Origin of the sequence: Pseudomonas azerbaijanoccidentalis (assembly GCF_019145495.1) — a bacterium.
GTDB classification, from domain to species: domain Bacteria; phylum Pseudomonadota; class Gammaproteobacteria; order Pseudomonadales; family Pseudomonadaceae; genus Aquipseudomonas; species Aquipseudomonas azerbaijanoccidentalis.
The window spans coordinates 114,800-162,129 of sequence record NZ_JAHSTU010000012.1 but is presented as its reverse complement, the minus strand read 5'-3'; the positions used below and the strand labels follow the sequence as shown (position 1 = coordinate 162,129).

General features: G+C 60.0%; 37 protein-coding genes and 1 pseudogene (1 of these 38 cut by a window edge). 10 read left to right on the top strand and 28 right to left on the bottom strand.

The window, feature by feature from the left end; genetic code table 11:
- Positions 1–210: 210 nt before the first annotated feature.
- From mdoH to hutC, 17 genes are all read right to left on the bottom strand, one after another.
- Entirely contained in the window at positions 211–2,781 is a 2,571-nt protein-coding gene (gene mdoH, locus KVG88_RS29195) for a glucans biosynthesis glucosyltransferase MdoH (protein WP_217873436.1), read from the bottom strand.
- Positions 2,774–4,588 (bottom strand): glucan biosynthesis protein G, encoded by a 1,815-nt coding sequence (locus KVG88_RS29190; RefSeq protein ID WP_150703389.1) that lies wholly within the window; start codon positions 4,586–4,588, stop codon positions 2,774–2,776. Before KVG88_RS29190 ends, mdoH begins: the two co-directional genes overlap by 8 nt.
- Positions 4,589–4,909: 321 nt before the next feature.
- Complete coding sequence (gene dtd, locus KVG88_RS29185; protein WP_150703388.1) at positions 4,910–5,347, bottom strand: D-aminoacyl-tRNA deacylase; 438 nt, start codon at positions 5,345–5,347, stop codon at positions 4,910–4,912.
- Entirely contained in the window at positions 5,344–6,315 is a 972-nt protein-coding gene (gene pip / locus KVG88_RS29180) for a prolyl aminopeptidase (protein WP_150703387.1), read from the bottom strand. Before pip ends, dtd begins: the two co-directional genes overlap by 4 nt.
- A 104-nt stretch (positions 6,316–6,419) precedes the next feature.
- The gene (locus tag KVG88_RS29175) at positions 6,420–7,337 is read right to left on the bottom strand and encodes an alpha/beta hydrolase (protein ID WP_217873435.1); all 918 of its coding nucleotides are present in this window, start codon (positions 7,335–7,337) and stop codon (positions 6,420–6,422) included.
- A complete protein-coding gene (locus KVG88_RS29170) occupies positions 7,337–8,293 on the bottom strand; it encodes a choline ABC transporter substrate-binding protein (protein ID WP_150703385.1) in 957 nt (318 codons plus the stop codon). The genes KVG88_RS29175 and KVG88_RS29170 overlap by 1 nt, the downstream gene beginning before the upstream one ends.
- 209 nt (positions 8,294–8,502) lie before the next feature.
- On the bottom strand, positions 8,503–9,306 hold the full coding sequence (hutG, locus tag KVG88_RS29165) for an N-formylglutamate deformylase (protein WP_217873434.1): 804 nt from the start codon (positions 9,304–9,306) through the stop codon (positions 8,503–8,505).
- 10 nt (positions 9,307–9,316) lie between these two features.
- A complete protein-coding gene (gene hutI / locus KVG88_RS29160; protein WP_217873433.1) occupies positions 9,317–10,522 on the bottom strand; it encodes an imidazolonepropionase in 1,206 nt (401 codons plus the stop codon).
- Between the two features lie 146 nt (positions 10,523–10,668).
- On the bottom strand, positions 10,669–12,207 hold the full coding sequence (hutH, locus tag KVG88_RS29155) for a histidine ammonia-lyase (RefSeq protein WP_217873432.1): 1,539 nt from the start codon (positions 12,205–12,207) through the stop codon (positions 10,669–10,671).
- Between the two features lie 111 nt (positions 12,208–12,318).
- Complete coding sequence (gene hutH / locus KVG88_RS29150) at positions 12,319–13,842, bottom strand: histidine ammonia-lyase (RefSeq protein ID WP_217873431.1); 1,524 nt, start codon at positions 13,840–13,842, stop codon at positions 12,319–12,321.
- A gap of 108 nt (positions 13,843–13,950) precedes the next feature.
- Positions 13,951–14,781 carry a quaternary amine ABC transporter ATP-binding protein gene (locus tag KVG88_RS29145; protein ID WP_150703380.1) on the bottom strand — a complete coding sequence of 277 codons (831 nt, stop codon included), beginning with the start codon at positions 14,779–14,781 and terminating at the stop codon, positions 13,951–13,953.
- Positions 14,778–15,629 (bottom strand): ABC transporter permease, encoded by an 852-nt coding sequence (locus tag KVG88_RS29140; RefSeq protein WP_150703379.1) that lies wholly within the window; start codon positions 15,627–15,629, stop codon positions 14,778–14,780. The genes KVG88_RS29145 and KVG88_RS29140 overlap by 4 nt, the downstream gene beginning before the upstream one ends.
- A gap of 70 nt (positions 15,630–15,699) precedes the next feature.
- Entirely contained in the window at positions 15,700–16,668 is a 969-nt protein-coding gene (locus KVG88_RS29135) for an ABC transporter substrate-binding protein (protein ID WP_150703378.1), read from the bottom strand.
- A 69-nt stretch (positions 16,669–16,737) separates the two neighbouring features.
- On the bottom strand, positions 16,738–18,210 hold the full coding sequence (locus KVG88_RS29130) for a purine-cytosine permease family protein (protein ID WP_150703377.1): 1,473 nt from the start codon (positions 18,208–18,210) through the stop codon (positions 16,738–16,740).
- A 141-nt stretch (positions 18,211–18,351) separates the two neighbouring features.
- Positions 18,352–20,019: a urocanate hydratase gene (gene hutU / locus KVG88_RS29125; RefSeq protein WP_150703376.1), complete on the bottom strand. Its 1,668-nt coding sequence runs from the start codon at positions 20,017–20,019 to the stop codon at positions 18,352–18,354.
- 443 nt (positions 20,020–20,462) lie between these two features.
- On the bottom strand, positions 20,463–21,032 hold the full coding sequence (locus KVG88_RS29120) for a HutD/Ves family protein (RefSeq protein ID WP_217873430.1): 570 nt from the start codon (positions 21,030–21,032) through the stop codon (positions 20,463–20,465).
- Complete coding sequence (hutC, locus tag KVG88_RS29115) at positions 21,029–21,739, bottom strand: histidine utilization transcriptional repressor HutC (RefSeq protein WP_191630506.1); 711 nt, start codon at positions 21,737–21,739, stop codon at positions 21,029–21,031. The genes KVG88_RS29120 and hutC overlap by 4 nt, the downstream gene beginning before the upstream one ends.
- A 146-nt stretch (positions 21,740–21,885) precedes the next feature.
- Between hutC and KVG88_RS29110 the strand changes: the two genes are divergently transcribed.
- On the top strand, positions 21,886–23,250 hold the full coding sequence (locus KVG88_RS29110; protein ID WP_217873429.1) for a formimidoylglutamate deiminase: 1,365 nt from the start codon (positions 21,886–21,888) through the stop codon (positions 23,248–23,250).
- A 93-nt stretch (positions 23,251–23,343) separates the two neighbouring features.
- Here KVG88_RS29110 and KVG88_RS29105 read toward each other — a convergent pair whose 3' ends face one another.
- Together KVG88_RS29105 and KVG88_RS29100 are read right to left on the bottom strand one after the other, a co-directional pair.
- Positions 23,344–23,913, bottom strand: coding sequence for a lipocalin family protein (locus KVG88_RS29105; RefSeq protein WP_217873428.1), 570 nt, complete (start codon positions 23,911–23,913; stop codon positions 23,344–23,346).
- 31 nt (positions 23,914–23,944) lie between these two features.
- Positions 23,945–24,199: a hypothetical protein gene (locus KVG88_RS29100; protein ID WP_056725770.1), complete on the bottom strand. Its 255-nt coding sequence runs from the start codon at positions 24,197–24,199 to the stop codon at positions 23,945–23,947.
- A gap of 278 nt (positions 24,200–24,477) precedes the next feature.
- On the opposite strand from KVG88_RS29100, the pseudogene KVG88_RS31450 reads away from it, so the two are divergent.
- Positions 24,478–25,512: pseudogene (locus KVG88_RS31450) on the top strand (HAMP domain-containing protein); the annotation flags it as partial.
- A 93-nt stretch (positions 25,513–25,605) separates the two neighbouring features.
- On the top strand, positions 25,606–26,370 hold the full coding sequence (locus KVG88_RS31445; protein ID WP_371317842.1) for a methyl-accepting chemotaxis protein: 765 nt from the start codon (positions 25,606–25,608) through the stop codon (positions 26,368–26,370).
- A 117-nt stretch (positions 26,371–26,487) separates the two neighbouring features.
- Here the strand turns inward: KVG88_RS31445 and KVG88_RS29090 are convergent, their stop codons facing one another.
- From KVG88_RS29090 to KVG88_RS29070, 5 genes are all read right to left on the bottom strand, one after another.
- Positions 26,488–27,090: a DUF924 family protein gene (locus KVG88_RS29090; RefSeq protein ID WP_217873426.1), complete on the bottom strand. Its 603-nt coding sequence runs from the start codon at positions 27,088–27,090 to the stop codon at positions 26,488–26,490.
- Positions 27,091–27,093: 3 nt separating this feature from the next.
- Positions 27,094–28,104, bottom strand: a complete 1,011-nt coding sequence (locus tag KVG88_RS29085; protein WP_015093094.1) for a class 1 fructose-bisphosphatase — start codon at positions 28,102–28,104, stop codon at positions 27,094–27,096.
- A gap of 274 nt (positions 28,105–28,378) precedes the next feature.
- A complete protein-coding gene (locus tag KVG88_RS29080) occupies positions 28,379–29,743 on the bottom strand; it encodes a DUF3999 domain-containing protein (RefSeq protein ID WP_217873425.1) in 1,365 nt (454 codons plus the stop codon).
- On the bottom strand, positions 29,740–32,943 hold the full coding sequence (locus tag KVG88_RS29075) for a DUF2339 domain-containing protein (RefSeq protein ID WP_217873424.1): 3,204 nt from the start codon (positions 32,941–32,943) through the stop codon (positions 29,740–29,742). The genes KVG88_RS29080 and KVG88_RS29075 overlap by 4 nt, the downstream gene beginning before the upstream one ends.
- A gap of 163 nt (positions 32,944–33,106) precedes the next feature.
- Complete coding sequence (locus KVG88_RS29070; RefSeq protein WP_150703367.1) at positions 33,107–35,557, bottom strand: glycogen/starch/alpha-glucan phosphorylase; 2,451 nt, start codon at positions 35,555–35,557, stop codon at positions 33,107–33,109.
- A gap of 256 nt (positions 35,558–35,813) precedes the next feature.
- On the opposite strand from KVG88_RS29070, the gene KVG88_RS29065 reads away from it, so the two are divergent.
- On the top strand, positions 35,814–36,254 hold the full coding sequence (locus KVG88_RS29065; RefSeq protein WP_150703366.1) for a YkgJ family cysteine cluster protein: 441 nt from the start codon (positions 35,814–35,816) through the stop codon (positions 36,252–36,254).
- 159 nt (positions 36,255–36,413) lie between these two features.
- On the opposite strand, the gene typA is transcribed toward KVG88_RS29065, so the two are convergent.
- Together typA and thiI are read right to left on the bottom strand one after the other, a co-directional pair.
- On the bottom strand, positions 36,414–38,234 hold the full coding sequence (gene typA, locus KVG88_RS29060; protein ID WP_150703365.1) for a translational GTPase TypA: 1,821 nt from the start codon (positions 38,232–38,234) through the stop codon (positions 36,414–36,416).
- Between the two features lie 139 nt (positions 38,235–38,373).
- Positions 38,374–39,828 carry a tRNA uracil 4-sulfurtransferase ThiI gene (thiI, locus tag KVG88_RS29055; protein ID WP_217873423.1) on the bottom strand — a complete coding sequence of 485 codons (1,455 nt, stop codon included), beginning with the start codon at positions 39,826–39,828 and terminating at the stop codon, positions 38,374–38,376.
- Between the two features lie 331 nt (positions 39,829–40,159).
- Here thiI and glnA point away from each other — a divergent pair, with 331 nt between their 5' ends.
- From glnA to ntrC, 5 genes are all read left to right on the top strand, one after another.
- A complete protein-coding gene (gene glnA, locus KVG88_RS29050; protein ID WP_008028021.1) occupies positions 40,160–41,566 on the top strand; it encodes a type I glutamate--ammonia ligase in 1,407 nt (468 codons plus the stop codon).
- Positions 41,567–41,800: 234 nt separating this feature from the next.
- Entirely contained in the window at positions 41,801–42,310 is a 510-nt protein-coding gene (locus KVG88_RS29045) for a DUF4124 domain-containing protein (RefSeq protein ID WP_217873422.1), read from the top strand.
- Entirely contained in the window at positions 42,307–42,921 is a 615-nt protein-coding gene (locus KVG88_RS29040; RefSeq protein WP_217873421.1) for a DUF4124 domain-containing protein, read from the top strand. The genes KVG88_RS29045 and KVG88_RS29040 overlap by 4 nt, the downstream gene beginning before the upstream one ends.
- Positions 42,922–43,151: 230 nt before the next feature.
- Positions 43,152–44,237, top strand: coding sequence for a nitrogen regulation protein NR(II) (gene glnL, locus KVG88_RS29035; RefSeq protein ID WP_056852211.1), 1,086 nt, complete (start codon positions 43,152–43,154; stop codon positions 44,235–44,237).
- Positions 44,234–45,670: a nitrogen regulation protein NR(I) gene (gene ntrC / locus KVG88_RS29030; RefSeq protein WP_056852210.1), complete on the top strand. Its 1,437-nt coding sequence runs from the start codon at positions 44,234–44,236 to the stop codon at positions 45,668–45,670. The genes glnL and ntrC overlap by 4 nt, the downstream gene beginning before the upstream one ends.
- Before the next feature lie 521 nt (positions 45,671–46,191).
- Here ntrC and KVG88_RS29025 read toward each other — a convergent pair.
- A complete protein-coding gene (locus KVG88_RS29025) occupies positions 46,192–46,632 on the bottom strand; it encodes a hypothetical protein (RefSeq protein WP_217873420.1) in 441 nt (146 codons plus the stop codon).
- Here KVG88_RS29025 and KVG88_RS29020 point away from each other — a divergent pair.
- Positions 46,631–47,086 carry a tRNA (cytidine(34)-2'-O)-methyltransferase gene (locus KVG88_RS29020; RefSeq protein WP_046815276.1) on the top strand — a complete coding sequence of 152 codons (456 nt, stop codon included), beginning with the start codon at positions 46,631–46,633 and terminating at the stop codon, positions 47,084–47,086. The two genes, KVG88_RS29025 and KVG88_RS29020, sit on opposite strands and share 2 nt — an antisense overlap.
- A 160-nt stretch (positions 47,087–47,246) precedes the next feature.
- Here the strand turns inward: KVG88_RS29020 and secB are convergent, their stop codons facing one another.
- A protein-coding gene (gene secB, locus KVG88_RS29015; RefSeq protein ID WP_150702707.1) for a protein-export chaperone SecB crosses the window boundary here: on the bottom strand, positions 47,247–47,330 show its end. 402 nt of this gene lie beyond the right edge of the window; 84 of the gene's 486 nt are visible here — the last part of the coding sequence; its start codon lies off the right edge, out of view; its stop codon occupies positions 47,247–47,249.

Here is a 47,330-nt window from a genome sequence, read left to right as displayed (position 1 = left end):
GGGAGCTATTGGTGTGAACACCACAGGTCCACTTGTGGGAGCTAGCCTGCTAGCGATTAGCGGCCGCCAAGACCGCTGCGTTTAGAGGTCCTGACACCGACAGACCGGCGATCCCGGCAAAGTCCCTGGCTTGAAGTACTCATTCGTTTGCACAAAGGTTTGGGATTACTAAGGCAAAAAAAACCCCGCTGATCCGCGGGGTTTTCTTTATCAGGCCGGTTGGGCTTGCAAGCTCACCGGTCGTAGCGGCAACAGCGGCGCATGCGGGTCAGCCTTGACCGACTTGCGCCACGCACCCAGCCAATCCGGATGACCTTCGTTCCAGACCTGCTCATGCAAGCGAGCCAGTGCCACCGGATCGCTCAACAGTTGCACACGCTCGTTGTTGGTCAGGCCCTCAGGACCAACCTTCATTGCATGGCGAACCCGCTCGATCCGCAGCCACTCAATCGGCTCGGCCTGATTGTGCCGGGAGGTCGCCAGCGAGCACGCCAGGGCGTTCTGCTGTGGGTCGACCACCGAACGCACGAAGCCGTCGTTCAAGGCGTGGTAACGGTTTTCGTGGGTGTACTGGTCGGTTGCCAGCAAGGCCTGTGGCGGATTGTATTCCTCAGGGATGAGGAACAGGCTCTCGTCGCGGGACTTAAGGCCCAGACCAACACGGCTGGAGATCACCGAGACCGGGATCGACAGCATCAGCGATCCGACGATTGGCACCAGCCACCACAGGAAGCTCGGGTTCAGCCAGATCACCAGCAAGGCCCAGAAGAAGCCCAGCAAGGTTTGCGGGCCGTGGCGCTTGACCGCTTCGCTCCATGGCGTGGAGTCGTCGTCACGTTGTGGCGAGTTCCAGGTCGCAGCCCAGCCGAGGAACGCGGCCAGCACGAAGCGGGTGTGGAAAATCATCCGCACCGGCGCCAGCAGCATGGAGAACAACATCTCCAGCAGCATCGACAAGGTCACCTTGAACTTGCCACCGAACTCTTTCGCGCCCTTGGCCCAGATCAGGATGATGCTCAACAGCTTCGGCAGGAACAGCAGCACGATGGTGGTCGAGAACAGCGCGATCGCCTTGTCCGGGTGCCATTGTGGCCACAGCGGGTAGAGCTGACGCGGTTCAAGGAAGTACTGCGGTTCCATCAGCGTATTGACCGCCAACAGCGCCGTCGACAACACCAGGAAGAAGAACCACAGCGGCGCCGACAGGTAAGACATCACGCCGGTCAGGAACACCGCGCGGTGTACCGGGTGCATACCCTTGACCAGGAACAGGCGGAAGTTCATCAGGTTGCCATGGCACCAGCGACGGTCACGCTTGAGTTCGTCCAGCAGGTTCGGCGGCAGTTCTTCGTAGCTGCCCGGCAAGTCATAGGCAATCCACACGCCCCAACCGGCACGGCGCATCAGCGCGGCTTCAACGAAGTCGTGGGACAGGATCGCACCGGCGAACGCGCCCTTACCCGGCAACGGCGCCAAGGCGCAGTGCTCGATGAACGGCTTCATGCGGATGATCGCGTTGTGGCCCCAGTAGTGCGATTCGCCCAGCTGCCAGAAGTGCAGGCCGGCGGTGAACAGCGGACCGTACACACGGGTGGCGAACTGCTGCATGCGCGCATACAGGGTGTCCATGCCCGACGCACGCGGCGCGGTCTGGATAATCCCGGCGTCCGGCGTGGCTTCCATCAAGCGCACCAGACTGGTCAGGCACTCGCCGCTCATCACGGAGTCGGCGTCGAGGACGACCATGTACTTGTAGTCACCGCCCCAACGACGGCAGAAGTCGTCGAGGTTGCCGCTTTTACGTTTTACGCGACGGCGGCGGCGGCGATAGAAGATCTTGCCGAAGCCACCGGCTTCCCGGCAGACGTCCAGCCAGGCTTGCTGTTCAGCGACGCAGATATCGGCGTCGTTACTGTCGCTGAGCACGAAGAAGTCAAAACGGTCCAGATCACCCGTGGCTGCAACCGACTCGAAGGTCGCCCGCAGACCGGCGAATACACGCGGCACGTCTTCGTTGCAGATCGGCATCACCAGCGCGGTGCGCGCATCTTTCGGAATCGGCTCGTTGCCGGCGCTTTTGCCGGAGATCCGGTACTTGTCGTGACCGGTGAGCAACTCAAGGAAGCCCATCAACGCCGTCCAGAAACCGGCCGACACCCAGCAGAACAGAATCCCGAACAGAATCAGGATGCTGGTTTGCAACGCGTATGGCAGCACTTGCGTGGCGGTTTGCAGCAGCGGTTGGTGCAGGACTTCTTCAAGGTCAACGAATGACCAGCCCTGGTACGGCATGATGCCTTTCATGTACCAGCCGGCGACGATGGTCTGGCCGAGCATCAGCACCAGCAGGATATAGCGACGGATCGACCCCACGGTGCGCCAGCGCGCGGCCGGCAGGACACGTTCGTCCTTCGGCGGCTTCGGCGGGTTGGTACGACCGGTCATCCGGCGCCAGCCGCGTACCAGGATGTTGGTACGCCACGGCTCCGGCACGACCTTGGTCCGGCGAATCGGCGGAGTAGCCTTGAGGCAAACCCGACCGCTGGCGTCGAGCGCCAGCATTTCGGCGTCCTGCAACTCTTCGGCGGTGCTCAGGGTCAGGCGCTTGCCCACCGAAGCCTGGGCGGCCTCGTTCGGGGCGTCGAACGTGGAGGACGACAGGCGTTCGTGCAGTTCGCTGAAGGACTTGCAGCCCGCGAGTTCCGCGCGCTGCTGGTCGGTCATCGGCAGATGCGCCAGATACTCGGAAAGAGTTTCTGGCTGTACTTGAGAATTACTCATCGGCAGGCAACTGATAGCTCCAGGTCTCGGTCAGGACTTCTTCAGTCGGCGCCGATTCCGGTGTGGCTGGGGCCGCGTCAGCAGCGGCAGGCTGCTTGGCGTCTGTATTGGCCTTGTCCTTGGCATCTGCAACCGGCTTGGCTTCGGCCTGCTTGGCGTCGGCTTGCTTGGCTTCCTTGTCTGTTTTCTCCTGCTGCTTGGCGGCGACTTTGTCGGCCTTGGCAACGGACGAGTTCGACGCCGGGAGCGCCGATTTGGTCAGGTCAGCCGTCACGACAGGCTGCGCCAGGGCAGCACGCATTTCGGTGGACTTGCTCGGGTCCTTGATCTTCATGCGCAAGGTCAGGCGCCAGCCTTTGGTTTCAGGGTTGTAACGCACGCTGTTTTCAACGATTTCGGCGTTATCACCCACGCTGACCTGGCTGCGAACATCCGCATCGGCCGGCAATGCCGCCAGCGACGGGCCTTCGAAGTCCACCAGGTACGCCACGCTACCGTCCGGCTGACGAATCAGGTTGGACTGTTTGACGTCACCGGTGGAACGCAAGGTCTGCTTGACCCAGGCGCTGTCCGGCGCGTGAATCGAAGCTTCGTCCATGGTCCAGTGCATACGATAAGCGACATCAAGCGGCTGGCCAGGTTCCGGCAGCTTTTCCGGGCTCCAGAACGCCACGATATTGTCGTTGGTTTCGTCAGCAGTCGGAATCTCTACCAGATCGACGGAGCCCTTGCCCCAGTCGCCCTTCGGTTCGATCCAGGCGCTCGGACGCTTGTCGTAGCGGTCGTCGAGGTCTTCGTAGTGGCTGAAGTCACGACCACGTTGCAGCAAGCCGAAACCACGCGGGTTTTCGACCGAGAAGTTGCTCACGGCCAGGTGTTTCGGGTTGTTCAGTGGGCGCCAGATCCACTCGCCGTTGCCGGCGTGGATCGACAGACCGCTGGAATCGTGCAGTTCACGACGATAGTTCAGCACTTTCGACGGCTGATTGGCGCCGAACAGGTACATGCTGGTCAGCGGTGCAACGCCGAGCTTGGTGACTTTGTCACGCAGGAACATCTGTGCCTTGACGTCGACAATGGTGTCGCTGCCCGGACGCAGGGTTAGGCGATAGGCACCGGTCGCGCGTGGCGAATCCAGCAGGGCGAAGATCACCAGGTGCTTGTCGCCCGGCTTCGGCTGTTGAATCCAGAACTCGCGGAAACGCGGGAACTCTTCACCGGACGGCAACGCGGTGTCGATTGCCATGCCACGGGCGGACAAACCGTAGACGTGACCCTTGCCGACAACGCGGAAGTAACTCGCGCCGAGCATGGTCATGATTTCGTCTTGCTTGTCAGCCTTGTTGATCGGGTACAGCACACGGAAACCGGCATAGCCGAGTTGTTCAGTGGCCTTAGGATCGAATTTGAGATCGCCGAAGTCGAAGCGACTTGGGTCGTATTTGATCTCTTCGACGGTGTTCGCCGTGATTTCGTTGATTTTCACCGGCGTGTCGAAATGCATGCCCTGGTGATAGAACGACAGCTTGAACGGGGTTTTCTGGTCCGCCCATTCGGCCTTTTCAGTCAGGAAACGAATTTTCTGATAGTCCGCGAATTTCATCTCGCGGAATTCGTTCGGCAGGTTACTGCGCGGCGCTTCGTACTTCTGCCCGGCCAGCTCTTTTGCCTTGACCGATACATCATCCAGATTGAATGCCCAAAGCTGGCCGGCGCTGAACAGGCAGAGCAGAGCAGAGCCCGCTACCAGAGCGCTACGTAACCGTTTGGCAGACAATTTTGGTGCGTTACAGGGACTAACAATCACGAGCAACCCTCGCCGAAAACAGATCAAAAAACCAACGGCCAGTTAAAGGGTCTGTACGGTTACCGGTACATAAAAACCGGTCCTGCAGACCACTCTTGCCAAGTTGGCGAGCATTGTTCCGACTCCGCTGGGGCAAAATGATTCCCCAATCGGATCCAGACAAGTCTCTACCTAAGTCAAAATGGACCAACGAACGCTGATCCCCGTAGCGCGCGATTATCTAGTAGGCCGCGTTACAACGCATCAGGGGTAACAAAGTATTTATCGGGAAAAACGCCTGTTTTCAGTCGAAATACGCTTAAAAAGATGTTTCAAGCGCTTTCAGGTCTGTAACAGGAAGGTTACCGGGCCGTCATTGACCAGGTGCACCTGCATATCCGCGCCGAATCTACCTGATGCCACAGTGCCATGCACCTGTTTCGCTTTGCCTAATAAATAGTCGAAAAGCTCCTCGCCCAGGGCCGGAGGGGCGGCGGTCGAGAAACTCGGGCGCAACCCGCTCTTGGTATCGGCGGCCAGGGTGAACTGTGAGACCAGCAGCAACCCGCCGCCCACGTCCGCCAAGGACAAATTCATCTTGCCCTCGGCGTCGCTGAACACTCGATAGTTAAGCAGCTTATTGAGAAGTTTGTCGGCGCTGGCCCGCGTGTCGTCGGGCTCGACAGCCACCAGCACCAGCAGACCCTGCTCGACCGCACCCACTACCTCGCCCGCGACCTCGACGCGCGCGCCACGCACGCGCTGCAGCAAACCCTTCATGCTTCGTCAGGGGCCAGATCGAGCAGGCGTCGCGCCATCTGATCGGCGGCACGCACCAAGGCGTCGGTGATGCCCGGCTCGGAAGCGGCGTGCCCGGCGTCGCGAATGACTTGCAGCTCGCTGTTCGGCCAGGCCTGGTGCAGTTCCCAAGCGTTGTCCAATGGACAGATCACGTCGTAGCGGCCATGGACAATCACGCCGGGCAAGTGCGCGATCTTGCCCATGTCGCGAATCAACTGGTTCGGCTCAAGGAAGGCGTTGTTGGTGAAGTAGTGGCATTCGATGCGGGCAATCGACAGCGCCCGTTGAGGTTCGGAGAAACGATCGACCACCAACGGGTTCGGACGCAGGGTCGCGGTCCGGCCTTCCCACAGCGACCAGGCTTTGGCCGCGTGCATCTGGGCAATCTGATCATTGCCGGTCAGGCGTTTGTGGAAAGCATTGAGCAGGTCGTCACGCTCGTCCAACGGGATCGGCGCCACGTAGTCCTGCCAGTAATCGGGGAACAGACGGCTGGCACCGGCCTGATAGAACCACTCGATTTCCTGGGGACGGCAGAGAAAAATCCCGCGCAGGATCAGACCGTGCACGCGCTCTGGATGGGTTTGCGCATAAGCCAGTGCCAGGGTCGAACCCCAGGAGCCACCGAACAGCACCCATTTGTCGATGCCCAGGTGTTTACGGATACGCTCAAGGTCGGCGACCAGATCCCAGGTGGTGTTGTTTTCCAGGCTCGCGTGGGGCGTGGAGCGGCCGCAACCGCGCTGGTCGAAGGTGACAATGCGATACAGGTTTGGATCGAAGTACCGACGGCTCTGGGCATCACACCCGGCGCCGGGGCCGCCGTGAATGAACACCACCGGCAAACCTTCCGGTGAACCGCTTTCGTCGACATACAGCGTGTGAGTCGCGTCGACGGCCAGATCGTGCCGGGCGTGGGGTTTGATCTGCGGGTACAAAGTCTGCATTGCGCGCTCCGTAAGGGGTCGAGGTCATCCCTGTGGGGACTTCTATTATTCTGCCGTTGGGCATCATAAACCCGATTTACGTCAATGAGCATGCCCTTGCAGGGTCAGAGTTTTTCCGCGAGATACCTGAGCAGCGTTTCGTACAACGCATCCACCTCGGCAGCCTGCCCCCGCGCTCGCAAACAACCGTGTATCAACCCTTCGCCGTAGTACAAGGTCGCCGTCACACCGGCGGCGTTCAGGCGCTCGGCGTAAAGCATGCCGTCATCGCGCAACGGATCGAATTGCGCCACGGCAATCCATGCCGGTGGCAGCCCACTGAAATCCGTGGCCAAGAGCGGCATCGCGTAAGCGCCCGGCTTTGCCGTGCCACGCAAGTACAATGCGTGGTAACAATCCAGATCACTGCTGCTGAGCAACGGTGCGTCAAAACATTCACTGCGCGACGCTAAACGGTGATCGCCACCCAGCCCCGGGTAGATCAGAACCTGCGCCGCCGGCAACGGCTCACCGGCATCGCGTAAGGCCAGGCACAGCGCAGCCGCAAGATTGCCGCCGGCGCTGTCACCCGCCACCAGCGTACGTCCTGGGTCCAGTTGAAAGGGCCCCGTGCGTAGCGCCCGCCAGACTTTCAGGCAATCGTCGAACGCCGCCGGAAACGGATGCTCGGGCGCCAGACGGTAATCGACGGCGATCACCATCACGCCCAGTGTCGAGGCCAATTCCGCGCAGATGAAATCATGGGAATCCAGATCCCCTACCACCCAGCCGCCGCCATGCAGGTAAACGATGCACGGAACAGCATCGGTAGACGATGAGACCGGCGGTTGGTATGACCGCACCGCCACTCCGGCCAATTCAAAATCGACGACATAAAGCCCGGCGGGACGTGGCGGAGTAAATGCCCGGCACATCTCGCTGTAGGCCTGGCGCAATCCATCCAGGCTGCTTTCGGTGCTGTTGAAGCTCAGGGTTTTGTCGACGAACGCCGAAAGTTGTTCGGATAAAGGATAGGTCGCCATCAGTTTTTCAGGCTCGCCTGAACCGTGGCCACGCCGTCCTTGCCATCGAAACTGCTGACACCGGCCAGCCAGCGCTGCAGATCTTGCGGATGGTCACGCAGCCATTTTTTCGCGACATCCTGAGGCGTCTGGCGCTCCATGATCGGCACCATCAACTGGCTTTCCTGGGCAGCGGTGAAGGTCAGGTTTTCCAGCAGACGATTGACGTTCGGGCAGCGCTGGGCGTAATCCGGCGCGGTCACGGTGGAGACTGTCGCAGCGCCTTCATTCGGACCATAAACGTCTTCGCTGCCGGTCAGATAGTCGATCTTCATGTTGATGTTCATCGGGTGCGGCGTCCAGCCGACGAACACCACGAACTCCTTGCGATTCACCGCGCGCTGAACGGCGGCAAGCATACCGGCTTCACCGGACTCGATCAGTTTGAAGTCCTTGAGGCCAAAATGATTGGTTTCGATCATGGTCTTGATCGTGGTGTTGGCGCCGCTGCCCGGCTCGATACCGTAAATCTTGCCGCCGAGCTGGTCTTTGAATCTGGCGATGTCGGCGAAGGTTTTCAGACCGGCCGCTGCCACATAGTCAGGAACGGCGAGCGTGGCCTGGGCGTCCGCCAGGCTTGGTTTGTCCATCACCTTGACCTGATTGGCCGCCACGAAGGGTGCGATGTTCTTGTCCATCGCCGGCTTCCAGTAACCGAGGAAGATGTCCAGGCGCTTGTCGCGGATGCCGGCGAAGATGATTTGCTGCACGGCGCTGGTTTGCTTGCTTTCGTAGCCGAGGCCGTTGAGCAACACATCGGCCATGCCGCTGGTGGCGATCACGTCGGTCCAGTTGACCACGCCCATGCGTACGGTTTTACAGGACGCGTCATCAGCGGCCATGGCGCCGGCGCTCAACAGAGCGGTACCGCAGAAGATTGAGAGACAGCGGGTGAACAGACCTTTGGGGCTTGTCATAGGGAGCATTCTCGTGCGGCAGCGGATTATTGTCGGCCGGTGTCTTTGTGCACCGTGGGCAGAACATTACGCAGCAGACGAGCGGTAAAAGCGAACTGTGGCGACTGAGATTTGCACAGAGGCGACAAAAAAGATCGCAGCCTTCGGCAGCTCCTACATGGCATTGCGAACACCTGTGGGAGCTGCCAAAGGCTGCGATCTTTTGATCTTCAGCGTTGGTGGTGTTTTTGACCCCAAGCCAACAACCCTTGCAGCAATTCCTTCAACACCACCCGCGTCGGCTCCGCCAGATCCGGCCGATAACGGAACGGCTCAAACTCTTCCATGTACGTGCACTGCCCCAGTTCCAGCTGCACCGCATGAATGTTTTCTGCCGGGTTACCGTAATGCCGGGTGATGTGGCCGCCCTTGAAGCGCCCGTTGAGCACATGGCTGTAGTCCGGATGCCCGGCACAGATCGCTTCCAGTTGCGTGGCAAGCAGTGGATCGCAACTGGCGCCGTTGAACGTGCCGAGGTTGAAGTCCGGCAGCTTGCCGTCGAACAGGTGCGGAATGATCGAGCGGATCGAGTGCGCATCGAACAGCAGCGCATAGCCGAACTCGGCTTTCAGGCGCGCCAGTTCGTTTTGCAAAGTGTTGTGATACGGCGTCCAGATCTGCTCAAGATAGGTTGCGCGTTCGTCTTTCGACGGCTCCAGCCCTTCGCGGAACAACGGTATGCCGTCGAACAGCGTGGCCGGGTACAGGCCGGTGGTCGCCCCCACGTACAAAGGCTTGTCGTCGGACGGCCGGTTAAGATCGATGACGAACCGCGAGTACTCGGCGGCCAGGGTGCTGGCGCCCAGTTCGGCGGCGAAGTCGTAAAGCTGCGGGATGTGCCAGTCGGTGTCCGGCAGGCTTTTCGCGTCGGGAATCAGCCCGGCTTCAACCGCAGGTGTCAGGCGCACACCGGCGTGAGGCATGCTGATCAGCAGCGGTACGCGGCCTTGTTTGAAATTCAGAACCTTATCCACAACTGCTCTCCTACAGACTCGTTTCGACGCCGTGGCGCACGACGCGTTTTTCCAGGTCGCCGCCCAACCAGTAACACAGGTCGGCCGGACGATCGATTTGCCAGGCGACGAAATCCGCCACCTTGCCGGCCTCCAGCGAACCGTGGGTGTCAGCCATGCCCAAGGCCGTGGCAGCGTGAATCGTCGCGCCGGCCAGGGTTTCTTCCGGGGTCATGCGGAAACAGGTGCACGCCATGTTCAGCATCAGGCGCAACGACAGCGCCGGCGAGGTGCCCGGGTTAAGGTCGCTGGCGATGGCAATTTTCACGCCGTGCTTGCGCAGGGCTTCCATCGGCGGCAATTGGGTTTCGCGCAGGAAGTAGAACGCGCCGGGCAACAGCACCGCGACCGTGCCGGATTTCGCCATGGCAATGGCGTCGTCCTCGGTCATGAATTCCAGGTGATCGGCGGACAGCGCGTGGTAACGCGCCGCGAGGCTGGAACCGTGCAGCGACGACAATTGCTCGGCGTGCAGCTTCACCGGCAAACCCAGTTCCTGAGCAGTAATGAAGACGCGCTCGACCTGCTCGGGCGAGAACGCCAGGTATTCGCAAAATGCATCCACCGCATCCACGAGTCCTTCGGCGGCCAGCGCTGGGAGCATGTCGGCGCAGATGTGATCGATGTAGTCGTCGGCGCGATCCTTGTATTCGGGTGGCAAGGCGTGAGCGGCCAGGCAAGTGGCGCGCACGCTGACTGGCAGTTCGGCACCGAGGCGGCGGGCCACGCGAAGCATCTTGCGTTCGTTGGCCAGGTCCAGACCGTAGCCGGACTTGATTTCGATGCTGGTGACGCCATCGCGCATCAGGCTTTTCAGACGTTTAGCGGCGCTGACGAACAGCTCGTCCTCACTTGCAGCACGGGTGGCACGTACGGTGCTGGCGATGCCACCCCCGGCAGCGGCAATTTCCGCGTAGCTGACGCCTTGCAGGCGCTGCTCGAATTCACCGCTGCGGTTACCGCCGAACACCGTGTGGGTGTGGCAGTCGATCAGGCCCGGCGTAACCCAGGCCCCGTTCAAATCGTTGACGGCCGGGTACTCGCCCGCCGGCAGTTCAGCGCGCGGGCCGATCCACTCGATGAGCGCACCGGACGTCACGATCGCCGCGTCCTCGATGATCGAGTAGACACCTTGCGCCATGGTTGCGACGTGGCAGTGTTGCCAGAGGGTTTTCATCCCTTAGTCTCCACAAAATTCAAAATCTGATCGCGCTCCCACAGGGTATGCATTCCTCTGTAGGAGCTGTCGAGTGCAACGAGGCTGCGATCTTTAAATGCAAGATCAAAAGATCGCAGCCTGCGGCAGCTCCTACAGGGGATCCATTAAAGGCTAGGCAGCAACTTGGCCGCGATCAGTTCGTTCAGGCAACGCGACGCCAACAACTCGCTGGCCGCATTGATGTCCGGTGCAAAGAACCGGTCCTTCTCATAAAACGGCACTTCTTTACGCAGAATGGCGCGAGCCTTTTCCAGCTTCGTCGACGTCTTCAGACCGTTGCGCAGGTCCAGGCCCTGCACCGCCGCCAGCCATTCCACCGCGAGAATCCCGCGTGTGTTCTCGGCCATTTCCCACAGACGCTTGCCCGCAGCCGGAGCCATCGACACATGGTCTTCCTGGTTGGCGGAGGTCGGCAGGCTGTCCACCGAATGCGGATGGGACAGGGCCTTGTTCTCGCTGGCCAGTGCGGCAGCGGTCACTTGGGCGATCATGAAGCCGGAGTTAACGCCTCCATTGGCCACCAGGAACGGCGGCAGTTGCGACATGTGTTTGTCCATCATCAGCGAGATACGGCGCTCGCTCAGGGAGCCGATTTCAGCGATGGCCAACGCCATGTTGTCTGCGGCCATGGCCACCGGCTCGGCGTGGAAGTTACCGCCGGAAATCACGTCGCCTTCAGCCGCGAAAACCAACGGGTTGTCGGAGACCGCGTTGGCCTCGACGGCCAGCACTTCGGCCGCCTGACGGAACTGGGTCAAGCACGCGCCCATGACTTGCGGCTGGCAGCGCAGGGAGTACGGGTCTTGCACCTTCTCACAGTTTTCATGGGAGTCAGAGACTTCGCTGCGCTCGCCCAGCAGATCGCGGTAAGCGGCAGCGGCGTCGATCTGGCCTTTCTGGCCACGGGCAGCGTGGATGCGCGCGTCAAACGGCGAGCGCGAGCCCAATACCGCTTCAACGGTCAGGCCACCGAGAGCCAGGGCGCCGGCGAACAAGTCTTCGCCTTCGAACAGACCACGCAGGGCAAACGCGGTGGATACTTGCGTGCCGTTAAGCAGCGCCAACCCTTCTTTCGCGGCCAGGGTCAGCGGGGTCAGACCGGCGACTTTCAGCGCTTCGGTGGCTTCCATCCACTCGCCTTTGTAACGCGCCTTGCCTTCGCCCAGCAGTACCAGCGACATGTGGGCCAGTGGCGCCAAGTCACCGGAAGCACCTACCGAACCTTTCAGTGGAATGTGCGGGTAAACCTCGGCGTTGATCAGGGTGATCAGCGCGTCGATCACCACCCGGCGGATGCCGGAGAAACCACGGCTCAGGCTGTTGACCTTGAGCACCATGATCAGCCGCACCAGGTCATCGCTGATCGGTTGACCGACACCGGCAGCGTGGGACAGCACCAGCGAGCGCTGCAGGTTTTCCAGGTCTTCGCTGGCGATGCGGGTCGAGGCCAGCAGGCCGAAACCGGTGTTAATGCCGTAAGCGGTGCGGTTCTCGGCGAGGATCTGTTCCACGCAGGCAACGCTGGCTTCGATCTGCGCCGAAGCGCTGTTGTCGAGGGTCAGTTTCACCGCTTGCTGATACACGTCACGCAGTTGAGCGAGGGTCAGTTGGCCGGGGATCAAATTAAGCGCAGTCACGTTCATTCTCCTTTTGAGAGTTTTTATTAACTAACCAGACGCTCCGGAGATGTCCGTTGTCCGTCGCTTCCCACCTTTTGGGGGGCTGGCGCCTTGGCACGCTGGCTTATGTAGAAATCAGTTCAGGTTCGGCAATGTCTTGTGCAGCAAATTTGCTTCTTTCAACACACCGGCAGCGGCGGCAATGTCCGGCGCCAGCCAGCGATCCTGATCGTAGGCCGGCACCCGCTCACGCAGCAGACGCCATGCGGCATCGGTGCCCGCGCCAAAACGTTGTTCTTTCAAGAATTCAAACGCCTGGGCCGCCAACAAGTATTCGATGGCGAGGATCTGCGTGCAGTTTTCCAGGGCGCGGTGCAGCTTCAGCGCGGCGTTGGTCCCCAGGCTCAGGTGGTCTTCCTGCAAGCCCGAAGTCACGTAGTTATCCAGCACAGCCGGTTGCGCCAGCTGACGGTTTTCCGCACACAGCGAAGCGGCGACGTATTGCACGATCATCATCCCGGAATTCACCCCGGGGTTGGCCACCAGAAATGCCGGCAGACCGCTGACGTGCGGGTTGATCAAACGGTCCAGGCGACGCTCGGCGATGGAGCCGATTTCCGCCATGGCGATGGCCAGCAGGTCCGCTGCCATGGCCACGGACTGGCCGTGCGGGTTGGCTTGGGAAACGACGCGGTAGTTGTCCGCGGTGCCCAACACCAATGGGTTATCGGTGGCGCTGTTGAGTTCGGTTTCGATCTGCTTGATCGCATGCACCAGCTGATCGCGCGCGGCGCCGTGCACCTGCGGGATCGAGCGGATGCTCAGGGCGTCCTGAGTGCGGATGCCTTTGCTCTGGGCGATCACTTCGCTGCCGTCGAGCAAGGCGCGCAGGTTGATGCCAACCTGCTGCATGCCAGGGTGCGGCTTGAGCGCGATGATCTCGGCGTCGAACGCGTCGATCTGCCCACGCTGGGCTTCGAAACTCATGGCGCCGATCACGTCGGCCCATTCCAGCAGGCGCGTGGCGTCGGCAATTGCCAGGCAGCTCAGGCCGGTCATGCACGGCGTGCCGTTGACCAGGCACAAGCCATCTTTGGCACCCAGCTTGACCGGTTGCAGACCTTCTTCGGCCAGCGCCTGTTGCGCGGAAACAACTTGCCCGCGATAGCTGACATTGCCGACGCCCAACAGCGCGATGCCGATGTGCGCCATGTGAGTCAGGTAGCCCACGGAACCCTGGGACGGTACTTGCGGGGTGATGCCACGGTTGAGCAGCGCCAGCAGTGCTTCGACCACCTGACGATGCAGGCCGGATTTGCCATGGCTGTAGTTGACGACGGCGGCGCACATGATCGAGCGCGTCTGCTCGTCGGGCAATGGCGCGCCTACGCCGCAGGCATGGCTGAGCAAGGTGTTGCGCGACAATTGGCTGAGTTGTTCATCCTGCAGCGAGACGTTGCACAGCGCGCCCAGGCCGGTGTTGATGCCGTAGGCACGTTCACCGCTGGTGACGATACGCTGGACGATGGCCTGAGCGTTTTCGATGCGCGCCCAGATCGGCGCCGACAGTTCGAGCTGTGCGCCATCGCGGGCCACGGCGACCACGTCCTGCCAGGTGACCTGCGCTTGGGTGATAACGATTTTTTCAGCCTGGGACATCTTTAACCTCATCTAAACAAAATCAAAAGATCGCAGCCTTCGGCAGCTCCTACATCGAGTACGGCTCGCTTCTGTAGGAGCTGCCGGAGGCTGCGATCTTTTGGAGCCTTAAACCACCGCCGCCCGACGCTGCACGAACCGGTCGACATATTCATCCGCCGGCGAATGCAGGATCTCTTTCGGTGTGCCGACCTGGATCAGGCGGCCATCCTTGAGGATCGCGATGCGGTTGCCGATGCGCACGGCCTCGTCGAGGTCGTGGGTGATGAAGACGATGGTCTTGTGCAGGGTCTTTTGCAGTTCCAGCAACTGGTCCTGCATCTCTGCGCGGATCAGCGGGTCGAGGGCGCTGAAGGCTTCGTCCATCAGGATGATGTCGGTATCAGCCGCCAGTGCGCGGGCCAGGCCGACACGCTGGCGCATGCCGCCCGACAGCTGGTGCGGGTATTTGTTTTCGTAGCCCTTGAGGCCCACGGTATTGATCCAGTGCAAGGCGCGTTCGCTGCACAGGGCTTTGCTTTCACCACGGACCTTGAGGCCGTAGGCGACGTTGTCCAGCACGCTCTTGTGCGGCAGCAGGCCGAAGCTCTGGAACACCATGCTGATCTTGCGGCGACGAAATTCGCGCAGGGCTTCCATGTCGTATTGCAGGATGTCCACACCGTCCACCAGGATCGCGCCGCTGGTCGGGTCGATCAAGCGATTGAAGTGGCGTACCAGCGTGGATTTGCCGGAACCCGACAGGCCCATGATCACGAAGATTTCGCCGCTGCCGATGCTCAACGACAGGTCGTTGACCCCAACCACGCAGCCGGTTTCGGACAACACCTGCTCCTTGGTCTTGCCCTGGCCGACCATGGCCAGCGCATCCTTGGAACGGTTGCCGAAAATCTTGAAGACGTTTTTGACTTCGATCTTGCTCACGGTTGCGTTGTTCATTTGCTCACCTCATGCCGTGGCCGACCGTACGCCTGTGTAATGCGGTCGATCACCACTGCCAGAATCACGATCGCCAGACCGGCTTCAAGGCCGCGTCCGACGTTGAGGGTCTGAATCCCCACCAGCACGTCTTCACCCAAGCCACGGGCACCGATCATCGAGGCAATCACCACCATCGACAGGGCCATCATGGTCGTCTGGTTGATACCCGCCATGATGCTCGGCAAGGCCAGCGGCAGTTGCACGCCGAACAGTTGCTGCCAGCGGTTGGCGCCGAAGGCGTTGATGGCTTCCATCACTTCGCCGTCGACCTGGCGAATGCCCAGATCGGTCAGGCGGATCAGCGGCGGCGCGGCGTAGATCACCGTGGCGAAAATCGCCGGGACCTTGCCCAGACCGAACAGCATTAGCACCGGGATCAGGTACACGAAGCTCGGCATGGTCTGCATGATGTCCAGCAGCGGCATCAGCACCGAACGCAGACGATTGCTGCGCGCCGAGAGGATGCCCAGCGGAATGCCGATCAGCACCGAAATGACCGTCGCCACCATCATCAGCGCCAGGGTCTGCATCAGTTTGTCCCAAAGGCCGACGGCGCCCACCAGGAACAACAGACCGACGATCACGGCGGTGGTCACCACCTTGCGGGTCGCGTGCCAGGCCACGCCGGCGACGATGGCCAGCATCAACCACCATGGCGCTGCGCGCAGCAGGCTTTCGAGATTGACGATGGCCCACAGTAGGGTGTCGGAAATGCTGCGGAAGACGTCGCCGTAGTTGGTCACCAGCGAATCGACCCAACCGTTGACCCAGTCGGCGATGGAAAAGGTAAAGCTTTCGGGAAACATAAGAGACTCTCAATCAAGGGTTTGCGATCAAGCGTCCGGCTGCCGCTGCCGACAGCCGGAGAAACTCAACCTACAAGGCCGCGTCGATTTTCTTGGCTGCGTCTTCGCTCACCCACGCGTGCCAGACTTCAGGATGTTCCTTCAGGAAGATCTTGGCCAGTTTTGGCGACTCGATGCGTTCCTTGCTCATGCGACCCAGGTTCTGATTCAGCAGGTCGATTGGCACGTTGACCTTTTCCAGCACCGCCACCAGTTCCGGGGCTTCTTCGTGGAAGGTCTTGGACAAGCCGACCTTGATGGTCACGGTCTTGTTCACGCCCGGCTTTTCTTCGAGTTTCACCGCGTCGATCTGGCCCATCAGCGGCGTTGGCGACCAGTAGTAGAACAGGATCGGCTCGCCACGCTTGTAGCTCGACAGCACAGCGGCATCCAGTGCCGGGCCGGTGCCCGGGCGGAAGTTGGTGTAGGTGCTTTCCAGGCCGTAGCTCTTGAGCATTTCGCTGTTGTCGAGCTCACAGGTCCAGCCGGCCGGGCAGTTGTAGAAGCGACCCTTGGCCGGCTCTTCCGCGTCTTTGAACACGGCGGAGTATTTGGCCAGGTCGGCGATGTTTTTCAGGTCCGGGGCCTTGGCTTCCAGCTTGCGCTTGGCGTCGCCTTCGATCACGTAGCGCGGCACGTACCAGCCTTCGATGGCGCCCACTACAGGTGCGCCAACGCCGACGACTTTGCCGGCCTTCTCGGCCTTGTTCCAGACTTCGCTGCGGCCAACCCACTCTTCGGCGAACACTTGAATGTCGTTGCTGCTGAGGGCGTTTTCCATGGTGATGGAGTTACCCGGCAGGCTGTCGGTCTTGCAGTCGTAGCCTTTCTCCAGCACGACTTGCATCACGTCGGTCAGGAGCATGGCGCTTTCCCAGTTCAGGCCAGCGAATTTCACCGGTTTACCCGACTCGCACCAACCCGCCGCCTGGGTGGCGCCGGCGCTGGCCAGCAGGCCCATGGAAAGCAATGTGGTCAGCAGGGTCTTGTTCGATTTCATTGTATTGACGCTCCTAATCATGAATTGGCTTACGGCAGTCAAGAGGCATCCAGCCCTATCCACGTCCACTCAGGCCTGCGCCGCAGCGCGACCAGCCCCGCTTGTTGTTGGTTGTTCAACGCTGACCTGCTCGACCGGCAGAATCAATTGATCGGGCACGCTGCCGTGCCATTTTTTTGCACACACGTAATACACGGCGGCGGGCAGCACCAGGCCGATGATCCAGGAAATATCCACATCACCCAGGGCCGCGACCATTGAGCCGGTATAGAACTTGGTGGAAATGAACGGCAACTGCACCAGCACACCGAAAACATAGACGCTGATACCGAGAAGGTTCCAACGACCGTAGCGACCATTCGGATCGGCCAGTGCCGGCACGTCATAGCGCTCGCGGGTGATGCAGTAGTAGTCCACCAGGTTGATCGCGCTCCATGGCGTGAAGAACGCCAGCAAGAACAGGATGAACGACTTGAACGCACCGAGGAACGAGTGCTGACCGAGCAACGCCATCAGGGTTGCAGCACCGACGATGGCCAGCACGAAGACCAGACGCTGCAAGCGCGTTACCTTCAGGTCACCACGAAAGCCGCTGATGATGGTCGCGATGCACATGAAGCTGCCGTAGGAGTTCAGTGTGGAGATGGTGACCTTGCCGAACGCGATGCTGAAGTACAGCAACGCAGCGGTGGCACCGGTACCGCCCAGGCCTACGATGTAGGCCACTTCGTGACCAGCGAATTGCCCGTTTGCCGAAGCGGCAGCGAACACGCCGAGGACCATCGCCACCTGCGCGCCAATCACCGAACCTGCGCCAGCGGCGAAAAAGGTTTTCACTGAAGAAACCTTGCTCGGCAGGTAACGCGAATAGTCAGCCACGTAGGGGCCGAAGGCGATCTGCCAGGAGGCCGCGAGCGACACCGCCAACAGGAAGCTGCTCCAGCTGAAGTGGCGGATTTGCAGGAGTGCGCCGACGTCGGTCTGGCTCATCAGGCGCCAGAACAGATAAACGAAGGCAATCACGCCAATGACGCTGGCGACACGGCCGATCCAGTGGATCACCCGATAACCGAGCACCGTGACCAGCACGATGACGCTGGCAAAAAGAAGGATCCCGACGCTGTCGCTGACGCCAAACAGCTGGCCCAGCGCCTGGCCGGAAAGTACCGTGCCCGTTGCGGTGAAACCGAGGTACATCAAGCACACGAGGACGATCGGGATGGCCGCGCCATACACACCGAACTGCACACGGCTGGAGATCATCTGCGGCAGGCCAAGCTTGGGACCTTGCGCGGCATGCAGCGCCATCACGCCGCCGCCGAGCAATTGCCCAATCAGCAAACCGATCAACGACCAGAACACATCACCGCCCAGCACCACGGCCAGGGCCCCGGTGACAATCGCGGTGATCTGCAGGTTGGCACCCATCCACAAGGTGAACTGGCTGAACAGACGACCGTGTCTCTCCGCTTCCGGGATGTAGTCGATCGAGCGCTTCTCGATCAACGGTTTGTTGCCTGCACGTTCGCTGTTAACAGCCATGGTTCAACCTCTGTGGATTGTTATTCTGGGTTGGTTTAATCCCCCGTAGGAGCTGTCGAGTGAAACGAGGCTGCGATCTTTTGCCTTTAAAGGATCAAGTTCAAAAGATCGCAGCCTTCGGCAGCTCCTACAGGGCAAGCATTACTTGCCAGTAATCATCGGCAGGTTCAGGCCTTGTTCCTTGGCGCAGTCAATCGCGATCTGGTAACCGGCATCGGCGTGACGCATAACGCCGGTTGCCGGGTCGTTGTGCAGAACGCGAGCGATACGCTCGGCCGCTTCGTCAGTACCGTCGCAGACAATCACCATGCCCGAATGCTGGGAGAAGCCCATGCCGACGCCGCCGCCGTGGTGCAGGGAAACCCAGGTCGCGCCGCTTGCGGTGTTCAGCAAAGCGTTGAGCAGTGGCCAGTCGGACACAGCGTCGGAACCGTCCTGCATCGATTCGGTTTCACGGTTCGGGCTGGCGACCGAACCGGAGTCCAGGTGGTCGCGACCGATAACGATCGGCGCCGACAGCTCACCGCTGCGGACCATTTCGTTGAATGCCAGGCCGAGCTTGGCGCGCAGGCCCAGGCCAACCCAGCAGATACGTGCCGGCAGACCCTGGAAGCTGATGCGCTCACGGGCCATGTCCAGCCAGTTGTGCAGGTGGGCGTCGTCCGGGATCAGCTCTTTGACCTTGGCGTCGGTTTTGTAGATGTCTTCGGCGTTGCCCGACAATGCAGCCCAACGGAACGGGCCGATGCCACGGCAGAACAGCGGACGGATGTAAGCCGGTACGAAGCCTGGGAAGTCGAATGCGTTTTCCACGCCTTCTTCCTGGGCCATCTGGCGGATGTTGTTGCCGTAGTCGAAGGTCGGCACACCCATTTTCTGGAAGTCCAGCATGGCTTTAACGTGCACAGCCATCGATTGCTTGGCGGCTTTGATGACAGCGGCTGGTTCAGTCTTGGCACGTTCGCGGTACTGGTCCCAGGTCCAACCGGCCGGCAGGTAGCCGTTGAGCGGATCGTGGGCGCTGGTCTGGTCGGTGACCATGTCCGGGCGCACGCCGCGCTTGACCAGTTCCGGGAGGATTTCAGCCGCGTTACCCAGCAGGGCGATGGAAATCGCTTTGCCTTCTTTGGTGTATTTGGCGATGCGAGCCAGCGCGTCGTCGAGGTCGGTCGCCTGCTCGTCGACATAGCGGCTTTTCAGGCGGAAATCGATGCTGACCTGCTGGCATTCAATGTTCAGCGAGCACGCGCCGGCCAGGGTTGCTGCCAGTGGTTGAGCGCCGCCCATACCGCCCAGGCCAGCGGTCAGTACCCACTTGCCTTTGAGGTCATCGTTGTAATGCTGGCGACCGGCTTCGACGAAGGTTTCGTAGGTGCCCTGGACGATGCCCTGGCTGCCGATGTAGATCCAGCTGCCCGCGGTCATCTGGCCGTACATGGCCAGGCCTTTGGCGTCGAGTTCGTTGAAGTGCTCCCAGCTCGCCCAGTGTGGAACCAGGTTGGAGTTGGCGATCAGTACGCGCGGGGCGTTGGTGTGAGTCTTGAACACGCCGACCGGCTTGCCGGATTGCACCAGCAGGGTCTCGTCGTCGTTCAGGTTGGTCAGGCTTTCAACGATCTTGTCGTAGCATTCCCAGTTACGTGCCGCACGACCGATACCACCGTAAACCACCAGTTCTTTAGGGTTCTCGGCGACTTCCGGGTCGAGGTTGTTCATCAGCATGCGCAGCGGCGCTTCGGTCAGCCAGCTCTTGGCGGTCAGCTTGTTACCGCGGGCAGCGCGGATTTCAACGTCACGAAATTTAGTCACGAAAAGAACTCCTCAGCAATCAATCCAAAACCAACCCAGGCAGTGGGCGAGCAAGCCGATGGGCATCAGTGCACACCGGCGAATCAGTGGACGACGGTTGAGTCTTCGTGACTCATACGCATACGTCTTTACTTGTACATACAAGCATATGCAATCAAGCGGCCAACTTGTTGGATGAGCATTCAAGAAAAATTCTGAAATGGCTGGAAAGCGCCTGAAACACGGGTTCTGGCGAAGATGAAATTTTTCGGGGGGATTTTCCGGGGAGAGTGCGCGCTGTTACTTGAGCGTGGTTTTGCGCCACGCTGGGGCGTTCGGTAACAAAGTGGTGCGCTTTGGGGAACGCTGAAAAGCAAAAGATCGCAGCCTCCAGCAGCGCCTACAGAATGTACGCATTCCAATGTAGGAGCTGCCGAAGGCTGCGATCTTTTAAGGATTTTGAATCAGCGTGCAGCCAGCTCAATCACACAGCAGGCGCCATTGACGGATACGTCCAGCAGACCGGTGTTACCGCCCAGTTGCAAACAATCATGCCGACCAAGCTGCGAAGCACTGTTACCGACCTTCACTTCCAATGCTTCGCTGACACTGAACACCAACACCGTGCCCGCCGAGCTGAAGAACCGCTGTTCACCACTTAGCCACTGCAACCGCGCACTGTATCGCTGCGGCGCGTAGATCAGGTTGAAATCGCGAATCGGGCCGCCCAGCAATGTGCAGGAAACCTTGCTCTCACCACTGAATGCATACGGATCGAGCGGTAACAGTGGGCGGGTGCTTTGACCATCCACGGTCAGCGTCATGCCGTCGCCCTGCAACACGGTGATCACCCGCTCATACCCGGCGAAGGTGGAGAAGCCGCCCGACTCACCAATGTCGGCAATCGACAGGCGCCAGCCAAACCCATCCAGACCGGTACCGGCATCGCGGGTGATTTCTTCGGTACTGCCGCCGCCGTTTTTCCATGGCATGCGTGGGTAATCGACGGCACGTAAAACGTTCAGACTGCTCATTTATGGAACCGACCTTCCAGACGATGACGGGAACCGGGGTGGATCAATCGAGCCGCCGTCACCGGCTGACGCCCGGACCAGGTGCGGCGACGGATCAGCAGGCACGGCTCGCCTTTTTCAATCTGCAGCAATTTGCACTCGGACGGCTCAGCCAGAATGGCCTCGACCACGTGTTCGCCTTCGGTCAGCGGCGCGACCTGGTTTAGGTAGGCGTAAGGCGTTTGCAGGGTGAAGTCCTGCTTGAGGTATTCCGGCGCCACCAACGCATTGACGAAACGGTCTTCGATTTGCACCGGAATGCCGTTTTCGAAATGTACGATCAACGAATGGAACACCTTCTGCCCTTCGCGCATGTCCAGGGCCAGGGCGCGCTCGGAACCGGCGGCCTCTTCTTCCAGGGTGATCACCTGGCAGGTGTGACGATGTCCACGGGACGCAATCTCGTCGGCGATGTTGTGCACTTCAAACAGGGCAGACTGGCTTTTCGGCTCGGCGACGAACGTGCCGACACCTTGCATGCGCACCAGCAGGCCATCGGCGGTCATCTCGCGCAGGGCGCGGTTGATGGTCATGCGGCTGAAGCCAAGCTGGCTGACCAGCTCGCTTTCCGACGGCACGCGATAGTGTGGCGGCCAGTTACCACTGTCGATTTGCTGGGTAATCATCTGTTTGACGCGGGCGTACAAGGGCGCCGGACTGTCGCCCATGTTCGCGGCCAACGGAGAAACTGGAGGCGGAGTCGGCACGGTTAATCCTTGGTCGTTTAGTGAATATCGCTAGCTTGCCGGAGTTTACCGGGCAGGCAAACGTCTGTATATGTATATACAAATAACACACGATGGGGTGCTGAACCATGTCCGCCTTCTTTGCCGAACGCGCGCTGCTGCCTAGTGGATGGGCCAACAATGTACGTCTTGAGGTCAGCGCCGACGGCGTCTTGACCCATATCCAGGCCGATTCCCATGCAGACGGCGCCGAGCGGTTGAGCGGTCCGCTACTGCCGGGCATGCCGAATCTGCACTCCCACGCCTTCCAGCGGGCCATGGCCGGGCTGGCGGAAGTGGCGGGCAATCCGAACGACAGTTTCTGGACCTGGCGCGATTTGATGTATCGCCTCGTCGGAAAAATCAGCCCGGAACAACTCGGCGTCATCGCCCGTCAGCTGTACATCGAAATGCTCAAGGCCGGTTACACCTCGGTGGCGGAATTTCATTACGTGCACCATGACCTCAATGGCCAGCCTTACACCGACCCGGCCGAACTGGCCCTGCGCATCAGCCAGGCCGCCAGTTCGGCCGGTATCGGTTTGACCCTGTTGCCGGTGCTCTACAGCCACGCAGGTTTCGGCGGCCAGACACCGAACGAAGGTCAGCGCCGCTTTATCAACAGCACCGAAAATTACCTCAAGCTGCAATCGCGGTTGCAACCCGTCCTGGCGCAACAAAAGGCGCAGTCGCTCGGGTTGTGTTTCCACTCGCTACGGGCGGTCACGCCCCAGCAGATCAGCGAAGTGCTGGCGGCCAGCGACAAACAGTGCCCGGTGCACATTCACATCGCCGAACAGCAGAAAGAAGTCGACGACTGCCTGAGCTGGAGCGGCCGACGTCCGTTGCAATGGCTGTACGAGAATGTCGAGGTCGATCAGCGCTGGTGCCTGGTCCACGCGACTCACGCCAACCCGGAAGAAGTCACGTCGATGGCCAAGAGCCGCGCCATTGCCGGCCTGTGCCTGACCACCGAAGCCAACCTGGGCGACGGGATTTTCCCGGCGGTGGATTTCCTCGCTCAGGGCGGGCGCATGGGCATCGGGTCCGATAGCCATGTGTCGTTGAGCGTGGTGGAAGAATTGCGTTGGCTGGAATACGGCCAGCGTCTGCGTGACCAGCGGCGCAACCGCTTGTATGGCGCGGATCAGCCGATGGTCGGGCGCACGCTGTTTGATGCCGCGCTCGATGGCGGCGCGCAGGCGTTGGGGCAGCCGATTGGTGCGTTGGAGGTTGGCAAGCGTGCGGATTGGCTGGTGCTGGACGGCAACGATCCGTATCTGGCAACGGCCAGTGGTGACGGGATTTTGAATCGCTGGCTGTTTGCCGGTGGCGATCGTCAGGTGCGCGATGTGCTGGTGAATGGGCAGTGGGTCGTACGAGATGGCCGACATGCTGATGAAGAAGAGAGCAACCGCGCCTTCACTCAAGTCCTGCGCGAACTTCTAGGTTAAAAGCAAAAGATCGCAGCCTTCGGCAGCTCCTGCAGAATCAGTTGATCCCTGTAGGAGCTGCCGAAGGCTGCGATCTTTTTTTGAGTCACACCGCTAGTTCGAGGTCTTGGCCATCTGCGTATCCGACGCCCGCCAGATCAGTCGCGTGGTGTCGTAACCCTGCTGACGCGCCTTGCTCAGCAGTTCTTCACGCACCACACCGTTCACGGTCGGCGTGCGCGACAGCAACCAAAGGTACTTGCGGCTTGGGTCGCCGACTATGGCTGTCTTGTAGTCATCGCTGACATACAGCACCCAGTATTCGCCCTTGGCAACACCCGGAATCAACCTCGAAAACCAGGTATCGAACTCGACCCACAATTTGTCGGTTTTGCCCGGCACCTGTGGATAGGCCGTGCCCTTGACCTCTTCCCATTGCCACTGCGCAGTCAGGCAGCGGTTCAACACCGCAACATTGCCATCGGGCAACAGCGTGTAATGGGCTTCGGATTGCGCGCAGTCGCGCTGGAAATACATCGGCAGACGGGCCAACTCGTACCAGGTGCCCTGGTAGCGCTTGAGGTTGACGCTGTTGGCAGTCTTGGGCGCCAACGGATCCTGGCCAGAAGTGGCACAGCCGGCCAATACCAGGCCGGCAAAAAGCATTATCAATAACCGCTTCATTGTTTTTCTCCCGTGGGCACGTCGCCCCGGTTTACTTCAGGCCTTGGCCGGAAAACATCAACACTTTGTCACCGGCGAACTGCACGCTGATAAAGCTGTTCTTGTCGCCCCAGGTGCAACTGGACATGCCGAGCGCGCCGGAGCAATCGGCGGGTTTGCCCAACAGGGTTTCAACCTCGGCCTTGGCCATGCCGGCCGAAAGCTTGGAGTAGTTTTCCTGATTGACCTTGCTGCACGCAGCCAACAACACGCAGAACGAAAGCAGGGCGATGGATCGCAGCGACATGTGAACTCCAGGGGCGATGGGGAATGGCATGACTGCCAAGCAGAACCTTAGAAGAGAAAACCCCAATCTGGTTCCCTGCCCGAGTGCCTATTTGTTGGGCCGCTCGTCTGCCCTTGCCCGGAAAATCAAGCACTTTGCATGGCTATTGAGTATTTCGTCGGATTTGCGCAAATCCGCCTAATCTTTGGTGCCGCCCAGTCGACACAAATGCAACGCAAAGCCACGTCCGTGGCCATTGCCCCCCTTTGTTGACCAGATTTTCTGCGGTAGCTCATCCAATGACCCGAAACATGAAGTTCAGCCACAAGATTTTGCTGGCTGCCGCCCTCGTGGTGGCCGTCGCATTCGCTTGTTTCATCCTGTTCAACGACTATCGCCAACGGCAAACCTTGCGCAGCAGCACAGACGCGTCGATGCAGGAACTCGGCAGCCTGACCACCAGCAACATCCAGACCTGGCTGGAAAGCCGCATGCAGTTGCTGCAATCGATGGCCCAGCAGGTCAGTGCCGATGGCAATGCGACCCCTAGCCTTAAACGCATCATCGATTTGCCCGCCTACACCGGCAACTTCCAGCTGAGCTACTTCGGTGGCGCCGACGGTGTGATGTTCTCGGTCCCGGCCGGCAACCGCGCGCCAGACTACGACCCACGCGCCCGGGGCTGGTACAAGGCGGCCAACAGTGCGCAACAGACCATCGTCACCGAACCGTACATCGCCGCTTCGTCCGGCAAACTGGTAATCACCGTGGCCACTCCGGTGCAGCGCCAAGGGCAAATGATCGGTGTCGCCGGTGCGGACATCGACCTGTCCAGCGTCAGTGCGATCATCAACTCACTGAATTTTGGCGGTCACGGCCATGCGTTCATTGTCGGTGCCGACGGCAAGATCCTGATCCACCCGGACAGCAAACTGGTACTCAAGAACCTGACCGAGGCTTATCCCAACGGTGCGCCAAAAGTCAGCCCGGGCATGAAAGAGGTCGAGATCGACGGCAAGCGCCAGTTCATCTCCTTTACTCACGTCAACGGTGTACCGTCGGCGGATTGGTACGTGGCACTGGTGCTCGACCAGGACACGGCGTTCTCGATGCTCAGTGAATTCCGCACCTCGGCAATCATCGCCATGGTGATTGCCGTGGTGATCATCATCGCGCTGCTGGGCATGCTGATCAGCCTGTTGATGCAGCCGTTGCTGACCATGGGCCGCGCCATGCACGACATCGCCGAAGGCGAAGGTGACCTGACCAAACGGCTGACCATTCACGGCCACGACGAGTTCGGCGCGCTGGGCCTGTCGTTCAACCGTTTCGTCGAACGCATTCACACCTCCATCATCGAAGTGTCCTCGGCCACCGGCCAGGTCAACGAAGTCGCCCTGCGGGTTGTAGCAGCCTCCAACTCGTCGATGTACAACTCCGACCAACAAGCCTCGCGCACCAGCAGCGTTGCCGCGGCGATCAACCAGCTCGGTGCCGCCGCCCAGGAAATCGCCCAGAACGCCGCCCTCGCCTCGCAGCACTCCAGCGATGCCCGCAGTCTGGCCGAAGACGGCCAGCAAGTGGTGGATAAAACCATCGCGGCGATGCAACAGCTGTCGGCCAAGATCAGCGATTCGTGCGGCAACATCGAGACGCTCAACAGCAACACGGTGAACATCGGGCAGATTCTGGAAGTGATCACCAGCATCTCTCAGCAAACCAACCTGCTGGCGCTCAACGCCGCCATCGAAGCTGCACGAGCGGGTGAAGCCGGGCGCGGTTTCGCGGTGGTTGCCGACGAAGTACGCAACCTCGCGCACCGCACGCAAGATTCCGCGCAGCAAGTGCAAACGATGATTGAAGAGTTGCAAGTCGGTGCGCGCGCAGCGGTGGGCATCATGACCGACAGCCAGCGCCAGAGCGAAAGCAGCGTCGGCATTGCCAACCAGGCCGGTGAACGCCTGGGCAGCGTGACCCAGCGCATCGGTGAGATCGACGGCATGAACCAGTCGGTGGCCACGGCCACTGAAGAGCAAACAGCCGTGGTGGAATCGATCAACGTCGACATCACCGAGATCAACACATTGAACCAGGAAGGTGTGGAGAACTTGCAGGCGACCTTGCGTGCGTGTGCGGATCTTGAACAGCAGGCGGCGCGGTTGAAGCAGTTGGTGGGTAGTTTCAGGATCTAAGGTGCTGCCACTGGCACAATCGCTAGCAGGCTAGCTCCCACAGGGGATTTGTGAACGCCACAGATCAAATGTGGGAGCCAGCCTGCTGGCGATGGCGGCATCAGCCGCCCCAAAAGACTAAAACCGTGAACCCGGTTTCGACAGAAACACCAATTCTTCAGCCGTAGACTCCCTGCCCAACACCGCATTGCGATGCGGAAACCGCCCGAATTGCGCGATCACTTTCTGATGCTTCTCGGCGTAATCCAGGTAATCGGCAAACAGCGCCCTATCCTCCTCCGGCTGTTGCGCCAGCAGGTCGATGTAACGCGAGATGCATTCGTTCTGCACCGCCAGGTGCTCGCAATGCTCAAGCACCAGATAGATGAACACGCGCTGGATTGGCTGCAATTGCCGATCGAAATCCGCAGCAATGCCTTGCGCCACCAGCGCTTGCGCCCTGAGATCACCGGAAAAGGATTTGGGAGAATCGCGAAAGATCATTCGCGGGAGTTGATCGAGCAACAGCACCAGTGCCAGCCAACCTTCGGGGCGTTGCGCCCATTCGGTCAATCCGCCGGCCAGTGCCTGCTCGACCCAGTCCCCGAAACGCTCGCGCGCTTCGAGGTCCTGGCTGTCGCGCTTGCCGAACCACAACTTGCCCTTGTCAGCCGCGATTGCCCTGGAGGTTTCGGCTGTACCGAACCACCATTCGAGCAACGGCTGCCAGGGCGCGGTCATGGTTTATTCCTTGTGGTAAGCCGTGACGCGGGCCACTTCTTCTTTCGAACCGAGGAACACCGCCACGCGCTGGTGCAGGCCTTCCGGTTGAATGTCGAGGATACGCTGGTGACCGTCGGTGGACGCGCCGCCCGCTTGTTCCACCAGGAACGACATCGGGTTGGCTTCGTACATCAGGCGCAGTTTGCCCGGCTTCGACGGCTCACGGCTGTCGCGTGGGTACATGAACAGACCGCCACGGGTCAGGATGCGGTGCACGTCGGCGACCATCGCGGCAACCCAACGCATGTTGTAGTTCTTCTTCAGCGGACCTTCATCGCCTGCCAACAGCTCGCCGACGTAGCGCTGCACCGGAGCTTCCCAGTGACGCTGGTTGGAGGCGTTGATGGCAAATTCCTGGGTGGCTTCAGGAATGGTGATGTTTTCGTGGGTCAGGACGAAGCTGCCCATTTCACGGTCCAGGGTGAAGCCTTTGACGCCGTCGCCCAGGGTCAGGATCAGCATGGTCTGTGGACCGTAGATCGCGTAACCGGCGGCCACTTGCTGGGTGCCTGGCTGCAGGAAAGCCTTTTCATTCAAAGGTTCGTTCTGGCTCAGGTACTCGTTCGGGCAACGCAGTACCGAGAAGATCGTGCCGACCGGGGCGTTGATGTCGATGTTCGACGAACCGTCCAACGGGTCGAATACCAGCAGGTACGCGCCTTTCGGGTATTTGCCCGGGATCTGGTAGGCGTTGTCCATTTCTTCGGACGCCATGCCGGCCAGGTGACCGCCCCACTCGTTGGCTTCGAGCAGGATCTCGTTGGAGATCACGTCGAGCTTCTTCTGCACTTCGCCCTGAACGTTTTCAGTGCCCATGCTGCCCAGAACGCCGCCGAGGGCGCCTTTGGACACGGCGTGGTTGATTTCCTTGCAAGCACGCGCCACCACTTCGATCAGGAAGCGCAGATCGGCAGGAGTGTTGTTGCTACGGGTCTGCTCAATCAAATAGCGACTCAAGGTAACGCGGGACATGGAAGGCTCCGGAGGAATGGGGGGGGCTAAAAACCCGCGCAGTTTAACGCGAGTCGGGGCGCATTTCCTCCTATCAGACGTGATCGGCTGAAGAGAGTTCATGCGCGGGGTTCAGCGTAGTAGGAAATGGGCCGGATGTGGGGTGCCGATAAATGGCAGTTTCGATAATTCAGTGTCAGTTCCGACGTCATCGCTGGCAAGCCAGCTCCCACAGGGACGCCGCAGTACCTGTGGGAGCTGGCTTGCCAGCGATCGGGTGCGTAGCCACCGGACTTCAAGGTTTGACCGGCGGTTTGCGCAGCAGACTGAACGCCATCGCAGCCAAGAACAACACACTGAGCAGCAACACCGCCCACAGGCCGAATTTCTTCCAGTCGGTGCTCACCGCTACCGGTACGGCTGCCGTGGTCGAGGCCGTCACCACGCCGCCATCAACCGAAGCCTTGCCCAGCGTGGAGAGCTTCGCCGCGTTGTAATCCGGTATCAGTGTCGACAAAGGCAGGTTTGCCGCCTTCACCGTCGAGTTGCCCAGCGCCAGGGTATACGGCCCCGGCCCGCGTGCCAGGAACACCAGATGCGTTGCCCGTACGGCAAACTTCATGAAAGGTGCCTGCGCGCCCAAGCCACCGCCGCGCTCGTCCACGGTCAGTTTCAATTGCTGCACGGTTTGACCCGACAGCTGCAACTCGTTTTGCACCACGTCCTGACCACTCTGCGTCAGGCGATAAAGCAAACCACTGCTCAAAGGTTGCCACGGCAGGCTGCTTTCCCGGCGACCAGACAACGTGACCGGCGCCAGACTGTTGGGCTGGCTCAGTTCGACTTGCACCCGCTCAACGTTCACGCCCATTGGCAATTGCCAGGTGTATTCACCGGCCTTGACGCTGCTACCGGCCAACGCTTGCGACCAGACCAAAGGCAGAGGCAGGCTGCGGCTGCTTTGCAGTTGCGCCGACGTCAGGATCGGTGCTGATTGCGGTGTCTCCCAGAGCAACCGCAAGTAGCGCGCCGACTGCCCCGGCAATCCGACTTCATGTTGTTCGACCCGCTCATCGGCAAAGGTCAGCCGCGCGACCTGCCCTTCTCCCCACGCCTGCCAATGCTGCAAATCGTCGCTGGCCTCGATGGTAAAACGCTGGAAGCCGTCGCGCTCGCTGGTCCAGTCGAGAATCAATTGCTGCAACGGCGCCTTGATCGCACTGGCATCGAGCAGCCAGCCCCGCAATTCTTCCTCGCCCGCCTCCAACTGGCTGGAGGGTTGCACTTCGACCAGTGTGCCGTTGGCGGTCGACTGCACCCTCACGCTCGGCGCGTGTTCGGTGGCGTCTGCCGAGCTGTACAGCGGGAACCATTTGACGTCGGTCAGCGTGCGGCCGTCTTCCGCTGACGGAGTGGCCCGTGCCAGCGCATAGGCCTGTGGCTCGCCATCGGCGTTGAACACACGTACATCGCTCAGGTCGGTTTGCCGGGCATTCAGTTGCACGGCCAAGGGCAACTCAAGGCGATACCACGGACCTTCGCCACTGACAGCCAGCGGCACTTGCGTGGTGAAGTCCGCAAGTTTTTCCTGGGCACCGGCCGACAGTGCCATCCCCATGGCAACCACGCCCAACCAACTCAGGTTCAGCTTCTGACTCAAGACGACACTCCTCCGGTTTGCGGGGCCGGTTTCCCGGTATCCGCAGCAGCTTCAGCACGCTTGGGCGGCAACGGGGCAAAGTAGCCCACCACCAATAGCAGCACACCAACGCCGATAAACGACACGATCCGCGCCAGCCCGCCACGGTTACTCAATTCGACAAAGAACAGTTTCGCCACCACCACACCGATCAGCGCCGCGCCGATCAGCCAGACTTCGCGCCGATGACGCAAATGGCCGCCGATCATCAGGCTCAAGGCGATCAACGTCCACACGATCGACAGTCCGGCCTGCACCAGCATCGATTCGAGCAACACATCGAGCTCGAACGGCACACCGCCCCAATGGTGTGCCGCGCGCATCACCAGTGCAGTAAAGAACACGAACAGTGAGACGCCAGCGATCATTTGTGTGGCCTGGGTGGCGTAATCCTGGCGGACCTCCATTTGCGTCACCGCGCTGCGTGACCAGACGTAAACGCCGAACAACGCAAACAACAAACCCAGCTCCAACGGATTGATCAGCGGCACGTAGGGCAGCGGCTCGGCCATGCCGTCACTGAACGTGTTGGCCAGCCAGAACCAGCCCAGCATCAACAAGGCCAAAGGCGCGGCGGCATAGAGGCGGTACTCGCGGGAATAGTCCGAAACCGGCCATGGCCAGTTTCGCGGCGCGGCCATCAGCACCAGGTACAGGCTCGGCAAAATCGCCCAACCCAGCCAGCGCCACGCGTTGTAGTGCTCAGACAACAGCAACAGGCCATAACGCAACTCCAGGGCCAGCACCCCGATCAGCAGCCAGCAACCGAGCACATGGGCGGCACTCAGCGCCCACGCCGACAGCATCGGCGCCAAGCGGCGCAGTGAAATGAAGTGCACAGTGAACAGCGCCGCCCACGCCAGCCAACCGAAATTGGCGGCCGGGTGATAACGCGAGTGCCACGCAGCGAGCAAAATCAGGCCGGCAGCGGGCGTCAGTAAGGTGCAAAGCAGAGCCAGTGATGACCACTTCAGACGCAACGCCAGCACCGCCCACAGGGCAACGCTCAGCGCCGCGGCGGTCAGCAACAACGTTGCTTGCAGGGCCATCGGGGCAAAACGCAGCACTTCGCTGACCCACGCCAGCGCCCACCAACCCGCGCCCCACACCAGCAATGCCTGAGACAAGCGTTGCAGCGTCAGTTGATCAAACCCGGTGGCAGAGTGGCTGAACTGCAAGCGCCAGGCCCCGACCAACCCCGTCAAACCGAGTACCAGTGGCGTCCAGAAACCGCCATGGGCCAATGGACGTAATTCCTCGTTGAACAGCGGCGCGGCCACCAGGAACAACACACCGCCCAGCCACTGCACAGCCATCGCAGTGAACACAAAGCTGCGCGATGGCAGGCGCAGGCCGACAAACAACGTGAACAGCCCGGCCAATGCCCAACTGATCGTCGTGCCATGGGTGAAGAAAAACAGCGGCGCCAGCAGATAAAGGAACGACAGGCCAAGACAGGCCAACACCGGGGCGCCTTTGCGCTCCCACGGTGAAATCTGCTCGGGAAGTGCTCTGTGCAACTGGTAGAAACTGAACAACAACGCGACGCCGAGCAGCAACGCCCCTAACGGCGCACCGTCAAGCAGGCTGTTCTGGCCATCGCCCAGTTCGCTGAGAAACGTCAGTGCCGAGCCCAATTGCAGCAGCAGAGCAAATGCCCGGGCCAACGGTCGTTGCTGACGCAAGCCCAGCCAGAAAATCCCGGCGCCCTCCACCGCCCATGCCGCAGTCGTCCAGCGGGCGTCGAGCCCCAGTGGAATCGCCAGGCTGGTGAAGATCACGCCCAAGGCCAGACAAGTTTCCGCCAGCAGCAAAGTGCGCCCGACGAACAACAGGCGGGCCAGGCCCATGTAGAGGATGCCCAGCGCCAAGGCACTGAACGCAGCGGCGAATTCCAGGTGTTGCACCAACGCGAACTGCAAGCCGAAGCCCACTAGCGGCGGACCGAAAAGCAGTGTGCCGTCAACGTAGTCGCCCTTGCGCGCCGACCATTGCAGGAATGCATCGCGGTCACCATCGACGGGCGCATCGCCCATTTCCATTAACTTGCGCCGAGCGAACAGCAGACCGATGGCCAGGTACATCAGGAAGAACAGAATCAGAAACGGCTCGGTACTCCACAACAGCTCCGGCGTGTAAGTGCGAGCCCCCCAGGCGAAACCAATGCCGAACGTGCCGACGAAGCCGATCACGTTGAGCATTCGCCAGGCCTTGAACCAAGCGATAGCCAGGATGCCGGCGTTGAGCAAAGCGAAATAGCTGAACAACGCAACGTGGCTACCGCCACCGGTAGACGCCAGAATGGGGGCAGCAAAGCCTCCCAACGCCGCCGCGGCGGCCAGCCCGAGCGAATCCTGGGTAATGGCGAGAATCGCCGAGAACACCGTGACCGCCACCAGCAACCCAAATGCCGCCGAAGGGTCGAGCAGCGGATGCAAACGCATTGCTGCAAACACCGTCAGGTACAGCACCGCGACCCCGGCGCCCTGCAGCATCAAGGCGTAATTGTTGTTACGGCTTCGCAACCACCAACCCAGGCCAAGCAGCCCCAGCGCTGCCGCCGCCACACCGGCATAGCGCAACTCGATGGGCACCACGATGCCTTCAGTCGCATAGCGCAGCAGGAACGCCAGGCCAAGAAACAACAGCACCACGCCGACCCGCAACACGGTGTTGCCACCGAACAGCCAGGCACGGGCGCCATTGATGGCGCGTTCGATGAAGTTAGGGCCTTGGGAAGGCGCAGGTTGTTGAGGCTCGCGGGCGACTGGCTCCGGATTCCACGCATCGAACGATGGCGGATGACGGGCTTCGGTGGCGGCGACGGGTTCGAGTTCGGGGGGAAGCTCCCAAACCAGTTCGATCGGCTCGGCAGGGCTTTGTGCGACCACGCTGTCAGGGACGCTGATAACCGGTTCACTGACTTCAGGTGCCTTGACGCCCGACAGCTCCAGCACGGCCAGCCGTTGCTCGACGGCATGCAAGGTCACCTGCGCCTGCTCAAGCAAACGACGCTGCGAGTCGGCGTGCGAAGCCAAGCGGCCGACGCGAATGGCCTGGCCGATCGCCAGACCAAGCAACGCCCCCAGCAGCGCATCGCTGAATGACTCGTCGAGTATCCAGCCCAGCACCAGGCCAATCAGCATCAACATCCATTGCATGGTCGATATCCTTGAGCGCAATCCAGAAAGATTAGCGTAGCCACAGCCAAAAGATCGCAGCCTTCGGCAGCTCCTGCGAAAGCGCTTTAATACGCGTTCCTGTAGGAGCTGCCGAAGGCTGCGATCTTTTCCGGCGCGTCAGTATATCGATCCGACCGAAGACTTACTCCAAAGCCTTCCAGATATCCGTGGCGTACTCACGAATCGTCCGGTCTGACGAGAACCAGCCCATGCGCGAAGTATTCAACACTGCCGAACGCCACCACTCCTTGGAGTCGTGCCAATGGGCTTCGACGCGCATTTGCGCGCTCCAGTAGGAATCGAAATCGGCGCAGACCAGGAAGCGGTCGTAGTCCACCAGCGAATCGATCAGTCCGGTGTAACGCGACGGGTCATCCGGCGAGAACACCCCGCCACGAATCGCTTGCAGCACATCGTTCAGACGATGGGACGCGGCAATGTCCGGTACCGCGCTGAACTCATGGTTCTGCTTGCGCGCTTCAACCTGCTGCGCACTGAGACCAAAGATGAACATGTGCTCGGCACCGATGCGTTCGCACATTTCCACGTTGGCGCCGTCCAGCGTGCCGATGGTCAGCGCACCGTTGAGGCCGAATTTCATGTTGCTGGTGCCCGATGCTTCGAAACCGGCGGTGGAGATCTGCTCGGACAGGTCCGCCGCCGGAATAATGCTTTCCGCCAGGCTGACGTTGTAGTTGGGCAGGAACACCACTTTGAGCAAGCCGCGCACGGTCGGGTCGTTGTTCACCACCCGGGCGATGTCGTTGGTCAACTTGATGATCAGCTTGGCCTGGTGATAACTGGCCGCCGCTTTACCGGCGAAAATCTTCACCCGCGGCACCCAATCGATTTCCGGCTCGGCGCGGATCGCCTGGTACAACGCCACCGTGTGCATCAGGTTGAGTAACTGGCGTTTGTACTCGTGGATGCGTTTTACCTGCACATCGAACATCGCTGCCGGATTGACCGCCACGCCCAACCGCTCGTGAATCAGATACGCCAAAGCTTTCTTGCTGTGCAGACGCTGCTCGGCGAACGCCTTGCGAAACGCGGTCTTCTCGGCGAACGGCTCAAGGTCAAGCAAGCGTTCCTCGGGATTGTCCAACAGGTCCGGACCGAGGGCATCGACCAGCATCGAGGTCAGCTCAGAGTTGGCCTGGTAGAGCCAGCGGCGGAAGGTGATGCCGTTGGTCTTGTTGTTGATCCGCTCCGGATAGAGTTTGTGCAGCTCGGAGAACACCGTTTTGCGCATCAGTTGCGTGTGCAACCCGGACACGCCGTTGACGCTATGGGAACCCAGGAACGCCAGATTGCCCATGCGCACCCGGCGGCCGTTGTCTTCTTCGATCAACGAGACCGCGCGCAGCACGTCGAAATCATGAATGCCTTTGGCGCGCAGCGAATCGATGTGCTGGGCGTTGATCAGGTAAATGATCTGCATGTGCCGTGGCAACATGCGCTCCATCAAACCCACCGGCCAGGTTTCCAGCGCCTCGGGCAGCAAGGTGTGGTTGGTGTAGGAAAGCGTATCGACGGTTACCTGCCACGCGGCATCCCACGCGACATCGTAGACGTCGACCAATTGGCGCATCAGTTCGGCGACGGCAATCGATGGGTGAGTGTCATTGAGCTGGATCGCCGCATGATCACCCAGGGTCAGTACCGAGGTGTGCATGTTGCGATGGCGGCGCAGCAAATCCTGCAGGGATGCGGCGACGAAAAAATATTCCTGGCGCAGGCGCAGTTCCTGCCCGGCTTCGGTGCTGTCCGCTGGATAGAGCACGCGGGAGATACTCTCGGCCCGAGCCACTTCCGCCACTGCACCCAAGTGGTCACCGGCGTTGAAGCGTTCGAGGTGCAAATCTTCCATGGCCCGTGCACGCCACAGTCGCAGGGTGTTCACGCTCGCGCCTCGCCAGCCGACTACCGGCGTGTCGTAGGCAATCGCCCGCACGGTTTCCGCCGGATGCCAGACTTGCTTGGATTTGCCCGCCTCGTCGGTCACCGTCTCGACGCTACCGCCAAAGCCGATCGGATACACCACTTCCGGGCGTTCGAATTCCCACGGGTTACCGAAATCCAGCCAGTGTTCGGTTTGTTCCTGCTGCCAGCCATCGACAATCGCCTGACGGAACAAGCCGTGCTCATAACGAATGCCGTAGCCATGCCCGGCGATGCCCAGGGTCGACATGCTTTCCATGAAGCACGCCGCCAGACGTCCGAGGCCCCCGTTGCCCAGTGCCGCATCGGGTTCCAGCAGGCGGATGCGTTCGAGGTCGACGCCGAGTTCGGTCAGGGCTTCACGCGCGACGTCGAGCAAGCCGAGGTTGCTCAGGCTGTCGTACAGCAGCCGACCGATGAGAAATTCCAGGGAGAGGTAATAAACCCGCTTTTGTCCTTTGCGGTAAATCTGCCGCGTGTGGTCCATCCAGTGCTCGACCATGTGATCGCGCGCCGCCAGGGCAATGGCCTCGAACCAGTCGTGGTCGAAGGCGTGATCCGGGTCTTTGCCCACCGCGTAGGTGAGTTTGGTCAAGACGGCGTCGCGGAATGCGGCCACCTCTGCTTCGCGAACAAGTGGTTCTTGAGTCATCGATAGGACCTCGAGCGAGCTTTGAGTTGTCTGAGCCTAGACGGTCTGACAGGCGGTAGAGGCTCTGGTTCGGCAGTTTTTCCTGGAAGTGCGAATCGGGTCGGCAATACATTGTCGTCGGCCGGAATCAATGCAGGGGCCGTGCCGGATTAGCGGTTTGCCCGGCGACGAAGAAAAAATCTGGCGAAAGGTTGTTCAAAAATCCACCAGTCCCGGTATGATCGCGCGCCCTGATGCACACGCCTGGTAACAACCGATGATGAAGCCCAACCTGATCGCCGCCGCGGAGATCGACCGACTCGATACCTGGGCAAAATATTCTGCCCCGATGTGCGGTTCGTGCATGTCCAGCTGCTGCACCCTGCCGGTCGAGGTCAAGATCAAGGATCTGATCCGTATCGGTGTGGTCGATGAATTCGAGATGGGCGACCCGCCGAAGAACATCGCCAAACGCCTGCAAAAGGAAGGTTTGGTTGAGCGCTTCAATCAGAAGTCAGGCATCTTCACCCTCCAGCGCATGAGCAACAACGATTGCCTGTACCTGGATCGTAAGAGCCGTCTGTGCACTATTTATGAAAAGCGCCCGGATACTTGCCGCAACCACCCGAAAATCGGCCCACGGCCAGGGTATTGTGCGTACAAGCCGAAGGAAGTGGTGCGCGAGAGCAGCAGCCGCCGGACCTTAGAAAAGTTTTAAGCCTGAAAAGATCGCAGCCTTCGGCAGCTCCTACAGAAACGCGCACGACTGTGCTTTTGTAGGAGCTGCCGAAGGCTGCGATCTTTTTTATGGCTTCAGACAAACAAAAACGCCCCCGGCCTTTCGACCGGGGGCGTTTTCGTTAAGCCGGGCTAAATCTTATGCCTTGGCTTTCTTGGCAGCGCGGGTACGCTCGCTTTCGTCCAGGATCTTCTTGCGAAGACGGATGGACTTAGGAGTCACTTCGCACAGCTCGTCGTCCTGGATGAATTCCAGAGCCTGTTCCAGGGTGAAGCGAACAGGTGGAACCAGAGCGATGGTTTCGTCTTTACCCGAAGCACGCATGTTGTCGAGCTTCTTGCCCTTGGTAGGGTTAACGCCCAGGTCGTTGTCACGGCTGTTCAGACCAACGATCTGACCGTTGTAGATTTCCTGACCGTGTTCTACGAACAGCTTGCCACGCGCCTGCAGGGTTTCCAGGGAGTAGGTCAGAGCCTTGCCGGTTTCAACCGAAACCAGAACGCCGTTCTGACGGCCGGACATGTCGCCGGACTTCATCGCGTCGTAACGGTCGAAGATCGAGGTCAGGATGCCAGCACCGTTGGTCAGGGTCAGGAACTGGTTACGGAAACCGATCAGACCACGAGCAGGGATGTTGTATTCCAGACGTACACGGCCTTTGCCATCCGGCACCATGTTGGTCAGGTCGCCTTTACGCAGGCCCATCTCTTCCATCACCTTGCCTTGGGATTCTTCCGGCAGGTCGATGGTGACGTTTTCGAACGGTTCGTGCTTCACGCCGTCAACCAGACGGATGATCACTTCCGGACGGCCTACAGCCATTTCGAAGCCTTCGCGACGCATGGTTTCGATCAGTACCGAGAGGTGCAGTTCGCCACGGCCGGAAACCTTGAACTTGTCAGCCGAGTCGCCTTCTTCAACGCGCAGTGCAACGTTGTACAGCAGCTCTTTGTCCAGACGCTCCTTGATGTTACGGGAGGTCACGAACTTGCCTTCTTTACCGCAGAATGGCGAGTCGTTTACCTGGAAGGTCATGGAAACGGTTGGCTCGTCGACGGTCAACGGCTTCATCGCTTCAACGGTGTCCGGGTGGCACAGGGTGTCGGAGATGAACAGCGAGTCCATACCGCTGATGCACACGATGTCGCCTGCAGCAGCTTCTTCAACGTCTACACGGTGCAGACCGTGGTGACCCATCAGCTTCAGGATACGACCGTTACGCTTCTTGCCGTCGGCGCCGATAGCGACAACCGGAGTGTTCGGCTTGACGCGACCACGAGCGATACGGCCAACACCGATAACACCCAGGAAGCTGTTGTAGTCCAGTGCGGAGATTTGCATCTGGAACGGACCGTCACGGTCAACAGCCGGCGCTGGTACGTTGTCGACGATCGACTGGTACAGCGGGGTCATGTCTTCAGCCATTTCGGTGTGGTCCAGACCGGCAATACCGTTCAGGGCCGAGGCGTAGACGACTTTGAAGTCCAGCTGTTCTTCGGTGGCACCCAGGTTGTCGAACAGGTCGAAGATCTGGTCCAGAACCCAGTCCGGACGCGCGCCTGGACGGTCAACCTTGTTGATGCACACGATCGGACGCAGGCCGGCTTCGAAAGCCTTCTTGGTCACGAAACGGGTTTGCGGCATAGGGCCGTCTTGAGCGTCAACCAGCAGCAGAACGGAGTCAACCATCGACATTACGCGTTCAACTTCGCCGCCGAAGTCGGCGTGGCCCGGGGTGTCCACGATGTTGATGTGGTAGCCGTTCCAGTTGATGGCGGTGTTTTTCGCCAGAATGGTAATACCGCGCTCTTTTTCCTGGTCGTTGGAGTCCATCACGCGCTCGTCGTTGAGCTCGTTGCGCTCCAGGGTGCCGGATTGACGCAGGAGTTTGTCTACCAGGGTGGTTTTACCATGGTCAACGTGAGCAATGATGGCGATGTTGCGTAGATTTTCGATCACTTGTGTATCTCGATCAGAGGATTCGGTGCGCTGACAAGTCTTGGCAGCGATTTACAGTAGAGTCAGGCCTTGCCGTTACAGCTTGACGGCGGCGTCGGGGGGCCGGTGACGCAAGCCACAGGCAAACAGCCCCGGGCACTTAGCTCGGTCGATAAACGCGCACATTGGCATGCCCCTCACTGAGCAAATGGTGGGCATGCAGGCGACTCATCACGCCTTTGTCGCAATAAAGCAGGTACTGGCGAGTAGGGTCCAGTTCCTTGAAACGAGCGTTCAGTGCATAAAACGGCATCGTTTGTACCTCGATGCCAGCAAGGTCCAGCGGGTCGTCTTCAGCGGCATCCGGGTGACGGATGTCGATGACGATCTGACCAGCCAGCGCTTCGCCGACTTCTTCAATTTGCAAATCCTGGCCCAATTCGTCGATCACGCGATCGATCGGCACCAGTTTGGCGTTTTCGAGCGCACGCTCGAGTACCGCCATGTCGAATTCTTTCTCTTCATGCTCGACGCGATGGCGCTTGGCTGCGGTCTTCGGATTGACCGAAATGACGCCGCAGTATTCCGGCATGTGCCGGGCGAAATCGGCGGTGCCGATCTCGTTGGCCAGGTCGATGATGTCCTGCTTGTGGCTGGCGATGAGCGGACGCAAGACCAGTTTGTCGGTCACGCAGTCAATCACGTTCAGGTTCGGCAATGTCTGGCTCGACACCTGGGAGATCGCCTCACCGGTCACCAGCGCTTCAATGTGCAGTCGGTCAGCAATCTGCGAGGAAGCGCGCAACATCATACGCTTCAATACTACGCCCATATGACTGTTATCGACTTTGCCGAGAATTTCTCCCAGCACTTCCTCGAACGGCACACTGACAAATAACACGCGTTGGGAGCTGCCGTACTTCTTCCAGATGAAATGCGCGACTTCCATGACGCCCAGTTCGTGGGCACGTCCGCCCAGATTGAAGAAGCAGAAATGCGCCATCAGGCCGCGACGCATGATCTGGTAGGCCGCGACGGTGGAGTCGAAACCACCGGACATCAATACCAGCGTCTGCTCCAACGCACCCAGCGGATAACCGCCGATGCCGTTGTGCTGGCTGTGGATCACAAACAACCGTTGGTCGCGAACTTCGATGCGGACTTCGATTTCCGGCTTTTTCAGGTCAATCCCGGCGGCGCCACACTGACGGCGCAACTGGCTGCCGACATATTTTTCGATGTCTATGGAGCTAAATGGGTGCTTGCCGGCGCGTTTGCAACGCACCGAAAAAATCTTCCCGGCCAGCGCATCGCCGTAGTGCTGCTTGCACTTTTCAACGATGTCGTCGAAATCGCCCAGCGGGTATTCGTCGATTTGCAGGAAGTGCGCGATGCCCGGCATGCAGCTCAGGCGCTCGCCCATCTCCTTCAGGGCCTTGGGGTCGCTGACGCGGGTTTCCAGCTCGAGGTTGTCCCACACGCCGTTCACCACCACAACCGGGTCCAGATCGCGGAGCACGGCACGGATGTTCTTGGCCAATTGGCGGATGAAACGCATCCGTACCGGGCGGCTCTTGATGGTGATCTCGGGGAAGACTTTTACGATTAATTTCATGGAAACAGCGCGCGCAGGGCCTGCCGAAAAAGGGGGGCGCGGATTATAGCGGAAATTGCTCAAGGTTTAACCAGTTAATGTGCAGAAGGTTTTGCACGCACCAAAACAGGTCGTTTTTCGTTTTAAGCGCCACATTGTAGGGCGAGAATTTCCGCGTTTAAGCGCTTTACACCTTTATAAGCGAGAAATTGGGGCAAAAAACCCATGGTGGGGCACTGGCATGCAATTTGCTCCCTTGTGAGGCAGGTTGCCTTGGCAGAGTATTCGCGCCGGCATCACCCACATTCTAAGGGCATCCACTACTTAAGCCCGAAGCCACCCGGAGGACACTATGTCGAAGTCGGTTCAACTCATCAAAGATCATGACGTCAAGTGGATTGATCTGCGCTTCACGGACACCAAAGGCACTCAGCACCACGTGACCATGCCGGCTCGCGACGCGCTGGATGAAGACTTCTTCGAAGTCGGCAAGATGTTCGACGGTTCCTCCATCGCTGGCTGGAAAGGCATCGAAGCCTCCGACATGATCCTGCTGCCGGACGACAGCACTGCCGTACTGGACCCGTTCACTGAAGAGCCGACCCTGATTCTGGTCTGCGACATCATCGAACCTTCGAGCATGCAAGGCTACGACCGCGACCCACGCGCGATCGCCAAGCGCGCAGAGGAATACCTCAAATCCACCGCCATCGGCGACACTGTGTACGCAGGTCCGGAGCCAGAGTTCTTCATCTTCGACCAAGTGAAGTTCAAGTCCGACATCTCCGGCTCCATGTTCAAGATCTACTCTGAACAAGGCTCGTGGATGTCCGACCAGGATGTGGAAGGCGGCAACAAAGGCCACCGTCCAGGCGTCAAAGGCGGTTACTTCCCGGTTCCACCGTTCGACCACGACCACGAAATCCGTACCTCCATGTGCAACGCGCTGGAAGAAATGGGCCTGACCGTCGAAGTTCACCACCACGAAGTGGCAACTGCTGGCCAGAACGAAATCGGCGTCAAGTTCAACACCCTGGTGAAGAAAGCCGACGAAACCCAAACCCTGAAGTACGTTGTACACAACGTTGCTGACGCTTACGGCCGCACCGCGACCTTCATGCCGAAGCCACTGTACGGCGACAACGGCTCGGGCATGCACGTGCACATGTCCATCTGGAAAGACGGCAAGAACACCTTCGCAGGCGAAGGCTATGCCGGTCTGTCCGATACCGCTCTGTACTTCATCGGCGGCATCATCAAACACGGTAAGGCCCTGAACGGCTTCACCAACCCGGCTACCAACTCCTACAAGCGCCTGGTTCCAGGCTTCGAAGCTCCAGTGATGCTGGCCTACTCGGCCCGTAACCGTTCCGCTTCGATCCGTATTCCTTACGTGTCGAGCCCGAAAGGCCGCCGTATCGAAGCGCGCTTCCCGGATCCGGCTGCCAACCCATACCTGTGCTTCGCAGCACTGATGATGGCTGGCCTGGACGGTATCCAGAACAAGATCCACCCTGGCGACGCAGCCGACAAAAACCTGTACGACCTGCCGCCTGAAGAGGCGAAAGAGATCCCACAAGTTTGCGGCAGCCTGAAAGAAGCCCTGGAAGAGCTGGACAAGGGTCGTGCGTTCCTGACCAAAGGCGGCGTGTTCTCCGACGACTTCATCGACGCTTACATCGCTCTGAAAAGCGAAGAAGAAATCAAAGTACGCACCTTCGTACACCCACTGGAATACGAGCTGTACTACAGCTGCTAATCCGGTAGCGCCTGCGCATGCGGCGTGACAAAAAGAGGCCTCCTTCGGGAGGCCTTTTTTATGATCACAAATCAAAAGATCGCAGCCCTCGGCAGCTCCTACATTGTTATGCATCTGTGGGAGCTGCCGAAGGCTGCGATCTTTTGATCTTCTGTACCCAAATATGAACACGCTAGGCCAACCGCCGCCCCTGACCTATGCTGCAACCCTACGCTTTCGTTTCCGGTTGATTTTATGGGTCGTAGTTTTCTCTTTCTTCTGTTGCTGATCGCCCTGCCCGCCGCAGCGCAGATCTACAAGTACACGGACGCCAACGGCAACACCGCGTACAGCAATCAGCCTCCTGATGGGGTAACGGCTCAACCGGTCGACTTGCCACCACTCAACAGCGTCGAACCCCAGGCAGCTCCTGCACCATCTGCGCAAAACGCTGCGAGCGAACAGCCCCGCCAAGCCTACGAAGTACTGGAACTTACCGGCCTGCCCACCACCGAAGCCCTGCGCGCCAACAACGGCACCTTCACCGTCAACGTACTGATCAAACCGCGCCTGCAAGGCCCGCATCTGTTCAGGCTGTTGCTCGACGAGCAACCCTACGGCCAGCCCGTCAACGTCCCGATCCTGCAACTGGTGAACATCGACCGCGGCCTGCACAGCCTGGCAGTGCAGGTGATCGACGGCGAAACCGTGGTCCAGCAAAGCCCCAGCGTGACCTTTACCGTGCAACGAGTGCACACGCCTTGAAGGCCTGGCTGTTGATTGGCGTGTTGTTTGTGCTGCCTGCGTCGGCAGAGGTTTTTACCTACGTCGATGCACAGGGCAATCGGGTTTTCACCGACCAGCCAAAACCCGGCAACGCCAAGCGCGTGCCGCTGGCCACCAGCAATCGAATGTCCGCCGCACCGTCCGCGTCGCCCGGCACCGCAAAGAAATTCGAGCAAAAACCTCTGTTTCACTACGACCTGCTACGCGTTCTGGTACCGGAGCCTGATGCCACCGTGCGCAGCACCGCTGGCGAAATCATCGTCAGCATTACCAGTGAGCCAGGCCTGCAAAAGGGCCATAGTTACCGCTTGTTGCTAGACGGCAAACCTACGGCAGAGCCTGGCATCAGTCCGGTGTTCCCGCTGACCAACATCGATCGCGGCACCCACCAACTGTCTGTGGAAATCCTCGACGAACAAGGCCGCACCGTCGAACGCACCGCCAATCAGCCCTTCCACATGCAGCGCATGTCGCTGGCGCAAAAGCGCAAGGTCAAACCCTGCGCTCTCCCGGACTACGGTCAACGGCCGGAATGTCCACTTGCCGACAAACCGGCCGAAGAAAAAAATCCGTTCCTGCGGTTCTTCTAACGTCGCTCAGGTTTGCGCACTATATTGGTGCGAATGGTTGCACCGCCGCTAAATTCCAACCCATTTTGGTTCGAAACTACCCGTCCAGGCTGGCAGAGCGCCACGCAATCGAGCGTCAAACGCCCGTTTCAGGCGTTGAACGCTTCTTTTCGGAGCCTTGGTTTGGTTTTTGCATTTTCCTCGCGTCAGCGCTTTTTTCTTGCGCATGCTTTGCCCTAAAAGAGGTCCCGATGACCATTAGCGACGCACTCCACCGTTTGCTACTCGACAACCTCACCACCGCGACCATCCTGCTCGATGCCGAATTGCGCCTTGAGTACATGAACCCTGCGGCGGAAATGCTCCTGGCCATTAGCGGCCAGCGCAGCCATGGGCAGTTCATCAGCGAGTTGTTCACCGAATCCACCGAGGCGCTCAATTCCTTGCGACAAGCGGTCCAGCAAGCGCATCCGTTCACCAAGCGCGAAGCAATGCTCACCGCCCTCACCGGCCAGACCCTGACGGTCGATTACGCGGTCACGCCGATCCTGAGCAATGGCGACACGTTGCTGCTGCTCGAAGTGCACCCTCGCGATCGCTTGCTGCGAATCACCAAAGAAGAAGCCCAGCTGTCGAAGCAGGAAACCAGCAAGATGCTGGTGCGCGGCCTCGCCCACGAGATCAAGAATCCGCTGGGCGGCATTCGTGGCGCGGCGCAATTGCTGGCCCGTGAGCTGCCGGAAGAAAGCCTGCGCGATTACACCAACGTGATCATTGAAGAAGCCGACCGCCTGCGCAACCTGGTCGATCGCATGCTCGGTTCCAACAAGCTGCCATCGCTGGCCATGTGCAACGTCCATGAAGTGCTGGAGCGTGTTTGTCACCTGGTGGAGGCGGAAAGCCAGGGCTGCATTACTTTGGTGCGCGACTACGACCCAAGCATTCCCGACGTTCTGATCGATCGTGAACAAATGATCCAGGCCGTTCTGAACATCGTGCGCAACGCCATGCAGGCCATCAGCAGCCAGAACGAGCTGCGCCTGGGCCGCATCAGCCTGCGCACCCGCGCCATGCGCCAGTTCACCATCGGCCACGTGCGCCATCGCCTGGTGACCAAGATCGAAATCATCGACAACGGCCCCGGCATTCCTGCGGAACTTCAGGAAACCATTTTCTTCCCCATGGTCAGCGGACGCCCGGACGGTACCGGACTCGGCCTGGCCATTACCCAGAACATCATCAGCCAGCACCAGGGCCTGATCGAGTGTGACAGCCACCCCGGCCACACCACGTTCTCGATCTTTCTGCCACTGGAACAAGGAGCCACATCGACATGAGCCGTAGTGAAACCGTGTGGATCGTCGATGACGACCGTTCTATCCGTTGGGTCCTGGAAAAAGCCTTGCAACAGGAAGGCATGACCACGCAAAGCTTCGACAGCGCCGACGGCGTGATGAGCCGCCTGGCACGCCAGCAGCCAGACGTGATCATCTCCGACATTCGCATGCCCGGTGCCAGCGGCCTGGACCTTCTGGCGCGGATTCGCGAACAGCACCCACGGCTGCCGGTGATTATCATGACCGCGCACTCCGATCTGGACAGCGCTGTCGCGTCCTATCAGGGCGGCGCTTTCGAGTACCTGCCCAAGCCGTTCGACGTCGATGAAGCGGTTTCACTGGTCAAACGCGCCAACCAGCACGCCCAGGAGCAACAAGGCCTGGAAGTCGCCCCGACCCTGACCCGCACCCCGGAAATCATCGGCGAAGCGCCGGCGATGCAGGAAGTGTTTCGCGCCATCGGGCGTTTGAGCCATTCCAACATCACCGTGCTGATCAACGGCGAATCCGGTACCGGTAAAGAGCTGGTGGCCCACGCCCTGCACCGTCACAGCCCTCGTGCGGCGTCGCCGTTCATTGCGCTGAACATGGCGGCGATCCCCAAAGACCTGATGGAATCCGAACTGTTCGGCCACGAAAAAGGCGCGTTCACTGGCGCGGCCAACCTGCGTCGCGGGCGTTTCGAGCAAGCCGATGGCGGCACGCTGTTCCTCGATGAAATCGGCGACATGCCGGCCGACACCCAGACCCGCTTGCTGCGCGTTCTGGCTGATGGCGAGTTCTACCGCGTCGGCGGTCATGTGCCCGTCAAGGTGGACGTGCGGATCATCGCGGCGACTCACCAGAATCTGGAAACCCTGGTGCATGCCGGGAAATTCCGTGAAGACTTGTTCCACCGCCTCAATGTGATCCGCATTCACATCCCGCGCCTGTCGGATCGTCGAGAAGACATCCCGACTCTGGCCAAGCACTTCCTCAGCCGCGCCGCGCAGGAATTGGCCGTTGAGCCGAAGCTGCTGAAAAGCGAGACCGAGGAATACCTGAAAAACCTGCCATGGCCAGGCAACGTGCGTCAGCTGGAGAACACCTGCCGCTGGATCACGGTAATGGCTTCGGGCCGCGAAGTGCATATCGGTGACTTGCCACCTGAGTTGCTGAGCCTGCCGCAGGATTCGGCGCCGGTGACCAATTGGGAACAGGCGCTGCGTCAGTGGGCCGACCAGGCATTGGCTCGCGGTCAGTCGAGCCTGCTGGACAGTGCCGTTCCGGCCTTCGAGCGGATCATGATCGAAACCGCCCTCAAGCACACCGCCGGTCGCCGCCGCGATGCTGCCGTTTTGCTGGGTTGGGGGCGAAACACCCTGACTCGCAAGATCAAGGAATTGGGGATGAAGGTGGATGGCGGGGATGATGATGAGGGGGATGAGGGCTAAATCCGGCTTTCGAATTTAGTTGCTCACGAAAAGATCGCAGCCTTCGGCAGCTCCTACAGGCATACATAAAAGCCTGCAGGAGCTGCCGGACGCTGCGATCTTTTTTTGCTTGTGCACCGCCGCAATGCACGGTGAACCGCAATCGCGCACAAAAAACCATTCAAACCCCCGCTGGCATTCGTATTCGAACGCTTGGCGAAAAAACACGAAAGCCCCGTACTCCGGGGCCTTCAGCGTTTCATAACAGTTTTCTGTTTCATCTTGTTAATTCTGGCACGCCCCCTGCAATAGTCTCATCAGTGATTCAGATCACTACCCAGTTTCGGGGACCTTGGTACAGGCAGGCCGGGGATTCCCCTCTTTACACCGGGCTCACACCGCACAAGCGACGAGCCCACCCAGTTTTGGGGTCCTTGGTACAGGCAGGCCGGGGATTCCCTCTTTACACCGGGTTCACGACGCAATGCGCGAACCCTCCCGTTTTGGGGACCTTGGTACAGGCAGGCCGGGGATTCCCTCTTTTATTGCTCTCGGAGATGGATCTCCAACCGCCAGCGGTCATCGACCTCGCTACCGGCCCACTCACCCTGCAGGGGCCGGGCCGCCACCATCGTCAGCAACACCCCCCCATCACTCAATCGCACCCGCCAGTTCACGCTCTTGTCGTTCAGCTTGAGCTGACCCTGCTGTGCCTTGCCCTCCGCCTCGAACAACAACGCGACGCTGCCATCGACGATCTCGCCGTGGGTCTTGGGCTCGTTGTTGAACCACACCACCAAACCCTCGCTCGTCACGTCGATTTGCTGCAGCACGCTGGGGTCGGGCGTGGTCAGGCGACCGATCATCAGCCCCACCATCACCCCGACAATGGCCAGCGACATCATCACGCGCGGGAATAGTTTCGAACGAGAGTCGGCTTGCGGCGTAGAATGCCGCTCATCTTTACCTTCGGAGCCGTGCATGTTTCACGTCATCCTTTTCCAACCAGAAATTCCGCCGAATACCGGCAACGTTATCAGGCTGTGCGCCAACAGTGGCTGCCACCTGCATTTGATCGAACCGCTGGGCTTCGAGATGGACGACAAGCGCCTGCGCCGGGCCGGCCTCGATTACCACGAGTATGCCACCCTGCAACGCCATGCGGACCTTGCCAGCTGCCTGGAAAGCCTCGGTCACCCGCGGGTGTTCGCCTTCACCACCAAGGGTTCACGGCCCTTCCACGATGCCAGCTTCGTCCCGGGCGACGCGTTCCTGTTCGGCCCGGAAAGCCGGGGCTTGCCCGCCGAAGTGCTGGACGCCCTGCCCGCCGAACAACGCCTGCGCCTGCCAATGCGCGAAGGCTGTCGCAGCCTGAACCTGTCCAACACCGTCGCGGTCGCCGTTTACGAAGCCTGGCGCCAAAACGACTTCAAATAACACCGCCCGCTTTGTAGGAGCTGCCGAAGGCTGCGATCTTTTGATCTTAAAAACCAAAATCAAAAGATCGCAGCCTTCGGCAGCGCCTACTCGAAGGTTTCGTTTGCTCCATGAAAAAAGCGCCTTCAGAGGCGCTTTTTTCATGGAGCAAACAAAGTTTTTACTGAACGGTCGGCGTCTCGCCCGCCGCCTGCATGCGTTGCAGCTCTTGCGCGTACAGTGCGTCGAAGTTCACCGGAGCCAG

Bases quoted from the DNA above. Each gene is read 5' to 3' on its own strand.
- hutH (WP_217873431.1), bottom strand. From the start codon at position 13,842: ATGTCCCAGGCTGAAAAAATCGTTATCACCCAAGCGCAGGTCACCTGG.
- mdoH (WP_217873436.1), bottom strand. From the start codon at position 2,781: ATGAGTAATTCTCAAGTACAGCCAGAAACTCTTTCCGAGTATCTGGCG.
- glnL (WP_056852211.1), top strand. From the start codon at position 43,152: ATGACCATTAGCGACGCACTCCACCGTTTGCTACTCGACAACCTCACC.
- KVG88_RS31445 (WP_371317842.1), top strand. From the start codon at position 25,606: ATGTACAACTCCGACCAACAAGCCTCGCGCACCAGCAGCGTTGCCGCG.
- KVG88_RS29110 (WP_217873429.1), top strand. From the start codon at position 21,886: ATGTCCGCCTTCTTTGCCGAACGCGCGCTGCTGCCTAGTGGATGGGCC.
- KVG88_RS29175 (WP_217873435.1), bottom strand. From the start codon at position 7,337: ATGGCGACCTATCCTTTATCCGAACAACTTTCGGCGTTCGTCGACAAA.
- glnA (WP_008028021.1), top strand. From the start codon at position 40,160: ATGTCGAAGTCGGTTCAACTCATCAAAGATCATGACGTCAAGTGGATT.
- hutH (WP_217873432.1), bottom strand. From the start codon at position 12,207: ATGAACGTGACTGCGCTTAATTTGATCCCCGGCCAACTGACCCTCGCT.
- KVG88_RS29085 (WP_015093094.1), bottom strand. From the start codon at position 28,104: ATGTCCCGCGTTACCTTGAGTCGCTATTTGATTGAGCAGACCCGTAGC.
- KVG88_RS29075 (WP_217873424.1), bottom strand. From the start codon at position 32,943: ATGCAATGGATGTTGATGCTGATTGGCCTGGTGCTGGGCTGGATACTC.
- KVG88_RS29135 (WP_150703378.1), bottom strand. From the start codon at position 16,668: ATGAAATCGAACAAGACCCTGCTGACCACATTGCTTTCCATGGGCCTG.
- KVG88_RS29120 (WP_217873430.1), bottom strand. From the start codon at position 21,032: ATGAGCAGTCTGAACGTTTTACGTGCCGTCGATTACCCACGCATGCCA.
- KVG88_RS29105 (WP_217873428.1), bottom strand. From the start codon at position 23,913: ATGAAGCGGTTATTGATAATGCTTTTTGCCGGCCTGGTATTGGCCGGC.
- KVG88_RS29025 (WP_217873420.1), bottom strand. From the start codon at position 46,632: ATGCACGGCTCCGAAGGTAAAGATGAGCGGCATTCTACGCCGCAAGCC.
- thiI (WP_217873423.1), bottom strand. From the start codon at position 39,828: ATGAAATTAATCGTAAAAGTCTTCCCCGAGATCACCATCAAGAGCCGC.
- KVG88_RS29100 (WP_056725770.1), bottom strand. From the start codon at position 24,199: ATGTCGCTGCGATCCATCGCCCTGCTTTCGTTCTGCGTGTTGTTGGCT.
- ntrC (WP_056852210.1), top strand. From the start codon at position 44,234: ATGAGCCGTAGTGAAACCGTGTGGATCGTCGATGACGACCGTTCTATC.
- KVG88_RS29045 (WP_217873422.1), top strand. From the start codon at position 41,801: ATGGGTCGTAGTTTTCTCTTTCTTCTGTTGCTGATCGCCCTGCCCGCC.
- hutC (WP_191630506.1), bottom strand. From the start codon at position 21,739: ATGGGCGACAGTCCGGCGCCCTTGTACGCCCGCGTCAAACAGATGATT.
- KVG88_RS29065 (WP_150703366.1), top strand. From the start codon at position 35,814: ATGATGAAGCCCAACCTGATCGCCGCCGCGGAGATCGACCGACTCGAT.
- KVG88_RS29145 (WP_150703380.1), bottom strand. From the start codon at position 14,781: ATGAACAACGCAACCGTGAGCAAGATCGAAGTCAAAAACGTCTTCAAG.
- KVG88_RS29140 (WP_150703379.1), bottom strand. From the start codon at position 15,629: ATGTTTCCCGAAAGCTTTACCTTTTCCATCGCCGACTGGGTCAACGGT.
- KVG88_RS29130 (WP_150703377.1), bottom strand. From the start codon at position 18,210: ATGGCTGTTAACAGCGAACGTGCAGGCAACAAACCGTTGATCGAGAAG.
- KVG88_RS29070 (WP_150703367.1), bottom strand. From the start codon at position 35,557: ATGACTCAAGAACCACTTGTTCGCGAAGCAGAGGTGGCCGCATTCCGC.
- pip (WP_150703387.1), bottom strand. From the start codon at position 6,315: ATGCAGACTTTGTACCCGCAGATCAAACCCCACGCCCGGCACGATCTG.
- KVG88_RS29020 (WP_046815276.1), top strand. From the start codon at position 46,631: ATGTTTCACGTCATCCTTTTCCAACCAGAAATTCCGCCGAATACCGGC.
- KVG88_RS29090 (WP_217873426.1), bottom strand. From the start codon at position 27,090: ATGACCGCGCCCTGGCAGCCGTTGCTCGAATGGTGGTTCGGTACAGCC.
- hutI (WP_217873433.1), bottom strand. From the start codon at position 10,522: ATGAAAACCCTCTGGCAACACTGCCACGTCGCAACCATGGCGCAAGGT.
- dtd (WP_150703388.1), bottom strand. From the start codon at position 5,347: ATGAAGGGTTTGCTGCAGCGCGTGCGTGGCGCGCGCGTCGAGGTCGCG.
- KVG88_RS29170 (WP_150703385.1), bottom strand. From the start codon at position 8,293: ATGACAAGCCCCAAAGGTCTGTTCACCCGCTGTCTCTCAATCTTCTGC.